We start from the raw sequence: 48,897 nt of genomic DNA on the forward strand, positions 1-48,897 counted from the left end.
CCCGCCCTTCCCCGTCATATGCAGGATCTGCCGCGCCAGCACCTTACCGTAATGCTTCCCCTTTTCAGGAGCGGCCAGCGCGCCAACCTCAATCCAGTCATCGACCGGAACTTCGGTCTCCGCGCCTTTCTCATCGGCCTTGTACTTGTGGGTCTCCACCTGCACCGTCACGTCATACTTTCCATCCGGCCGCTTCTTCGCCTTTGCCTCCAGCGTGCGATTGGAAAACAACGTAATGTCCTCAAACAAATTGACGTCATTGATGTTCCCCAACCCACCGCACTCGTCCAGACACGAAGTGAACTATCCGCCTGCCAAATCAACGGAGTGCTGATGACACTATTGTCATCAGCGCTCCGTTGATTCGTGCCCAGGGGAGCAATCTCGATGAGGTTTGCTTCCGATTGACAGTTTGACATGTAACCCGCGTGACTGCTGGGACGCCCGCACTCTTGCGCCGGATGGGTTTTCCTCCGTATGAATCGAAAGCGATCGCGCAATTCGTGGTCCCGTTTTGTTTTCGAGAACAGTGAGATTCACGTCGACACATGCATTGCTCTTTTTCAAATATTGGAGAACAAAAGCATGAAGCATCTCTGTATGGACGAAGTATGCCTCATGCCCTCAATACGTCTCAGAAACGTTGATAAGTGTACCAACATCCGCTCCGTTATCCGCAGAGAAGACGGCATTCAACAGGAAGGTACTGCTGTTGTCGCAAGCCGGGCTAAAAGCGATTGGGACTTCAATGCTTCGCGATGCCGAGGCCGCGATGTCGCCCAGGAGTAACGGAGAAGGGAGTACGACAGCGGCTTTGCAACTGGAACTGCTATTGTTCAACGTTATTGTGAAGCTATTTACGAGCGTACGGTGCGCCGTGGCTATGCCATTGTTGGAGAGAGTGAGCTTCCATAGGCGCAGGAGATCGGAACCTGATTTGCCGGTGATGGCTCCGCTGAGGTTGGCCTTGTTGACGACAGGGCCGACGGTGATGCTATCTAGCCCTGGAGCATAACCAGACTGGTTAGGGTTGGTAAAGACGATCTGGTTTGTGCCGGCGTTGAGCTGCACTGGAATCACCAGGAACTGGGGCGAGTCCCAGGAACTTCCGTTGACGTCCAACTCGACGGGCGTACCGCCACTCACGTAGACGTAGAAAGAACGGGGACCATCTTCGGTGTAGTCTATCTCCAACTGATAGGTACCGACCTGCGGCGCGATGACGTTATTGAAGGTAACGGCGTTCTGTGTGCCTGCACCGAAGTTTCCGACGTAAGCTCCTCCGGAGCAATAAGAGCAGCCGCCTACGCTGGCCGTTCCGGAGAGCTGAGCGGCTTCAGCCTCGTAGGTGGTGAAGTTGGGAGCGGGCTCTTTGCCGTCACCGGAGATGACGATACGGTCAAGGTTCGGAGCGTAGGTTCCAGGATTGCCGAAGGTGATCGTATTGACTCCGGCAGTGAGGGCAACGGGAACGGTTGTGGACTGCGGAAGATTGAAGCTTCCACCGCCCATGTTCAGAGTAGCTGGCGAGTTTCCATTCACGGTGTAGACGAAGGCGCGCGGGCCTTCGGTGTTTGCATCGACTTCCATGCGATAGATGCCAGATTTCTCGACGATGACATTGTTGAAGGTGACGTTGTTCGTCGTGTTGGAAGCTCCGATATAGCCAACTTCGTTCCCATCGGAGCAGGCGGGACACGGATAGACAGTTGCGGCACCGCTAAGTACGGCGGTATCGGCTCCGTAGCTTTGGCCGTTGGTTGCGGGGACGCGGCCGATTGGCCGCACTTTGAGCAAGCGCGAACCGTGGCCGAGAAGGGTTGTCCTGAAGGCAATCGGAGAAGCACCGAGGTCGATACGGTTCCAGATATCGCGCACGCTAGCGGCACTGGCGAAACCTAGGTCGCTCCAACGAACGGTGACGTCTGAGGTGAGGCCGTTCAGGTTATAGAGAGCGACGTAGACGCTGCCATCTCCGGCGTCGGCTACCCACACGGGCTGCGCTCCACCTTTGACTTGAATACCGGGGTGAACGGATTGGTCGACGGCAAGAAGCTCGTCGTTGGTGAAAGCAGATTTGGCGAAATCGTCGAGCTGCGTGAGATCGCCGCCTAAGTAGAGCGGCGCATTCGCCATGGACCAGATTGTGACGGCGGTCTGTTTTTCTTCATCGCTCAGTCCGTCTTCCGTTCCCATGCCCACGTCGAGCGTGTCGAGGTCGTTCCAACCGAGTGCAGGGCTTGTGTCATGTTCCCAGCCCACAACTTCGTATTCGCGGAGAACGATTCGCGGCCAGTCCGTGAGAGTTGCGCAGTCGCCTTCGCATTCAACATCCTGATCGATACGGCGCGCGTTTGAAAACTGCTGCCAGGTGCTGAAATAGTCCTGATCGAGATCCCAGGAGATTGTCATCCAGATGGGTCGGCCGCTCTGCGCAATGGCCGTTGACCAGGCCTGCACATCCGGACGGTCGTCGATTGCAGTGCTGTCTACGTCAGAGCCGGGAGCAACAGCGTCCAGCTTGATGAAGTCGATGCCCCAGGAGGCGAATTGATCGACGACCGAGTTGATGTACGCCTGTGCGCCTGGCTTAGTGAAATCAATTTTGTCGTGATAGGGGTTGGGGGGCGCGGACGCGAAGGTATTGCCCTGCGCGAGAGGGATCGCGACGATCTGCTGCGTGGTATAGGGCGTTCCAAGGATGGGATAGTTACCATCGACAGCGGGCTGCTCAATGCCGGGAATCCAATAGATGCCGGCCTTCTGGCCATTGGCATGGATATGGTCGACGAGCGCCTTCATGTCAGGGAAGGTAGTGGAATTTGGAATGGGGCGGCCATTGGAGTCGAAGCTGCCCTGCCAGCCGGAGTCGATATTGATGTACTGAAAGCCGTGTTGTTGAAGGCCGGAAGCCTTGAGAGCGTCCGACTGAGCCTGGATGTTTGCCTGGGTGAGGAAACTGCCGTTGATGGTCTGCTCACTGAAGCTGCTCCAGCCCAGATAGGGCCTCTGACCAACACCATTCACCTGCGCACAGACAGGGATAACCGACAGGAGCAGGGCGGCGCCCACAGGAAAAATGGCGTTAAGCCAGGGCGTCTTGTGAATTTGCGTCGACTGCGAGTTGGAGCGAAGTGTCTCCAATGTGTTTTTCAGAAGTCCGACGGGAATCATCTGGCTCTCCAAAGTGCGAAGGATAGATCAACACGGAATTAACGTGAACGTTAACGATAATTCGAAACGAAAAACACCGGAACTTTACGACCGAGCTCAGAAGATTGTCAAGATTTATCTTTGAATATTAAATTATGCTTGATAAATCGGGATATTTCGATATAGAGGGTCGATTGCAGACAGAAAGATATCTGTGAAGCGTGCCGGTTCTGTTTCAAAAATCTATTGCCATAAATTGGGAAATAGCGGTAACGTAAACGTGACGTATTTTAATTCACACGATCTATTCAGTGACCATGAAACTGCATACGACGGAATTACCGCTCCTGGTACTCCCCGACCCTCCGGCGAGCGAGACTGCTCCGGTAAAGGCGTGGGAGGAATCGGTGGTGATGACCACTTACCTTCCCGCTACGCCGGACCCCAATCCTCTCTTTCTTGAAAAGCGCGTTTATCAGGGCAGCAGCGGAAAAGTTTATCCACTGCCGGTCATCGATCGCATTGCAACCGAGCCTTGCGAGCACACATGGCAGGCGGTACATCTCGAAAACAAATATCTGCGCATCATGATCCTGCCGGAGATTGGCGGACGAATTCATGTTGGATGTGACAAGAGAAACGGTTACGACTTCTTCTACCGGCAGAACTTGATTAAGCCGGCGCTTGTGGGGCTTGCCGGGCCCTGGATATCAGGCGGAGTAGAGTTTAACTGGCCTCAGCATCACCGCCCTGCGACGTTTCTTCCTGTCGAGGTCAGCATCGAACGTCATGAGGATGGCTCGGTGACAGCGTGGTGCAGCGACCACGATCCGATCTCCCGCATGAAGGGTATGCATGGCGTCTGCCTGAGGCCTGGGTGCGCATACGTAGAACTGAAGGTTCGCTTATATAACCGAACCTGGGACACGCAGACATTTTTGTGGTGGGCCAACGTTGCTACTCGCGTTCATGAACGCTATCAGTCTTTCTTTCCCAACGACGTACGCTTTGTGGCTGATCATGCCAAGCGAGCCGTTACAGAATTCCCGTGCAGTCTTGGCACATATTACGGAATCGACTATGGAGAGAGGGCACGCCACGGAGTGCCTGCCTCGGAACAACCTGCGAACTTTGTGCCCGACGGCAGTTATCCGCGGAACGATCTGGGCTGGTATGCCAATATTCCAGTTCCGACAAGCTACATGATTGTGAACTCGCAAGAAGATTTTTTTGGCGGTTACGATCATGAAGCTGGAGCGGGAGTGGTGCATGTTGCAAACCATCACATTGCTCCCGGCAAGAAACAGTGGACGTGGGGAAACCATGAGTTCGGGTACGCCTGGGATCGAAGCCTCACGGGCAACGATGGTCCTTATATCGAGTTGATGGCCGGCGTTTATACAGACAACCAGCCTGATTTCTCGTACCTGGCCCCTGGAGAAACGAAGACCTTCAGCCAGTTCTGGTATCCGGTGATGAAGATCGGAGTACCGGATACAGCAAATCTGCATGCCGCGTTGCGAGTCGCGATGTATCCGGAAGGCCTGGAGGTTCATCTCCTATCGACACACGAGATCCGTGATGCCGTGTTGCGGCTCAAATCACCACGCAACGAGGAGGCGGTTCGAATTAGTACGTTGCGACCCGAGAAGCCAGAAGTAATCCATCTGCCGTTTACAAATTCCGCTGAAGATTGGGTTCTTGAACTCGAATCAGAGGACGAGATACTTCTTCGTTACACTCTATCGAAGACTCAGCCTGCGGCTGCACCGATGGCAGCGACTGAGCCTCTAGCGCCGGAGGAGATTGCCACCGATGATGAACTCTATCTGACCGGACTTCACCTGGAACAATACCGTCATGCTACTCGCTCGCCCGTACCATATTGGCACGAAGGACTCCGGCGTGATCCTGAGGACAGCAGAATCAACAATGCGTTGGGAAGGTTTCATCTTCGTCGCGGTGAGTTTGCGGATGCGGAGCAATGCTTCAGGACGGCAATCGCTCGACTCACGATGCGCAATCCAAACCCCTATGATAGCGAGGCTTATTACAACCTCGGAATGACGTTGCTTTTTCAGCATCGTACAGACGTCGCCTACGATTCGTTTTACAAGGCGACGTGGTCCGCGGCGTGGCGGGGACCGGCTTACCACCGTCTGGCGGAGATCGATTTGCGTAGAGGCCGTCTTGCCGCGGCTATGGATCACATTACGCGATCCCTTCGAGCAGAGTCAGAAAATCTCAATGCGCTCAATCTCAAAGTTGCAATTCTGCGACGCCTTGGCTTAACTGAAGAAGCTGACGCTGAATTGAACGCCGCTGCAAAGCTGGATCCATTGGATATCTGGACCAACTTCTCTCAAAGCGGCGTGATTCCATCGGAAGCTGGCAAGCGGCTTGATCTGGTATTCGATCTGATTCGCTCCGGACTTGTTGAAGAGGCTGGTTGTGTTTTAGACGCCGGTACTACTGCAATGGAACTCTACACACGAGCGTTGGTTCTGGATCTGCGTGGACAATGCGAGGCCGCTCTCACATGCGCGGTCCATGCCTCAGCCGCTAGTCCTACATATGTTTTTCCGAGCCTGCTGGAAGAGATGAAGGTATTGCAGAGGGCAATCCTTGTATATCCGCAGGATGCCAGAGCGCCATACTACCTGGGCAATCTTCTCTACGACCGTAAACGCCACCGCGAGGCGGTCCAACATTGGGAGAGAGCCGCTGAGCTTGATCCGAATTTTCCTACTGCGTGGCGAAACCTGGGAATTGCCTACTTCAACGTGGAACACAATCCGGCGAAAGCACGCAAGGCCTTTGAGCAGGCGCGTAAGGCTGATCCGGATGATGCTCGAATCCTTTATGAGGAAGATCAGCTCAGAAAGCGTCTCGGAGATGATCCTGCTGAGCGCCTTACAATCCTCGAAGAGCATCGCGGACTTGTGGCACGGAGAGACGATATTTCAGTTGAGCTGGCTGCGATTTATAACCAGGTTGGCAGGCCCGCGGCCGCTTTGGCGTTATTACTCGCACGGCAGTTTCAGCCCTGGGAGGGTGGAGAGGGATTGGTACTCGGCGAATATGTACGCGCCCAACTGTTGCTGGGCCAAGCAGCTCTTGCCAAGGGCAATGCGTGTGCAGCTATTAATTACTTCGAAGCGGCTGATCGGCCTCCGCAGAGCCTGAATGAGGCAAGACATCTATTGGCCAACAGCAGCAATATTGAGTTCTGGCTGGGAGAAGCATGGGCTGCGAAGGGCGAATTAGATAATGCAAAGCGGCACTGGGAGCGAGCTGTTCGGCAACGTGGCGATTTCCAGCAAATGCAGGTTCGCACTGTATCCGAGATGACCTATTGGAGCGCTCTGGCCATGCGCCGCCTGGGGCGTGAAGAGGAAGCAGCAGCTTTGTTCCGAGAGATTCTCGAGTACGCGACGGCACTTGAAAGAAGCGTGCCGAAGATCGATTATTTTGCGACCTCGCTGCCTACGATGCTTCTATTCGATGAAGATCTCAAAAGCCGGCAGAACATCACGGCAACATTCTTGAAGGCACAGGCATTGCTTGGGCTCGGCAAAAACGCAGAGGCGCTGGCCGCCCTGGCTGAAGTTGAAAAACTGGACCGCGCTCATGCCGCGGCCCGCGATCTGGACGCGGCAAACCTGTTGCAGCATGTGGACGGATAATTGTGCATGGACCGACTGCTTTACACCAAACTTCCACTTCCACCGATGCGACACGCGTGACCGGATATGTTTGTGGCATTGCAATCGTGGCTGCACTGGGCGGCCTTCTGTTTGGATATGACTGGGTTGTTATTGGGGGGGCGCGTCAGTTTTTCGAAATTTACTTTCATCTTGGCAGCGCTGCGGCCGTGGGATGGGCAAACAGTTGCGCGCTTGTCGGATGTTTTATAGGTTCTCTGATTGCGGGAACTCTTGGAAACCAGTACGGGCGCAGACCGGTTCTGCTCATCTCTGCGGTGCTCTTTGCTGTTTCCTCTGTCCTCACTGGGTGGGCATTTTCCTTTTCGATGTTTATCGTGTGGCGAATCATCGGAGGGATTGCAATTGGACTAAGCTCCAACATCTCGCCTCTCTATATTGCCGAGATAAGTCCTGCATCGCATCGCGGACGGCTGGTAAGCCTCAATCAGTTCGCGATCGTCATCGGCATTCTGCTGGCTCAAATTGTGAATTGGCAAATTGCTGCGCCGGTGCCTGAGCACGCTTCCACAGATGTTCTATTGGCGAGCTGGAATGTACAGCTGGGCTGGCGCTGGATGTTCACCGCGGTTGCTTTACCGGCTATGGTCTTTCTCGTGGCTTCTTTTGCAATCCCCGAAAGCCCGCGCTGGCTGCTCCTTAGAGGGCGCACCGAGCAAGCGCTCAAAGTTTTGAAGAAGATTGGCGGAAGTGAAGAGCATGCTCTTGCCGAGTCTCAGGCTATCTCCAATGCCCTTCGAGAAGAAGAGTCACAAAAGAGCAGCTGGGTTGGACTGCTTCAGCCGGGTGTTCGCACCATTCTTCTTGTGGGTGTTTTACTAGCGGTCCTTCAGCAGTGGAGCGGTATCAATATCCTGTTCAACTATGCCGAGGAAGTATTCCGTGCGGCGGGAATGGGCGCCAACCAGGTCTTTATCGATATCATGGTGACCGGCGCGATCAATTTGATTTTCACATTGATCGCAATGGTCTTCGTCGATAGGCTTGGCCGACGTCCACTAATGCTGGCCGGCTGCATCGGGATTGGTGTATCGCACTTACTGGCCGGACTTGCTTATCAAGCTGGACAGAAAGGCGCGCTAGTTCTCATCCTGACGCTCTGCGCCATTGCTTGCTATGCAATGACTCTTGCGCCACTCACCTGGGTGTTGATCGCAGAGATTTTTCCGAACCGGGTACGTTCGTCTGGTGTATCTGCCGCAGTTTGCGCGCTCTGGATTTCTTCCTTTGCACTGACCTACTCGTTCCCGTTCATCAATCACTCGCTGGGAAGTTCCGGCACCTTCTTTATATATGGTGTCATCTGTCTCGCCGGGGCGGTCTTCGTTTTCTTTCTGGTGCCGGAAACCAAGGGACGAACGCTGGAGGAACTCGAAGCGAAGACAATACGCGGATAAGAGTGTTGTATAAGCTGCCCGCTCATACTCATTGGCTGCTGTCTCGTTCCAGAGTGAGGAATGCTGCCTGAAAATCACCACGGAGAGAAATGCTGACGCCATGGTGCATCCAATAGTCCCCGCTTGCCCTCTGCACGGTATCGTCCTCAAGCTTCCCTTCCCGCGCATGTATGGTGTATACAGCGTCGGGCTGCAGTCCGTGCAAATAAAGCCGGGGATACGGCTGGCCTTTTTGACTTGAATGCAGAAATGCGAAGACTACTGCTTCATGGCCGTCTCGCGCCACGAACTCGGTCACCGAGGCTGCACTGTCCCCGTCAGGTGAAATCAGGCGGTAGAGAGATCCGTCCTGAATGGTTGCACGCGCATCTTTATATTCGGCGACAAGTCTTTTTGCTGTCGCGAAGTCTTCCTGTGTCCACTTGTTCAGGTTCGCACCAATGCCGAGACTTCCCTGCATCGACGAGAGGAATCTATACTCGAGCGAAGTCGATCGGTTATTCATCCAGTTGGGGGAATCGGTGACCCAGGCCATCATCACACCGGGCGCATATGCGTAAGAGAAGCCATTCTGAATGCTGAGCCGGTCGAAAGGATCGGTGTTATCGGATGGCCAGATCTCATCAGTCAAATGCATGATCCCGAGATCAACGCGCGCGCCTCCGCCCGAGCAGGATTCAATTTCCACGTTTGGATGTTTCTTCCGCAGCTCAATAAGAATGCTGTAGAGGTTCTGCACATATTTCACATAGACCTCTTTTTGCTCTTGCAGCGGTGCGTCCGGCCATCCTGGCTCAGACCAATTGCGGTTATAATCCCACTTCAGAAAAGCAATATCATTCTCGCTCAGCAGCTTGTCGAGGAAGCCGTACACATAGGCTCTGACATCTTCACGGGCGAGGTTCAGCACAAGTTGGTTACGGCCTTCCGTTCGTGGCCTACCTGTGAAGTTCAAAACCCACTCCGGATGCTTGCGATACAGATCGCTGTTTGGGTTCACCATCTCGGGTTCGACCCACAGACCGAAATCCATGCCGAGAGCGTGTACTTTGTCGATCATCGGCCTCAAGCCGTGTGGAAACTTCTGCGGATTTATGTACCAATCGCCGAGTCCCGCGTGGTCATCCTTGCGTTCGCCGAACCATCCGTCATCCATGACGAAGCGCTCGACTCCAATGCTCGCCGCTTTCTCAGCCAAAGCTTCCTGGCCGGCCTCGTTCACGTCGAAGCCCGTCGCCTCCCACGAGTTGTACAGGACAGGCCTGAGGCGGCGATGCGGCGCCTGGGGAACAATAGAATCAAGTTCGAATCGGTGAAGGAGCCTTGATGCCCCTCCTATTCCCTGATTGGTATATCCACCATAAAACTTGGGCGTCTCGAGCGATTTACCGGGCGAAAGGATATACGCAAAGTCAAAGGGAGAATATCCTCCTGTTATCCGAACTCGGTTCTGCCAATCTGTTTCGAGATTCATCTGCCAGGAACCGCTCCAACCGAGCGCGCCGAACCAGACATCGCCAACATCCTGATCCGCCTGCTTAGACCTTTCGATGGCGAACCATGGATTCACTTCGACTCCCGTTGAGCCTCGGCGGCTCTCAAGAACAATCTTTCCCGGCCGGAGCTGAGTCTGCTGCAGGTTCCACTCACCGGCCCAGCGGCCGGTGAGATAGCGCAACTGGTAGTCGCGGCTCGCATCCAGATTCCATGTCGCCGCAAGCACCTGTTCGATCGTAAACGGCTGTTGTGTCCGGTTTTCGACACGAGCCGAGCGGGCGAGCACACCGGTTGCCTCATCGACTTGATAAAGGAGATCAACAACCACGTCGCGGCCGATGTCTTTGAGCGAAATCGTCAGCGTGTTGTTCCGAATCGTATGCGACAGGTAATGCAAAACGAGATCGCGATTGCCATCTGGAAAGGTAATCTTCAGATTCGGAACGACGACTAATCCCCCTCCCCACCCGGTGAACTCTTGCGGGGTTGCGCTCACAGATAAGTCAAAACCCGACGAACCGCCATCTGCATGAGCGGGCGACAACGTGTCTCCAGGTCGCAGACGTTTTCCCCAGTAAAGCGTCTGTAACTGCTGATTCTGGTTTATGCCGATTACATACGAGACATCCGCGGCATCGATACGGAAGATTCGCGCAGCTTCGTCATAGCGAATAGCTTCTGGATGGACGCCGGCGGACTGGCCGTGAAGCTGAAGCAGCAACACGATCATCGAAGCAGTCAAGGTAAGCAACATCCGTGCGCCGTGCCTGAATGTGGGTGTAACAACTCGCATCAATCTCATCCATCTTTTGTTGTACATCGGCATCCTTTTAGGATGGCCCCATGGGCGATTAAGCTGACTGATCTGACATATTCTTAGTCAGCGCAACTCTGGCTTACGCGGATGGCGATACGTCTATAAAATCGACGTGTACGTTCACGAAAGCCAAATTACACACTTCCTCCCCCGGCTGTCAAAATCTTCTTCCTCGATCAATCAGCACTATAGTGTGCGAAACTGTGAGCAACGTCAAACATGACATCTGCGGACAAGACCGGTAACAAACACACCAAAGCCACTGGCATCCGCGACATAGCGGAGGCTCTGGGAACCTCGATCGGGACAGTGGATCGTGCCCTTCACGGACGCTCTGGGGTAAAGGCTCGTACAAAGGCCAAAGTATTGCGCATGGCTGAGCAGCTTGGCTATAAACCCAATATTGCCGCCAGATCCCTGAAACTCAATCGAAAAGTTAGAATCGCCGCTGTGTTTCCCCGCGAAATTGCGGCCTTCTTCGATCCCTTACGCGCAGGCATTCAGGCCGCGGCCGATGAGGCAGTGGGCATGCAGTTGACGCTTGATTTCATCGACTTTCCGCGCCTCGGATCAGGGGATTTAACAGCGCTTGAGAGCGCGGCTTCGAAAAAGTTTGACGGAATCCTGTTCACGCCAGGCCGCCATCGAGAATTGGCCGGAGTCATTCGTCGTATCGTTGGACAAGGTATCCCAATGCTTTGCGTCGCGAGTGATGCTCCGGATACCGGCCGTCTCTCGTCCGTCAGCGTTGATGCGTACACCAGCGGTGCGCTTGCAGCGGAGCTTCTCTCATACAAGCTGCAGACTCCGTCACGGGTGGCAACAATTACCGGAGACCTGGCCACCTTCGACCATGCAGAGAAACTTCGGGGATTCGCGGCGACTCTCGCAATGCTCGCTCCCCAACTCACCTTGCTTCCGGTTGTTGAATCCCATGAAAGCCCGGAAGATGCGTACCGCCAGTCCATTGAGCTTTTGAAATCCAGGACGCGCCCTGATGCGATATATATCAGCACAGCAAATAGTCTCCCGGTACTGCGTGCTCTCGATGAACTGAAATTACTTGGGCGTGTGCAGGTGATTGCGACGGATCTCTTCCCGGAGCTCGTGCCTCTAATAGAGTCGGGAAAGGTACTGGCCACTCTCTATCAACGGCCTGAGGCACAGGGCAAAACTGCATTTGAAACGCTCATCGCCCACCTTGCGGATCGAGAGAGGCCTGTCAAGACACACCGCTTTGCTCCGCATATTATTTTGCGCACCAACCTTCCACTCTTTGTCAGCCGAATCGCTGGATCTGCGGAGACCATGAAAAGATAGCCTCTCTTTATTTCACGGGCACGAATCGAATCGCGCAGCCGCCGCCGCTCGCCAGATGCAGGGACAGAACGTCACTGCTGTGCACAATGCGCTGACGTATGGAAATATGCTTGGGAAATTGTGCAGCATCAGGAGCATCTTCATAGAGCTCCGCCTTGTACGCTCCATTTCCCAGAAAGCTGAGAGAGACGCGCAGATCACGCGGCCTCCAGTTGGTGAGACTTCCCAAATACCATTCATTGCCATGACGCCGTGCGATGGAGACGAACTCTCCCGGCTCTCCATTGAGGGCCTTCGTTGCATCCCACGATGTTGGCACATCTTGAATGAAGCGAAAGCTGGGTTCGTTGGTATACGCCGATGGCGCATCGGAAACCATCGCCAGAGGTTCATCGAAGACAACATAGAGGGCCAATTGTTGAGCCCGCGTGCCCATCACCATCGGATGCTTATCCCGGACGACGAAGTTCTCTGGCGTCACGTTGTCGAAACCGCCTGGAGTGTAGTCCATTGGGCCGCTTAACATCCGTGTAAATGGGAACGTTGTGCGATTTACCGGCCCATCGCGTCTCCCAGCCTTATTGTTTTCGAGGCCAAGCACCGCCTCGTAATTGAGAACGTTGGGATAGGTTCTCTGAATGCCCCAGGGCTGCGTCGCTCCATGAAAATCCACCATGAGATGATGCTCGGCTGCAAGCCTGGCAACGTCGTAGTACCACTGAATACCCTGTTGATCATTGCGAAGAATGAAGTCGATTTTCACGCCCGCGACACCCCATTTTTCATAGAGCGGGAAAGCTTCCTGCATTTGTGCGGCAACGGACTTGGAATATAGCCAGATCCAGACCTTGACGTGCTTCTTTGCAGCATACTGTACCAACTCCGGCACATCGACATTTCCGCGCATCTTGGTAATATCGCGATCTGACCAACCGGCATCCAGCATCATGTATGGGAAGCCCGACTCTGCCGCAAAATCAACGTAATACTCCATATTTTTGGTGGTATATGCCGACTGGCCGTCTGGTCCGATATCGCCGTTCCACCAATTCCATGAGGCCTTCCCCGGTTGAATCCAGCTGGTATCCTTCACACGATTGGGAGGATTGAGGTTCGTGATCAGATTGGATTCGATCAGTTCTCCGGCAGTGACGCCAAGCAGAATCACGCGCCATGCGCTGTCATGCGGAAGAGCCGCATCAACCGCCGGACCTTTTCCATCCAGCGCCGGAGATATTTTGCTGACGATGTAGTGGCCTTGCCAATTGCCCGTCGGATTTTCCAGGTACATTGCAGCGTTACTTTCGAGATCGGCCTCGCCTACTGCGGCCCACGCCACGCCCGGCATGTGCAACAACATTGGTGAGCCGTTGAGAATGTAGCTTGAAACACCGCCCTGGTTACTGAGCGCACTCAGAACCTGAGGCACGTATTCGCTCTCATAACCGCTCTCATAATTTGGCAGGCGCAGCGCCCAGGCGTCTGCATCCATGACAGGCCGAAACTCGGTGTCTTCCTGAGTGAGCCGATAACGTGAAAGCGCCGATTGCTCGGGAACGTGATAACGAAACGCCAGTCCGCTGTTGTAGACTCTCGCCTGAATTTCGAACGTGCGCGCCGAGGATCCGCTTTCCTGAACCTCTACAGTGATGCTGTTGTAGGGATCGTGCACAGCAGAAACCTTGCCTGCGAGAAGTTGATAGTCGTCCACACCTGAATCGCTTGCAGCATGGGTGACGTGAACATTTCCACCTAATGGATTCTGGTCGGCCAGTTCGAGCCGTATTGCTGAATCTTCAAATACTTGTTTCCCGTGAAATGCGACCGAATACACAAGCTGGCCGTCCTGGGCATTGGCCTGAGTCGCTTTATCAATTCGAATATTGAAGTGCATCGAGATCTGGTGATCTGGTGAACTTACTTCGAGAGGACCGGATTGAGCGGAAGCTAGCATTGAGCCCGAAAGGGAGACGACAGAAAGGAGATAGATTGCAGAAGACCTCAACCACGGCATACGTTTGCTCCGCTGGAAAAAGTAGATTCACGTGCAAGCTGACATTAGACAAAAACGGCTCCCACGCAGAGAGCCGTTCCAATTCATGGCTAGAACAATGCTAGAACACGTACTTCAACGCGAGCTGAAAGAAGCGCGCATCCGGAGTATTGTTCTGGAAAAACTTTGGCCCTGAGATCAGACCACCGTTGGCGTTCATGGAACCATTCGGCGTTCCGAGTGTCGGATGGTTCAACAAGTTGAACGCATCTGCTCTGAACTGCAAATTCTGCTCGCGCCATACAGAAAAGTTCTTAAACAAAGAACTATTCACCTGGTAGTAGCCTGGTCCGTAGATGTTGTTCTGCACGGTGCCGAGCAAAGCAATCGCCGTTGCTTTATCTGTAACCGGTGCCTGAAACTCCACAGGAACTCCATCTGGATTTATAGATCCCACCGGATGCGTGGCATCGGAGATCATTTCACCAGGCAGTGGATTGCGGAAGGCGCATGGATTGAAATAGTTTGCCTTCGTCTTAACTTGTGCAGGGCATGATGTGAGGCTTGGATTGGACGGGTCCGGCTTTCCACCGCCGACAAATGGGCTACTCACTGGATATGCTCTAGCTCCTCCACCTGACGCGGTGCTGATGTTGGGGCTCACCGAAAATGGAGTGCCTGTTTGTGCAGCGTAGGTCAGGCTTGAAGACCAGCCGCCCACGATCTCATCGAGCCATCGAGGAGCGTTGCCCAGGAAAGCGCGGCTTCTGCCAAACGGAAGCTCGTAATTTGCATTGATCGTAAACCGATGCCGAATATCAAAGACCGAGTTGGTCAGTTCATCGATATACGGAATCAAAGCCGGTTGACGGTTTCCAATTGCCGAAAACAGACCTCCTGCGTCGCTTGCATCATCAAGAGCATGAGCCCATGTGTAGGTAGCCAGGAAGGTCAGTCCGTGAGAGTACCGTTTCTCGAACTTCGTCTGGAGCGAATTGTATGTACTCACTCCGGCAAAATGTATCTGTCCAATCCCTCCTAGATCTGGGAAGGGATTAAACGGATTGGTATTGGTGCCGGGCCGCCACAGACCAGGTGCGGTATTGGGTGCTCCATACAGCTCCATGTGACGAGTAAGGTTTCCTACATACGTAATGGTGAAAGATGTGTTCGGCGAAACCTGCTGCTGCACACCGAGACTATACGTCATGGTGTATGGCGGCTTGATATTGGGATCGATTGAATGAAACCCAGGCTGCGAGATAAAGGTTTGTAATTGGCCGTTGTCTGTTGCAGGTAGCAAACCCGCCTGCAGCGTAACACCTTGCGCGGCCAGTGACGGGCAATTGTCCTGGACGCATGTAGCCGGATAGAAATTTGCTGAATTCGACCAAGGGAAGTTCGCACCGAGGTTGCCGTTACCCTCCGATTGCAAGCCGCCGTAGAAAATTCCAAAACCTGCACGAACAACCGTTCGATCCAGGGGCGAGTAAGCGAGACCGATGCGCGGGGCAAAATTTGTCTTCTGCACAGTTACCAGACGATCATTGTCGACAAACTGCACAGTAACATTGTCCTTGGCCAACGCACTCAGGAACGGCGTGCCGAGAGTGATGTTCTGCTGACTCTTGGGGAACTGAACAACACCTGAGCCGGTGCCAATGCCGAGCGGTCCGGTGACTACAAAGTTGGCCTGCTGGCCGGAATTCTCTTTGTACGGCTGGAAGTAGTCATAGCGAACACCTAAATTCAGAGTCAGCCGTTTATTGATTCTCCAATCATCCTGCACGTAGCCTGCGTTGTACCACTGCGCATCGTTCACATTTGGAGAGACCGAAAGCGATGCATAATTTTCCTGATCCACAATCATGTCTGCTACGGCTGAACCAGTATTGGCTACGCCTACTAGCCCCGTAAACTGCCCACCCCAGTGATATTGGCCGAGGTCAGCAGGAGCATAAATGTAATAGAAGCGGACGGCCTGAAAAGACGCACCGAATTTCAAGGAGTGGTTGCCCCAAATCTTCGTTACATTGTCCAGGATTTGATACACATTCTGTGATTCTCGGCTGATGCCCGTCGAGCCCCATTGTTGAATTGTGCCGTTGACATAGCCCGACGGAAGACCATACTGCCCCGGTTTCAGGTCGGATGGCTGTGGGCCGAGCCCTAAAGAACTGTTCAGCGTTGGATTGTAGGCATTTGGCTGTTGGAAATTGAACACGCCCCAGTTATAGCCAAAGCGAAATTCATTGGTTAGCGTTGGCGCGAAGATGTGGGTCTCGCTGCCCATGAAGTTCATTGCCAGATTGGTGTCATACTGGCCGCCATAACCGCTGCCATCAAGAACCGGTCCGAGAGGCAAACCATTCGTCTTGATTTCGTGGTTGTAGCTGTAGCGCACGTAGCTCTGGTCTTTTGAGTTGATGTTCCAGTCGAGGCGCTGATCCCACTGAACAATATCGTCAGAGTTGCCGACATTCACAAGATAGTTGTTATAGAGCTTGCCGTTGTTAGCATTTGGAGAAGGATACAAACTCAGAATATTCTGCGCGACTGAATTGATTTGGCTGGCGCAGAATACATTTTGCTGTCCATTGCATATTAGTGGCTGCGCAGGATCAGCCGTATTCGGCTCATACAGCATGGTTGGCGCTCCCACGCCCGTCAGTTCGCCATTCAACAACTCAGAGAAATTTCCCTGGCGTTCAAGCGCTGAAGGAACATTGATCGGCGTAGGGTTGCTGATGGAAATGCGGTTGACCTCCATGTCGCCAAAATAAAAGAGCTTGTTCCTCCACAGAGGGAAACCAAGCGTTGCCCCAAACTGATTCTGATGGTAGGGGGGAATCTGCGCATCAGGCCCGGCATTCCAGTTGATTGCGTCCAGCTTTGTATTGCGGAAATACTCCCAGAGATCTCCATGAATCCGGTTAGTGCCAGACTTGATGCTGGCCTGCAGAACTGAGCCAGCAGAGTGGCCAAACTCTGCGCTGAAGTTGCTGGTTTGCAGACTGAACTCGGAGAGCGCGTCCGGCGGAGGCCGCATGACGTAACTGGCGCCGTTGAGAAAGTCCACCAGATTTGTGTTGTTGTCCACACCATCGAGGATGAAGTTATTCTGCTCAGCACGCTGCCCGTTTGCGACAAAGTCTCCACTCCCTGAGCCGCGGGTGTTGCCAAACGGAGGCGCCACGCCGGCTGTCAATTGAGCGATGTATACCCAGTTCCGCCCGTTTAATGGAGTGTCGTTAATTTCCTTCGTGCTGATCACCTGCCCGACGGCGGCGTCCTGGGTCTGCAGCACGGGCGCATCGGACATGACCTCTACTGTTTGTGAAACGGCACCTGCCGGCAGCGATAGATTTACATTTAGCCGCTGCTGGGCGTCCAGATGCAGGTTCTGCCTGGTCACAGTCTGAAATCCCGGGGAAGAGGCAGTAACGGTGTAATTACCGATCTTCAGCGGAGAGAAGACGAAGATTCCGCTGTTGTTCGATTTGGCTTCAAGAGCCAGCCCGGTATCCACATTTGTAACGGTGACATGGGCATTCGGAATCAAAGCCCCTGATGCATCCTGGATGATGCCCGTAATGGCTCCCTGATCGGTCTGGGCGGCACAGGGTAAGGCTATGGCAAGCAGCATCAACAGCACTGTCATGCCTGTGGCAAAGAAGGTTGAATTCGTTAGTACCGAAATAACTGGCCTCAAAGATTGTTTTGCCATCGTTCTGTTCTCCATGGGTCGGCGTCTACTTCGATTCAGTAGGATGCGCTCATACCGTGTACGTTCACGTTCACAACGCAGACAAAGCTGTGTACGTTACCGCGAAAGACGGTAATCTCACCGGGAAAGAGTTGTCAAGAGTGATTTTGAGGGGACTTCCTTAACCTGTCTGTATCGAATTCGCCGGGATATTATTGGATTGTTTCGGCGTTTTATGGTTATTGGGTTTTGATAAGGTCTAAAGTCGATATGCAATCACGAATTTCGTTGACGTACACGAATCTGAGAAGAATCCGAACAGAAGCTACCCTTATAATCCGTTGAAAGGATGCTCACGTGAAACTAAACCGACGCGACTTCATGCTCGGTGCAATTGCCACTGGGGTGCTGAACCGGGTCTTCGCCGCGTCAGGAGCCGGAGAGACACCGATATGGTTTGCGCGCCCAGCTGATCGCTGGCTGCAGGCACTCCCGGTGGGAAATGGCAGGCTCGGAGCCATGGTATTTGGAGGAGCGGCTCAAGAGCGGTTGCATCTGACAGAGAGTACCTTATGGTCAGGCGCGCCCACTCTTCATAACGCAAATCCTGATGCGCACGAATCTATACCCGCCATCCGTAACCTCTTCTTTGCCGGACGCTACATGGAAGCGGAAGAATTGTGTCGCAAAAACCTGCTCGGCCGAGGAAGTCAATTCGGAACCGCGCTGCCGATGTCGTTTTTGGACATTGACATGACTCTACCCGCAGAGGTCTCCAGATACCGGCGTTCTCTCGATTTAGATAAAGCAATTGCTCATGTCGAATTCGCGACGGGCGACATACTCTTCCATCGTGAAGTCTTTGCATCACACCCAGCGGGACTCATCGCCGTTCGAATGACGGCAAGCAAGCCGGGCAGTATTTTCTGCAACATCTCATTTGGAGAACCACATCTGGCGGGAAAAGTTATAGCAGGAGCCGACACGCTGACTCTCAATGGACATTCCTGGGAGAACTTGCATAGCGATGGGCAGCACGGAACGCAATTTCAGTGCCAGGTTCGAGTTGTCCCTGAGTCTGGAGAGATTCACAGCGCCAATGAAAAAATCTCGGTTCATGCTGCCAATGCCGTAACTCTGTTGATCGCAATAGCAAGCGATTTTCTAGGCGGAAATCCAGGGGAAGAATGCTCCAGGTCCCTTACCGCTGCTCACACGCGGTCGTACCAATCACTACGCGAAGCTCACATTGCCGACTATAGCGCTCTGTATCATCGCGTCTCGATTGATCTGGGCCATGAACGAGATCTCTCGAATCTACCAATCGACGAACGCAGAAAGCGGCTAGTGGCAGAAGAGGATGATCCCGAGTTATGTGCACTGTTTTTTCAATACGGCCGCTATTTGACGATCGCAGGATCGCGAGAAGATTCGCCTCTGCCACTCGCATTGCAAGGCATTTGGAATGATGGTCTCGCCGCAGCTATGGGATGGACCGATGATTTTCATCTGGACATCAACACACAGCAGAACTACTGGCTATCTGAAGTTGGCAATCTGAGTGAAAGCCATGCACCGCTTGCAAAACTGGTGGAGGGCCTGCACGTCAGCGGAGCCCAGACGGCACGTGAAATGTATGGAGTGGACGGCTGGGTAGCTCATGTTGTGACAAATGCCTGGGGTTATTCCGCACCGGGATGGGGCCTCGGCTGGGGAATGTTTGTGACGGGTGGTACCTGGATTGCCCTGCAACTTTGGGAACACTATCGCTTCACTGAAGATCAAGCCTTCCTTCGCGAGAGGGCTTATCCGGTGCTGCGCGATGCGGCGAGGTTCTTCCTCGCATACATGGTCGAGCATCCAACTAAGAAGTGGCTTGTTACCGGACCGTCCAACTCTCCTGAAAACTGGTTCATCGCGCCTGATACGGGAAAACCATGTTCGGACTCGATGGGGCCGACCTGCGATCGTGTCTTAGTTTATGCCCTGTTCTCGGCCTGCACTCAGGCATCAGAATTGCTCGGCATCGATGGGAAATTTCGTGACCAGATTGTGAGCGCTCGTGATCGACTGCCTCCTCTACAGATTGGCAAGCACGGCCAACTGCAGGAATGGCTTGAAGACTTCGATGAGGCCGAACCCAATCATCGGCACACTTCTCATCTCATCGCGCTCTACCCTGAAGATCAGATAACCCCGGACCGAACCCCGGCTCTGGCAGCCGCTGCTCGTGTCACCATCGAAAGGCGCATTCAACAGCCAAACTGGGAGGATACCGAATGGACCCGTGCAAACCTCGTGAATTACTACGCACGGCTCTTCGATGCGGAGGCAGCGCATCGCCATCTACGTGGCCTTATTGCTCATGCCACTGATGATTCCCTACTGACGTATTCCCGGGGCGGAGTCGCGGGCGCAGAAAGCAACATCTTCGCGATCGACGGCAATATGGCAGGAGCGGCAGGTATTGCGGAAATGCTGCTGCAGTCGCACAATGGTGTGATTCATCTGCTCCCCTCGCTGCCATCAGCGTGGTCTAGCGGTTTCATACGGGGACTGCGTGCGCGCGGGGGTATCACAGTTTCGATCTTCTGGCAGGACAATAAATTATCTTCTGCGGTGATGAAAGCCGACCGCAAGGCTGATATCACGATCCGATATCGAGACCATAAGAAGATGATCCATTTGGATGCACGAGCGGAATACCGAATTTCTGCCGCTGTGTTTCGAGGCAACTAAACTTGCCAGGCAGAAATTAGCGAAATCGAAACTGATCAGTTTTCTACGGAGGTGAGTGCAGTGAATGGTGTTTCGGCAGATATGAACCTGCGCAACGCAGCACTTCAGCGCTCAATCAGCCGGCGTAGATTTCTTTGGGATGTGGCTCGAACTACTGCCGGCGCAAGCGTCTGCAGTTTCAAGGCTCTCGGACAGACATTGCGCGCACCTTCACCGGCGAAGAAGCTCATCGTTGTTACGTTTGGAGGAGGCGCAAGAGACGAAGAAACATTTGCACCGGAAGGGCAAAGATTCATTCCAAGGATGCTTGGAGAGCTCATCCCCTGTGCCACGTTTTTCACTCAGGTTGTAAATCGCGGAATCCTGGGGCACTACGTTGCGAATGCAACTCTTGCAACCGGATGCTACGAAAGTTTCGACAACTTTGCACCCACCTCGCCGCGGAATCCCACTTTGTTCGAATACTATCGTCGAGATAGCGCACACCGAGCTGAGGATGTGTGGGTCATCGCTCCGAGTAACGGATTCGATCGGATCGGTGCGAGCAACCATCCAGGCTATGGAACTTCGTTCGGAGCGACGATGGTCCTGCCAAAACAGTTGTTGGGGCGCTTCGCCACTGGATCCTCTGAATCATTCGATCACTTGCTACGAGATAGCTATGAAGACACATCCCGAGTTTCGGCCTCGGACAATCATGCTACTAGTCTGCAGTTGCTTGCAGATCAGCTGAAGTTGCCGGTTAGCCAATTTCTCGCATATGCATCGAGCATCTCCAGTCCCGATGAACTATCTCTATATATCGCACAGCATTTGATGCAACACCTCGCCCCAAACCTGCTATGGATTACTCTCCACGATATCGATGTTGCGCACGCCGGGGCATATTCACTTTATACCGATGCAATCTTGCGAACAGACCGGATATGCGCTGAGCTCTGGAAGTCAATTCAACTTAATCCGGAGTACAAGAATAAGACAAACATGTTTGTTATGCCCGATTTTGGCCGCGACGGGGACTTCGAGCCAGGCGGGAACGGTTTTCAGCATCATCGTACTGGTGATCCGCTCTCGCGTACGACGTGGATGCTCGCTTTAGGCCCGGAAATACACGAAAACATTTCGGTGGATCGCATGGTTGAATCGATCGACCTTGTTCCGACGCTTGCAGCGATCCTTGGCTGTAACGCTTCTTTTGCTGCAGGAAAGCCTCTGGCCGAGGTACTTTAGCAATGAGTCACAGTCTCAGCACTACAGATTTTTCATCATACCCACCACTCGCACGACGATTTGCCTCAGACCATATCGCCTCTCTGCGATCGTTGCCGACAGTCTTTTGTGCCCTCCTTCTCAAGGAGATTAGTAAATATGACTGGCAGTTCCCGGCAGAGCGCAACGACTTGGACCGGCAGCTCAAGTGGATCGAGAGCGCGGATTCGCAAGCAATCGATTCAGTACTCGCGCCATTTGCCGCTCTCAAGATATCCAAAGGCCTCATGGACATGCCGTGGGCCGAACAGCCTGGATTATTTATAGAGCGCCTCACAGCCGAACTGTGGATTACCCATTCCATTGATGCCTTCTATGCTGCTGGAAAACAATATGGCGCCATTCTTCAGAAGATACGAAGTGAAAATGACAGTGCGAAGTCGCGCCTTTGTATCGTTTTTATTGGGTCGGGAAGCGAACGAGGCACAAAGCCATTATTTGAGAAACTCCAACCGAACGGGACTTATTTCTCGCGTGTCGATTTGTCTCAGGGAGTCGCAGACGCCATCGCCTGTATTCGTGATGAAGCCACCATTACTTCTTCTCCGTACCAGCACTGGTATGTTGATGGCGGCGTATCTGACTTGCATCAGCACGTCGGAGAAAGAAAGGACCCGAATATTTGCTCGGTTTCGTATGCCGAACTAGATCCAGTACGCAAGCGGATCGTGCAAGCCATGAATGCGGTGCGGACAGTTTCCGGTAATGGGCCCGAGCAACTGCGCACAGTACTCGATCGGATGCGCCCTGATTATGGCAGCCAGGCTGGGAGCGAAGATCCAGTGATGCGAGAGTTCGTGTTGCGCCTATTCGCAGAAGGGTCGGGAACACAAATCTTCAGCACAACATTCGTACAATGGGTAGGCCGCGAAATTCTTCGGCGGGCTCGTCCTCAATCCCTCTTTCTAAGATTCCGCCTCAGGCGAACTGAGCGGTCGATGGATGAGTTGCTCACAGAGCATACCGCTTTGGGTGTTGATCCACAGGGCTCTTTGGTCGACGCCGACATGGGAGCCTACTACACGTGGATTAACCTGCAACGGCTCCCAGGATTTGAAAAATCGCGCTTTGTCGTTTGTTTTGAGAACGGCCACGAAGCCTTAGCCATAGGGCCCGGGGTTCCGAAAGCGACAAAATCGAACTCCGACTGTACCTTGAAAAACATTCTGACATGGGCCACATAAACTAGCTCTTAAACTCGTCGAACTCTTTCTGGACAATTTTCGTACGTTGACGCGTCGTTCGCTTCGACGAGCCGTTCGTGAAATGAATAGGAGCCTGTCGTGGGAGTCAGGGACTTCCACATCCGGAATTCGTGCCGTCAAAGTTAGGTTACAGGCTGCGCATCTTTCTCACTCGGAAAGCAATTTCCCAGTCGTAGGTCTGACCAGGCTTGAGGGAAATGGATGTATGCGTTCTTTGCGCATCTGCAAGTGTGTTACACGGCGAAGTGGTTGGTTCAAGTGCGACAGCATATTGTTGAGGCTCTCCACCATCGCTCGGCCATCCCCCGTAACAGAGCCACACCCCTAAATAAGGAAGCCGTTTGCTGTCAAATGAAATCTCTAGCATCTGGGCAGAGCTTTCTCGATAGATACCGCAGAAACCTTTGTCAATCCGCTTGGAGTAGAACATCTCTGCGGTTCCAGCTTGCGGTCCAAGTGTTACGTCTAATTGAGCACCCAACTCCGTCGTCGGCCAGGATAGGACGGATCCACGTTGCCCAAGACGATCTCCTTTGGAGTATTCGAGCGTCAGTTCTCGAATTTCGTCCGCCAAGATGACTCGGTCCCCAGCAGAAACGGCGAAGAGGGGATGGCAGGCATAAAGAAACGACTGAGGAGTCAAACCAGAGTTCTCTACTCTATACGCGACCCGGAGAGTGTCGTGCTCAAGACTGAGGTTTTTGCTGAAATTTAGCTTCCGGCTAAATCCAACTGCATGCAGACTGGCGGTCGTCGGCGACGAGCTGTCTAACTCCCAAGGTAATTGCCAAAAGTCACCATGGTCGGGCGCCGGGCCACCCTCCGTATCCGGACTGGACGGACCAACAGTCGGTAGGCATTCTTCAATCCCAGCACACGGACCATCTTGAAAACGAGTCGCAAGTCCGGCCCTCGGATACTGGCCGGATCGCCGTGTTTGCGTGAGGAATTCCATTCCTGAATGCAAACTCATGATTGAGGATATGCGGCCGCCCTCAGCTGGCAAAACCTCAACCGACAATTCATAATTTTTCAGAAAGCAAACTTTCGTATCGACCATATGCATGAACTGAATGCCTCACCGTTTGGGTTAATTGAGCCCAATTTAGGAACCAAGCCGCCTCATTCTCAAGACCGAAAAGAGGATCCGCTTAACTTACGGCCGAGCCTCTGAGTCTTTCGGCGAAAAGCGGGAGACTACTGCGTAGAATGATATGCGGCGCAAAGCGGTGAGATCTGACCGGTTTTTCCTTATCGGTGAGGTGGGCGATGAGAGTTTCGAATGCCGTCTTCCCCTGAGCCTCGGGACGCTGGTAAAGGGTAACCAAAACTTTTCCCGACTCCACAAGCGCTGCCAGTTCGGGAAAAATAGGCGTCTGAGCCTGACCCAGAACTGTCGTCTGTTGCCGTTGAATCTCAGTCCTTGGTCGCGCTACGGGAAATGCACTACATGATCGCGAATCGTCAGCAGAACCGTACTGTAGGGAATCCCAATTACCTTTGGATTCAAAAGGGTGCGGCTGCAAAGAGAGTGTTCGGGAAGCTGATTTTCCCTGCTTGCCTGAATTGCTCAAAAGTGGGACTTGGAACACCACTAACTCATTCACTTTTCAGTGTGTTAGGTTCTAATAATTTCCAAGAATGAACTGGTAGCGCTAACGGCTACCGAATTTCCGTCCGGCCCCTCTGTTTCTACATGGTTTACAACTTGCCACATCCGATGGTTCCCCACCCGGTTCCCCAAGTGCAACGGGTTCGAAGGTTCCGCTGGTCCGAAGCAGTCCCTGGGAGTCCAGAAACTCACTTCGAATCCTCGCGATTCTCCTTCAGTTCCCTGCCCCTGCCTGCGGAACCCAGGAAGGCAGCAGCCAAACTGCCCCGATGTGGCGCTTCCATCGTAGGAATCGAAGCGACCGCATTCATGGAACTATGTTACGCCATACTCCAAGCCATGCGCATCCACAATTCTCAGAAGACGCACGAGTAGGGTTTCCTAACGTCGGAGAGGGGGCTCCGTAGGCAGTGACCGATACGACCGTGAGAGGGACCTTCTCACTAAAGTCATCCAACTCGCGCAGGCATCTCTTTCGGCCGATGCCTTGTACAACATGTCGGCTCAAAAAGGGAGTACCAAAGAATTTTCGGCCTTAGGCTCTTACTGCGGGTCCGACATAATAGAGGATCCTTCGGTTAAGAGCAGCCGAACTTCTCGTATGACTTGCTATTATGCATTGGGATAAATTGTTTTATCTATTACTTGTAATGCTCGTCAATACACCTCTGCAATGATCAAGTGATGCGAATTTAGGCTGATTTTGAGATGGATACGGTACAAAATTCACCACACTCTTGGCGGCTGCACCTCCGCTATTCCATAAAGCGATATTTTGGACTTCTATCATAGTATTTGTCTGCGGTATCAACCATGTCATGGGCGAATGGCAGGGAAATCTGATCTTATATGCCCTGAGACCAGCATGTTCGCTGACCCCAGGGCTGGTGGTTACCGGTTAGGTTGCATTTGCCAATCAGGCTCGTCATGCTTCGTGAGCGTAATTGCAAGCACAACCACGAACCGGTTGTTTGGCAGTTCAATCGACGCCACTTCCTTACGTCCATCCAACGACAAAATGTACTGGTACAGGTTGAAAGTGCGATCATCCTGCGAGCCATCGAAGTTATCGCGATACGGCATCGCAAAAACCTCTGACTCGTTCGGGAACTCCTGCGGCGTGAACCAGTCGCTGAAGCTTTGCGTCAACGTCTGTTTGGAGCCATCCTTGTACTTGAGTACAATCTGCTGATCTGTCTGCGCTCCCTGCAAGCCCGTTCCCAGTATCCGAATCTGGTCATAGCGGCCTTCAGGCAGTGAGATCGGCATGCCGATTCCATAAACAATGTTGGGCTGGTTAGCCGCCGCTATGTCGTACTCCGTGCCGTTCACAATCACGCTACGCGTTCCGGTCTGGTCTCCCAGCAGATTCGCGGAGTAAGCCTCACCGCCGGTATCGATACCCGCGCTTCCCGGGAACGTACTCCCATCCGTATAAATGCCCGTAGCGTTATATGCGCTCGCAAGATTCGCCGATGCTCCCATCGAGGGGCTCACAAGCGTGGCAGCCAGTACAAGAACATTTGAGTTATTCGGTAGCGCCAGGCTCTTCACTTCCTTTGTTTCATCCAGAGGGAAGCTATAGCCGTACAGGTTAAATTGCCGGTCATCTTCCGTTCCGTTTTCAGTGTTGCGATGCGGCATCGCAACTGCTTCCGCTTCGCCAAGATTGCTCGACGGTGTGAACCAGTCACTGAAACCTTGCGTAAATTGTGCTGTCGTGCCGTCGGTATACGCCACCGTCAGTACCTGCCCGCTCTGGTTGCCGTTGACTCCTGACGCCAGTAACTGGAGTGTCTTGAAGCGGCCCGCAGGAAGCGCAATCCTCTGTCCCGCTCCCGCCACAGCATTTGCGGTATTAGGTTTGCCAAAGCGGAATTGAACGCCATTCAGAATGCGAGAAGGCGTCAGCAGGTTCGATGAATACGCAAAACCACCAAGCCCTCCCTGCGTGCTGAAGTTCGTGCCATCGCTATACGCCGCATTCACGTTAAACGCCGATGACAGATTGACGGGAACTCCTGCGCCACCCTCCCCAGTCGCCGCGCTCACCGCAAGAATCGCCGATGAGAAGCTCTGCGTTATATCGCTCGATTGCGCCGTAATGGCAACAGCATTGTTCACACCCGTAAGCGCATCTCTATCCGCAGCCAGGACCAACGTAGCTGTGTCCGCCATTCGGCCCCGCAGTATCTCGGGCAACACGCCAGCGGGCACACCGCTTGTGAGAGAGAAATTGATCTTGCCCTTGAATCCATTTTCAGGAGACGCCGTCGACGTCGCAGATACCCGATTGCTCTGGTTGAGATAAAGCATCGTTGGCGAAAGCGTCAGCCCGAAATCCGGCAGAGCGAGTGAAACATAGACAGCCTGCGAGATTCCCTGGCTGGCCCCCGTCACTATGATCAACAGATTCCCCGCAGGCGTACTGCTTGTAGTCGTAACGTTCAGGGTCGCAGAACCGTTTGCAGTAATCGATGACTGATCAAGCGTTGCTGTCACCCCAGCCGGCGCACCAATCGTCGTCACCGTTAAGTTCACCGTCCCGGTAAAGCCATTCGTTGGGGTTGCCGTAATCGTCGTTTGTCCGCTCTCACCCGGCCTCAAAGGGATCGTCGCAGGAGAAGCTGACAGAGTAAAGTTCGGCGCGCTCGTTGATACTGGCCCGAGAGTATCCAGCATCGACTGTCCATTCGGAGTGCCCCACCCTGTCACCAGGTCGTATCCAGTAACGGCCGTGAATAGATCCGGGCTTCCGCTGTTGAAGTCATTGCCCATCGTAATGTCGTGGAACACGCTGTTGTAACTCGACGTTTGCCCAAGGCTATAAACCATCGTATTCAGAAAGCCAATCGAAGTGCCATTTGCTTGCTCGTTCGCTAGCGATAGAAAACCTGCCCACCGCGGCGCTGAAAGGCTTGTTCCGCCAATGCCGGTGTAGCATCCCCCGTTCGCGCAGTAATAGTTATCGGTATTTGCTTCCATCGAAACATCGGGAATATTGCGATAGCTTGTCGATCCCTGGTTCGTGGAGTTGATTGCCGCTGTCTGATAGCTCGGAATCGGCGATTGCGTATTCCAACCTCCGCCACTACCAACCCAGCCTGACTCGGATGACCATGCGCCGCCCGGTCCTGTCGTAGTCAAGTCCGTGCCTCCCACCGCTGTAATGTTCGAACTGTTGCCCGGATATCCAACTCCGCCAACATTCGCGCCGCTATCACCGGAGGAAACAAAGACATTCTGTCCCTGCGCTTGCAACTCCAGAAATACCTGCTCATAACCTGGTTCTGTCGCAGGTGTTCCGCTCCATCCAAAGGAGAGGCTGATTTGCTTTGCCACATCATCCTCCGCCGCTTGCGCAAACGCAGTCTGCGCATCGGTATTGGGTCCGTTCGTCTCATACACAATCAGAGCCGAGAGATGCGGTGCCATCGATATGGCCTGCTCCATATCGATAACTTCTTCGCCGTCGTCGCAGCCGCCCGTTGTCGGCGTGCCGGAGCAGATGCCGTCCACGCCCAGCAGCACGTTATAAACCGGCACATTCAGCGGTTGATTGATCGTGTTGAAATAGTTTTGAACGTCGCTCAGATTGTATGGGCCAAGCTCAACAAGGCCCACGGCCTGTCCTGTGCCATCCAGGGGCACGCCGGGCGCATAAGCGGCGCGCATGTCACTACCCAGAAACTGCCCGCTAGGACCAGCTCCCGTCGTAAAGCTGCTTGCCACCTCATCGGCAGTCGCCTTCTTCAGCATTGGATGCGGCTGCTCGTAGGTGCTTAAGCCATGAATGTCCAGAATAGGTAGTCCCGCTTCCACCGTAGGCTCTGCATCCGGAGCAAAGAACATGCGGTTTTCTGTCGGATGTTTGTACTGCTTCATCGTGACCGCAAAGGTCTTGTTGATCGCTGCAGCGGAAGCACTCACATTCAGCACCATGCGAGTCGTATGTGTACGCGTCACCACCATTCCTTGCGATTTCACGTAGGCAATCACCTTTGCATAATCCGACTGCGTTGGGCCGAACTGCTCGGTAAACTGCTGCGCGGTCAGGTACTTTCCGTATTGCGGGCTCGATGGATCATGTAACTGCTTGATGAATGCCTCGAGAGCCTGTGTATTACGCATCGGCAGCGAAATCGTCAGGCTAACCTGCTGTGAAGCTGGTAGTTGTCCCATAGCTCTTGCTTCAGAGGGTGCGACAAAACTTTTAGGCAGCCTCACCCGCTGTGCTTGCGCATTCACTGGCACGCAAAGGCACATCGCAACAAGCGCCAATGTGCCAATCGCAAACCGAATTCTATCTTTCGAAAAACTGAAACCAAGCATAGTCGATATCTCCATTTCGCTGATTCATTCAGGAACCGAGTAAACAACGGGTTATATCGGATGTTTGACTGTAAGAAATCTTGGAATCTTGGCGACTGATTCAAGCTCTCGCGAGGTACGGACCGCACGATTAGCGGATGCACTCTAGACAAGCAGCCAGAAACATTCACGTCCGCAGTGCAAGCCGATTTATTCATAGGAAGAATCGGCTCACGCAAAGGTGCTCTACTCTTCTGCTATTTTCAGGATTTGCCACCCGCTACACGCGTAAGAACACAACCGGCGCGTGAGCGCAAACAGCGATCCGGCAGGCAATACAACGTAGAACCTGGACTCAGATTGTTCTCTGCTAAATCTATGGGATTCACTGCGCCCGTACTAGCAGTTGCTCTGCGCAGAACTAGAAATGCTCTTCGGGAAATAAACATGGCTCTTCCTTTGCGTTAGGGGGAGGTGTCGATTTTCTGCGATTACAGCAGGAAAACCGAGGTTTGCAAAGCAAGCTACAGACGCCAGTGGTAACGATACCACTAACGTAAAGCAAAGTAACTCTGAAGAATGAATGCTGTCAAGTCTGCTCAAGTTTATAGATCCAAAAACGTGCTATTTCGCGGAATAATGGAGAATGCGCGAAGAAGAGTCTTAGACGGCACGGATAACTACCGCAAGCGCGTACTCCACAAGCTCGCTCGCGAACTACAGTTGCCCAAGCTGACGTTCCAGGTCATCCGCAGAACGATCGCAACTCTCGCACAGAAGAAGGGGACGATCAAAGACGTTCAAGGTGTAATGCGGCACTCACATGCTGCTACGACCACGGATGTCTAGATGCAGGAGATCCAAGCCAGCGTTCAATCGACCATCAACTCCATCAATTCGGAGCTAAGAAAGTCGGATGCGCGGAGGCGGAAAAACTCGAAAGAGTCGGCTTCAACCGAGCACTGGTTAGAAGTCGGCGCAAGCCTTCTGCACGTGTGACACAAAATGACACAAAGTGACAGAGAGGAGGGAGTGAACGCCTCCCGGGATATGCTTGATTTGCAAGGGATTGTTTGGTGGACCTGATCGGGATCGAACCGATGACCTCTTCCATGCCATTTTTAAGCGAGTACGTAAAACATTGACTCTAAAAGGCCCTGGTCGCTCCAAAGGCTCCCAAAACTCCCCTGGAACAGGTTATTGCTCCCAGATTGTTCCCAGAATGGAGCTTATTGCTCCCGCGCCAAGTCACTAATTTAACTGGGGATTGCAAATTCCGGAAAATGGCAGATCTCGCCGGGTTCCACTCTTCGATTCGCTTCCCGAGAGAGCGTTTGTAACTTCCTCGGATTGCAGTGATCCGCCCTGACTAACGGGTGTGATCTCACAAACTCCGCGCCGCTCGTGCTTCGGCGTTGCAAAGAGTGCAATTGTCAGAAGAACGTCACGCGGGCCGCTTCCTGCTTGCCTTGGGCGAAACCAGCACGGGCGGCGGGAATACGGGTCGCCAGATCCATCAATGTTACGTCCGGGCGGAGTTCGCGAAACTGTTTCAATGCTCCCTCACCGTCCACTGCCTCGCCAACAAGCTCCATATCCTTCTGAGACTGCAAGGCGAACGCGATGCCGTCCCGCATCAGGGGATGGTCATCAACACACAGGACTCGCATGGGGTTGTAAATCACGGTTGGGCCTCCTATCCGCAATAGGCGTCGGACGGCACTAACGTCCCGGCATGCTGCACTGGACTTGTGAATACACTAGCACCTTATCCCGAAACTGATTAACCCTAAAGAGCTGCCCGCGAGCCCCACTTAGTGAGCTTCGAGCTTTCACTGTGCGTGCTTACTCTGATCAGATGAATCTAAGCTTTCCGCGCGGGCGATCCGGGCTGGGGCTCGTGATACTGCGTGGGACTATTGCAGCGGTCATTCTGATCATCGAGAGCGCGCACCTGGTGAGCGGCTGGCTCGGTGCGCTTTCATTTCTGGTAATGGGGTTGGCAATTCTCATCGGTCTGGGTCTTCTTACATCTCTCGTCTCCGCGCTTGCCGCAGTCCTGATCCTTGCGCTCACGCTCGTGTCCCAGTCGGAACCACTGCTCGGGGCTACTCTTGCCGCACTAAGCGCTGCGGTCGCTCTGATGGGTGGCGGAGCGTATTCAATTGACGGACTTCTTCATGGTCGGCGAAGAATCACATTACCCAAGACCTAGAGAACCTCCAGGAATCCTCCGCAGCCATGTAGACACATTGTCCAAAATCACTTTCTCAGGGAAAAGCCCAGCCCACCAACCTTCGCCCTGATTTGCTGTAACGCAGGTCTTTGGTCTGTTTCGTAACGCAAGTGCGAAGTACACTCATCAAATCGAACCATCGCCACTGCAAGGGGCTTGTAACGGATGTCTCAGGTCCAAAGCGTAACGCACGGACAGGTACACTCCGCCCCCAGCCAAGGTTTGGTTCGTTGTTCGTGCGCGTCAACGCGCGGAATTTGTCAGGGTCGCGTTGCGGCAGAAACAGGCCGCAGAGGCGGGAAGTGGAGGATGCACACGCGGTCGCAGCGCGGGCAGGAGACTTCATTGCTATCGAGGGTCTCGACCGTGAGGGTATTGGCGCGAGCATCCACTGATCGGACGGTTGCTTACCGTTGTCCGCGATGCCATGCTCCGCAAGACTCCCAGTTCGATAGTGAATCTTATCGCCTGAGCGAAAATCGGATTTTGGGATCGCATGTGTTCAACCTGGGCGCGGATCGCGAAATCCCCTCGTATACTCGTTTCCATGGGAGAAACTCGCCATGGAAACGAATGAAAACGGAGGCGCTGCCTCGTCAACTCTGGATGAGTATCTCCGTAAGAGGTTAAAACCAGTGGAAGGAGCGATTCCCCAGTTAACTGGGATCGAAATGTTCGGTAACTCAATTCCTGCGGCCAATGCAGACGGGGATCTGTTTGAGTACATCAACTTTCAGCAACGCTATAACATCGACGCGCGTATCGTACGCGCGAACAAATTGGCAAAGCAATATCTCGAACCGCTTTCGGATGCCCCGGCAGCCCGAGGCTCAGTTGATACCCATTTGCATTGGCTGAAATCGAGGCCCGATTACACGTCCGAAGAAGCTTCTCGCTATAGAAAGGCCAAAAGTTCAGAACAACTGAGAATTGCCGAGAACCTGCAGGAACTCTACACCACCGCCGGAGTACTGTTGGTCGATGCGCAGGGACATGGAAGCATTGCGGCTAAGATCGCTTCCACCGTGCACGACACCTTCCATACCGCAATGCTGTGCGAACTCGACTCCAATGGAAAAACGACGGCAGATGTTTTCGAGATCATCAACCTCAGACTTGCCCATTCCGTTTCCGCCAGAAACGCATTGGGGTTCGACACGGAGAACAACACGCGAGAGATCGCGACCATGGTTTACGGCGAGATACGCCCCGACGGTTTATTTCGCTTTGTGAACTTCGGCCATCCGCCGCCGCTCGTCTTCTCCGCAGAATACGGGAAATTCATGGATATTGGGTGGAATCGAATGGTTCAATTCCCTTCCCTGGGCCTGGAGATTCCTGAGGATCACCCTGACCGAAGTCGGTATGTGTCTCTTCTGCTCCGCCCTAATCAGATCACCAATTCTGACTTGGACGAGATCACTTTGATGAGCCCGGGCGACATCATCTTTCTGTACACAGATGGAGTCTATGACGGAGAAGATGAAGAGGGTAGACGAGAGACAGAACAAATCTTCCGGGAATGCAACCGTAAACCGGCCAGGGATATCTGCAATGCTGTTCTAGATTATGCACTGCAAAAGGACGAGCGCCTGAGACAGGCTGGCGCGCCTGATTGCATAGATGACAAAACCGTGTTCATAATTAAGAGACAGTAACAGCCTCAGATGTGCCCAACTTCGTCATTGCGATCAGTGTCGATTCGCGCTGAATCGCAAATATGTATTTCCATGATCGGATCGCAGTTCCGTCGCTTTCAAGTAGGATGGAAAATACTTCATTTTCGACAAAGTGGCGGTATTCATACTCGCATGTCAACGCCCTCTTGCAAGACCGATGTCTCTGAGAGCATTCAGGTGCTGGCCGAGCGATTGCTCGCATGCCTGCCGGACGCGATTCTTTTAGCGGACGGAGGCGGGCGAATATGCGAGGCGAATCCGCAGGCGGAGCAGATCTTTGGCTACACGCGCAGTGAGTTGCTCGGCCAGCCGGTGGAGATGCTGATTCCGGAGCGCTTTCATGTGGCCCATGTCGGCCATCGCGCCGGCTACCATAGTGCGCCTCGTATGCGGCCCATGGGCGCGGGGCTCGAACTCCAGGGGCGCCGCAAAAACGGCAGCGAGTTTCCAGTGGACATTCTGTTGAGCTCGGTAGAGACGGCGCAGGGAACGCTGGCTCTGGCCGTGGTGCGAGACATTACCGAGCGCAAAAAGATGGAGGACGCGCTGCGTGCCAGCGAAGAACGCTTCCGGCTGCTAGTAGATGGGGCGCGCGACTATGCCATCTTTGCGCTGGATATCGCGGGCTGTGTGGCTTCATGGAATCCTGGCGCGGAGCGCATCAAAGGCTATTGCGCAGCGGAGATTATCGGGCGCAACTTCTCCGACTTCTACATCCAAACTGACAGGGAGCGCGGCAAGCCGGAGGAGGCGCTGGCAATTGCCGGACGCGAGGGGCGCTACGAAGACGAAGGCTGGCGTGTGCGGAAAGATGGCTCGCTCTTCTGGGCCAATGCGATCATCACAGCGCTGTACGGAAAGGACGGCAAGCCGATCGGATTCTCCAAGGTCACGCGCGATTTCTCCAATCGCAAGGCCGCCGAAGAGGCTCTCCTGTTGGAGTTGAGCCGAGCCATGCTTTCCGGGCTGGACATTCGCATGACGCTTGCGGCCATCGCGGCTGGAATTCAGAATGTTGCGCCGCACGATTTTGCAGTCATTACACTGCTGGACAGCGAAACCGAAGAATTGCGCGCGCAGGGCCTGCCGCCGAATGAGAACGCGATCTTTTCCAGCGAAACGCTTGTGCCGATGGAAGGCACACCGACGGGATGGACGTTTCTGCACCAGCGGCCGGTGTTCTTGAAGAATCTCGAGACGGATCGCTTTTTCTCTGCCGATTTGCAGCGATACGTGCGCGCCGGGGTGCGTTCTGGCTACTGGCTTCCGCTTACAAATAAAGAGCGCACCGTGGGGACGCTCTTCATCGGCAGCAAAAGCGAGTCGGCTTTTGATCCGATTGACGCTAATATGCTGATGCAGATGGCGCGCCAGATCGCCGCCGCAGTCGATAATGTGCGGGCCTTCCGGCAGATCTCTGAGATGACGACCAAGCTGGCCGAGGAGAAGCGCTACCTCGAAGAGGAGTTGCGGACCGAGTACGGGTTTGAAGAAATTGTCGGTGAAAGCGCGGGCCTTAAGCGCTTGCTGAAGCAGGCGGAGACGGTGGCGCCCACGGATGCAACCGTATTGATCCTCGGCGAGACAGGCACAGGCAAGGAGCTGATCGCACGCGCTATTCACCAACTGAGCCAGCGCCGCGACCGCACCTTCGTGAAGCTCAACTGCTCGGCGATTCCTCTGGGTCTCCTTGAAAGCGAGCTCTTCGGACATGAGAAGGGCGCATTCACCGGCGCAATTACGCAGAGGGTGGGCCGACTGGAGCTGGCACACAAGGGAACCCTCTTTCTCGATGAGATTGGCGACCTTCCGCTGGAGTTGCAGCCGAAGATTCTGCGCGCGTTGCAGGAGAAGGAGATTGAGCGACTGGGCGGCACGAGAACGATTTCGGTGGATGTGCGGCTAGTCGCCGCCACCAACCGCAATCTCGAAAAGATGATTCAGGAAGGGACTTTCCGCAGCGATTTGTATTACCGGCTGAATGTCTTTCCCATCCGCATTCCGCCCCTCCGTCAGCGCACCGGCGATATTCCGCTGTTGGTGAACTACTTTCTGGCGAAGCACGCGCGACGCATGAACAAAAACATCACGATGATCCCTCCCGAGGCGATGGCCGCGCTGACGCGCTGGAGATGGCCGGGGAATATACGCGAGCTCGAAAACTTCATCGAGCGCGCGGTGATTCTAACGCAGGGTTCCTCGCTGCGCGTGCCGCTCTCAGAGCTGACCTTGCCGGACGTGCCCGATCAGTCAGAGGACGAAAGCCTGGAGATGGCAGAGCGCGAACACATCCTTCGCGTGCTGCGCGAGTGCCATGGCGTCATTGGAGGCCGCGGCGGTGCGGCGGAAAAACTCGACATCAAGCGCACGACGCTCAACTCAAAGCTGAAGAAGCTGGGCATTGAGCGCAAGGACTATCACTAGAGCTTCACTGCTTGTCTGCAATCAGCGCTGAGGCAATCGCGCACGAGGCCACGCGCGACTCCGAGGAATCCGCACGGCTGGTGAGGATGATCGGCACAGACGCGCCAAGCACGATGCCTGCCAGACGCGCTCCACCAAGATACTCCAACTGCTTGGCCAACATATTGCCCGATTCGAGATCCGGAACAAGGAAGATATCCGCCACGCCGGCCACCGGTGACTTCAGATGCTTCACGCGCGCAGCCTCGGCATTCACCGCGGTATCAAAGGCGAGCGGCCCATCGAGAATCGCACCGGTAATCTGGCCGCGGTCAGCCATCTTGCACAGAGCCGCAGCATCAATCGTCGAAATGATCTTCGGAGAAACGGTCTCCACGGCAGAGAGGATGGCTGTGCGGGGCTCAGCCACGCCGAGCACATGAGCCAGTTCGATGGCATTCTGCAGAATATCCACCTTGTCTTCAAGCGCCGGATAAATATTGATAGCCGCATCGGTGATAAAAAGAGTGCGGTCATACAACGGCGCCTCCAGCACAAAAACATGACTGATGCGGCGCGACGTGCGCAGTCCTGCGTCCTTCTTCAGTGCCGAATGCATAAAGACATCTGTATGCAGGCTGCCCTTCATCAGTGCGTTGGCGCGCCCGACGCGGCACAGATCCACGGCTTTGGCCGCAGCGTCCACTTCGTCGCGCGCCTCAACCACTTCGCAGGAGGCGATATCGAAATTCAGCGACGCCGCAATCTCCTTCAGCTTTTGCTCCGGTCCAATAAAAAGCGGGTAGATGATACCGGCCTCTGCGGCCTCGACAGCTCCGGCAAAGGAAACGGCGCTGAGCGGCCACGCAACGGCAACCGGAAATGCAGGTCGGCCCTGCGCGGCGCGAATCACCTCCTCAAGCAGATAATGCGTCTGCCGTTCCTGCGCCGGGGCGCCTGTCATGGCAAGAAGATCAATCATGTGCGGCTCCTGCGCTCTATTGTTCTGTTAAAAGACACCAGCAAGGTAGGTTTCTGTCGGTTCGGGCTGCTCCTTACACACACCTGGGAGGGCCAGTATGGCCGGTGAAAGCGTAAGCACTGGGCACTCGGCTCCGGCAATTACTTTGTACACTACGCCGTTGCGTGAAACGGATTCAAGCATGGAAGCATCATGAGCGCTGAGCACGATCAGATCGACCAATGGCGAGCGGGCGCGGTACAGAATCTCATTCGCCGGATCGCCCGAGGTTGCCATCGCTTCCGCATCCAGATCAGTCATGCCTGGCGGAATCATTGTCAGCAACTCGTGCTCAGTCTCCACCTCTGTCTCGATCGAAACCGTCGTGTGCGTCTGCTCTGGAATCACATGCATCAGCGTCAGACGCGCTTTATGCTGTTGTGCCAGTTTCGCGGCAAAGGTCACCACCGGCGAACTAGGTGTCAGATGGCTCACTCCGCAGAGAATCCTGCGGATCGCGTAGTGGCGATGCGCCCCATCCACCGCATTCGGGCCAATCACGCTCACGGGAACCGGCGACTTGCGGAGCACTTCCTCCGCCACAGAGCCCACAAAGAGTTTGCCTAGAGTTCCGGGCGAGCGGGTTCCCATCACAATGCGGTCCACCGCAAATTCGCGAGCGAAGGAAAGAATCTCATCCACGGGCAAACCGGAGCGGACCTCCACGCGGCACGGAACGCCACCCCTGCGCGCGCGCTCGGCCAGTGGCTCCAGGCTGCGTTTGGCTTCCAGCCGCGCACCGTCAAAGTCGTAGTACACAATGCCGGAGGCCTGCACAGTAGAGGCCATCATCGTGTCGTATGCGTTGAACAGAATGAGGCACGCTTTGTGTTCGGCCCCCTCCGCCAATGCAAAGCGGAAGGCCTTCTCATTCACGGGAATCGTAGCGGCAAAAAGAATGGTCGCCGGCCTAGTCCATTGTGGTTTCCATGTGGCTTTCATAGTCACCTCCGTGGTGGTACGTGACTACATTGGCACGGCACCGCCTGTGATTTCCGTGCCGCGCGCCACAGTAGCATGTGATCTGCGTCACAAATTCAAGCCATAATCAACGCCTCATTGCCCACTCGCATTGACGAAATCTCGTCTCGTGACGATATGTCGTCTCGTCACACCATCGTCACGTGCGCTTCGACAAATCTGTCCATGACGCTAAGCACATAGCATTGCTGCACTTCGCACATACCATCCGTCTCCGTAGGTTTGGCAAGCCATTTGCATAACAGGAGGCAGAGGCACAGTAGCTTGCTGCGGATTTCAGTTCAGGACGGACACGATGGCATGACCCTCAAATTGGAGGGCAAGCTCATCGGCCCATGGATCGGCGAGCTCACGCGTGAGTGGGATAGCTTCATGCCCTTTCCGCGCGGAAAGAAGCTCAGTCTCGATCTGCGCGGCATGACCTTTGTGGACAAAAACGGAATAGAAGCATTGCGAAGGATCTGCGGGCCTACCAGCGCGGAGATTCTCGCAGACACACCCTTGACGCAGGACTTTGCCAGAAAGATTCGTAAGACGGCCTTGAGAAAGACCGAGGAGAGCTGAGATGAACAGAAGAGAACGAGTCGAGTTAAAGCAGAATTGCGAGTCCTGCCCGCAGCGGGCCCAGGGATACTTTTGCCACATGACAACGGAGGCCGAGAATGATTTTGAGGCAATCCGGTTCTCAGCCTCCTATCCCACCGGGGCCACGCTCTTTCAGGAAGGAGAACAGACGCGCGGCGTTTTCATTCTCTGCTCCGGCAAGGTAAAGCTCACCATGAGCTCCAGCGGCGGCAAAACACTCATCCTCCGGCTCTCCAAGCCCGGTGAGATGCTCGGCCTCATTGCGGCCATCTCAGATGGCAAGTACGAGGCCACAGCGGAGACGCTTGAGCCCTCACGCACAGTCTTTGTCCGTCAGGATGATTTCATTCGTTTTATTGCTCGCCGTCCTGAGGTCTATCAATCGCTGCTCCGTCAGTCGAGCAAGCAATATGCCGCAGCCTGCGAGCAGATCCGCACCATTGCTCTCACTAGCTCCTCGCGCGAAAGGCTGGCGCGGCTGCTCCTGCACTGGTCCGCGGAAGGTCGCCAGACTCCCGAAGGCTACAAAATGTGCGTGCCCCTCACGCATGAGCAGATTGCGGAGTGCGTGGGCTCCTCGCGAGAAACCGTGACGCGCACCCTCAGCGAGTTCAAGAACAAGCATCTGGTCACGCTCAAAGGCACAACCATGCTGATTCCTGACCGCGAAGCTCTGGCCGCCATCAGCGAAGAGTGATATATTTTGCAGGCAGACTCAGTCTCGCAGCGAATGGATTGAGTCCACCTGCGCTCTTTGTGTGCGGTGCGCCGAGCGCATTCTCATCCAACTATCTCGATCTCAGGCAGGAAGAAGTCTTCACTCATTCCGGCGTCCGCCGGCACGCACAGCACTGAACACGGTGCATGAGCCAGCAGGTGCATGGCCACAGAGCCCAGCGCCAGCCGCCCAAGCACGGTGACGGCGCGCGTACCCAGGATCATAAGGTCCGCGCTGCAATCCTGCGCAGCCTGGCATAGACGGTCATAGATCACATCGGATTCAAGAGCGTTATACAGCGGAAACGCCTGCTTGCGGGTCTCTGCTTCAATGCGTTCATATTCCTCGCGCGCCAGTGGATCAGCCAGTACCGACTCCGGCGCGCCCTCAGGAAAGGCATAGGCCACCGGATCGATGCAGTGAACGATCACCGTCATCGCCTCATAAGCCTGCGCGATGGAGCGCGCATAGCGAAGCGCCTGCGACGCAGGGTGGCTGAGATCGGCGGCCACCAGCACGGTTTTAAATGACGAGTCCTCGACTGCGGTCTTGGGGGCTGCGGTCATGGCCAGGCTCCTTGTTCCACCCACGGTGAACCGTGCGCCCATTCCCAGGCAGTGATTCAGGTCACCGAAACCGGCGCCGACAAGCCTTTAGAGTGAGAGCAGCCACTCGACGCACTGTGTTCGACAGGAGGCATCCATGCTCGTAACTGACATTCGGACGATGATTCCCATGCCGCATACGGCGGTACATGCAGGAGCGCAGGCACTCTCGCGTAACCCGATGCTTGTGTACTGGGAGACCACCCAGGCATGCGCGCTGGCCTGCAAACATTGTCGCGCTGAGGCCTCTCTGACGCCGCATGCTGGCGAGCTCACACATGCTGAAGGCATGACGTTGCTGCGGCAGATTGCCGGCTTCACGCCTCCGCTACCGCACCTGGTTTTAACCGGAGGCGATCCGCTGATGCGCCCCGACATCTACGAACTCATCGAGGAAGCGCACCGCGTTGGTTTGAGCGTCTCCATCACACCCAGTGTTACACCGGCACTGACATTCGAAACGCTGGAAAAGCTGAAACTGCACCGCATCAGCAGCGTAGGCATCAGCCTAGACGGCTCAACTGCGGAGCGGCATGAGGCGGTGCGCGGCGTCGCAGGATGCTTTGACTGGACGATGCAGGCACTGGAAAACACCGGGCGGCTAGGCCTGCCCGTACAGGTCAACACGCTCGTGGCGGAAGAGACGCTCGATGATCTGCCGCAGATCTACGAACTGCTCAAGACCCGCTCCGTCATGCGCTGGAGTCTTTTCTTCCTCGTTTCTGTAGGGCGCGGCAAGATGCTGAGCCCGATTACGCCGCAGCAGGCGGAGCGATGCATGGAGTGGGTCTTCGATCTCTCGCAGATCGCGCCCTTTGACATTAAGACCACAGAAGCGCCCGCCTACCGCCGTGTGGCGCTAACGGGAATGCGCCAGGCAGGATGGCCACAGGACAGAATTCGCCAGACAGGGGTATATCGCGGCTTTGGTATTCGAGACGGCCACGGCGTTGTCTTTGTTTCCAGCCAGGGCAATGTCTATCCGGCAGGATTCCTGCCGCTGATAACGGGTAACGTGCGCCATGACCATCTTGTCGACATCTACCGCAACGCGCCGATCTTCCGCGCGCTGCACTCGCCGGAAGCATTGAAAGGCAAGTGCGGACGGTGTGAGTATCGCGCGCTGTGCGGAGGCTCGCGGGCGCGAGGCTTTGCGGCAACAGGCGATCCGCTCGCCAGCGATCCGCTCTGCGCCTATGAGCCTCAGGCAACACAGCCGCTGACGAGCGGCTCCGCATGTTCGAACTGCGGGAAATGCAAAAAAGCAGCTTGCGCGACAAGTTGATCTATATTGCACAGTCTGTGACTGCCGGCATAGTAAATGATTTTCAGATCGAACTACTCTGCGGTTGGCAATGCTCGAGAACGAAATACGGAAGTGGCTTCACAGCTTTCTGGCGAGGTGAAAATAATGCGGCGCATATTAATTTTGTCCGCGTTTTTAGTTGCAGTTCTTTCAGGCCGGGCCGCGCGGGCACAGCAACCACAGCCCGATCCGGCGAAGTATGTCGGCTCAGAGACGTGTGCAAACTGCCACGATGCAGAGGCGAAGAAATTCGAATCGAATCCACACTCAAAGCTTGCGCTGGCGCATCAGGGCAAGGGAGTCTCCTGCGAAAGCTGCCACGGACCGGGCAAGGCGCATTCCGAGGATGGTGACGCAGCCAAGATCTTCAATCCGGCCAAAGCTACAACAAAACAGACGGACGAAATGTGTCTTGGCTGCCACGCCGGCGAGCATGCTAACTTTGACCGCTCCACACACGCCAAGGCCAACGTCGGCTGCTCAACATGTCATAGCGTGCACGCCAGCACGGACAACAGTGACAAGCTGCTCAAGGTCGATCAGCCAAAGCTCTGCTTCCAGTGCCACACGGACGTAAAGCCATTCTTCGACATGCCCTTCCATCACAAGGTCAACGAAGGCCTGGTGAAGTGCAGCGATTGTCATGATACGCACGGCACCATGGGCAAAACGAATCTGCGCTCCACCGCAGACCAGAACGCCGTTTGTACCAAATGCCACTCTGAGACGCGCGGGCCGTTCGTCTTCGAGCATGCCCCCGTCAAATCGGAGGGTTGTGTAGGCTGCCACACTCCGCACGGCTCGCAGAATGCGCGCCTGCTGAACATGCCCAGCATCAACACGCTCTGCAATCAGTGCCATAGTCCTGTCGCCGCTGGCACCATTCACGGCGCGGGCACCGGTTCGCAGGAGTCGCACCCATGCATAACATGCCACACCTTCATTCATGGTTCCAATGTGAACCCCGCGCTTCTTCGCTGACGCAAGGCAGAACAGCTTTAAGGCAAATGAGGCTTGATGTTATGACGCATGTATTCAGATTTTCGCAACTTCGCGCGCAAATGCCCCCTCTGACGAGGGCAAGCGTCGCCACAGTCTGCTTCGGAATCGCGCTCTCATCGGTGACGGCGATAGCGCAAACGCCCGCGCCGGGAACAATTCCCGCGCCGTCAACCACAATGTCCGTGCCCAAGGGGTACAGTGTTCACAACTCGATTGATCTCGGTGGACGCATCGCTGCGAACTCCGGCAGCGATGCAATGTATAGCACGCTCGTCAATCTGCAATCCGGCCCGCGCGTTCAGGGGGAAACCTTTGAATTGCGGGCTCTGCCCGGCACAAAGCATACCCTGGTCGATTCGCTGTCACTCTTCAGCACCGGTTTCGGCGGCGATCCGTACCTCACCACCAGGCTCAACTTTTACAAAGGCAAGGACTACGAGTTCTCCGGCCTCTTCCGCCGTGACCGCCAGTACTTTGATTACGATCTGCTCGCGAATCCGAACATTCCCGGCGGAGGGACGATTCCCATCGGACCTTCCACCGCGCCGGTAGGGCAGTTCGCATGGCCGCAGGTGTTGCAGTCGCCGCTTACGTTCAACACCGTTCGCCGCATGACGGATACGAACCTTACTCTTCTGCCTCTCTCCAAAGTGACGTATCGCTTTGGTTATTCGCAGAACGTCATGGAAGGACCAACCCTGAGCCCCAGCTTTGAAATCACGGGTGGCGAAACATATCTGGAGACTGCGCTGCTCCAGGAGTATATGCGTCAAAGCAGCGACACGTGGACCGGCTCCGTCGAGTGGAAGCCGTTTTCGCAAACGCATGTCACCTTTGAAGAGATAGTGGATCACATCAAGTCGGATTCCTATTTCACGCTTGCGCCCAGCAGTCTGATTCTGCAGGAAGCTGACGGCACAAAGGTGGCAGTGGGCAACTATACCGAAGAGGAGCCGACGATCAGTTGCAACACCGGCAGCATGCAGAATCCGAACACGATTCTGTATCCGGCACAGACGCCCGGCGGTCTGCCCATCATCGATCCCGCCTGCAACGTGGCCAGCAGCTACCTTCGCTCGCAGCCCACACGCTTTCTGTATCCCACGGAGATGCTGCGTCTGCAGAGCAGCAGTATTCCTCATCTGACCATGACCGGCGACGTTCGCTATACGCAGGCGAATATGAACCTGCCCAACTACTATGAAAATTTCCAGGGACTCGCGGGCAGCGTTCGCGATCTCACCTTGACCGGCTCTTCATCGGCTAAGCGCGACGTCTTCTCCGTAGACTATGGAATGGTCTGGCAGGTCGCCAAAAACTTCTCGCTTGCCGAGCAGGTGAACTATAACCTCGCCCATCAGCCGGCTTTGCTGACCTGGAACGGCGGGCAGGAACTTACCACTCCGGCAACCAAGCAGACTATCAATTACACCGGCACACTGACCGCGGTCAACGGCGGCAGCATCGCGGGAGACACCACGGGCGTAGCGGAACCCAACTACTTCGGCCAGAAGTTCTTTACCAATAATCTGATTGCATCCTGGGACGCAACGCCGCGGACGACCTTCTCGTTCGGCTGGCGTCACAGGGCTCACGATACCACCTACAACACCTCTTCGGCATCGACCTCATATACGCCCATCACCGTGTCCATTAACGAGAACGCCGGCATCTTCATTGCAGCCCTTCGTCCCGCCAGCAACTGGAGCGTGAACGGATCCGTCGAAGGCGCTTATGCTGACGACGTTCTCACAGCCATTGCGCCGCGCCAAACATGGCATTACAAAATCCGTACAATGTATAAACCGCGCACCTGGGCAAGCATCAGTGCCACGTACAACGATCTGGAGCGCCATAACAACACCAACAACCCCACATCCGGCTCCAAGTACTTCGGCCCGCTGAATCATGTCGACCACACCCGTATCTTCGGTATCGGAACAGTGCTTGCTCCGAACGAGCATTATGAGTTCGATCTCAACTACGCCTACTCGGACGTCTACACTGCCACCAATAGTTGCTATACCAGCGGCGCAACAGCCACGCTGCCCGGCGCTGCAACACCCACCAGCAGTGGCGCGCCGAATATCTGTCCGCAAAGTGTGCGCGGCTCAAGCCCGACTCAGTATGAGTGGTATTCGCGTGATTTTCAGAACGCGCCCACCAACTTCGGATCGGCGTCTATCACCCTCGTCCCCGTCAAGACCGTGCGTGCCGGTCTCGGCTATCGCATCAGCGACGTCAGCGGAAGCCGCCTCTATGACAATGCCCGCGATGTCGCAGGCTCGCTCAACTCCACCTACCAGTCACCCTATGTGAACCTCGCATGGACCTTCCATCCCGGTTGGACATGGAAAGCAGGGTATGATTTCTACGGTTACGGAGAAGGTAGTCCATCGGGCGCGGAATATTGCAGTACTTCATCGACCTCAACATCGACCATCGTGCCCTGCGCATCGCTCCCGTATCCGACAGGTCGCACCGAGACGACCGCCGGGCTCACTGCTCCAAGGGTCTTCCACGCAAACAACATAACCCTCAGCATGCATTACGAATTTTGACAAAGCTGTTTCACAATCACATTTCAAGGAGAAACGCAATGACAAAGGCACTTCCAACCTGTACAGCATCCAAAGTGGTCCTCGCCGCAGTGATGCTTGCATGCAGCACCGCCGCCTTTGCGGAAGCGCCTGGCGAGGCAACCTATAGCGCCAATTGCAAGAGCTGCCACGGTGCAACAGGAACGCCCAGCGCCGGCATGGCCAAGATGATGAACATCAAGCCCGCCGCGGAGTACAAGACCACTGCCGAAGAGCAGTTCAACTCCGTGAAGAATGGCAAAGAAAAGATGAAACCATTCGCGGGCAAACTCACGGACGCGCAGATCAAGGAAGCCGTTGCGTATTTCCGCACACTCAAGTAGCTGTCTGGTTTGGTCTCGCGCGAAAGGCCCGCTCCGTGCGGGCTTTTCGCTCTGACCGCATCGGCAAACGGGAGGCCATGTGACGTTTTTTCAGGGATTTCGCAAAAACTGGATCCGGCCGGCGCTCTTCTTTGGCAACAATCCAATCAGCCTGATCGGCGGTGCACTCACCACCGCCGCGGGCATGACGCTCGTTGCCTTTTGGGTCGTCGATGTCTTCGGTCATAGCGGTTCAACAAACCCTTATCTCGGCATCCTCGTCGATCTGCTGTTGCCCGGCGTCTTTGTATTTGGCCTGCTGCTCATTCCGCTCGGCATGGGCCTGCATCGCCGCCGCGTGCGCGCTGCCGGCAATGTGCCTTCCGAATATCCGCAGATCAATCTCTCCGACCCCATCTTCCGCCGCGGTATCGAATTCGTCTGCGCCGCCACGCTCGTCAACTTCATCCTCGTTGGCACCGCGAGTTATCGCGGCGTGGCCTACATGGATTCGCCCAACTTCTGCGGCCAGGCATGCCACGTGATGTATCCCGAGCACACCGCATATCAGCTCGGGGCGCACTCGAATGTAGCGTGTACAGAGTGTCACATCGGCAGTGGCGTAACCTCCGCCGTGAGTGCCAAGGTCAACGGAACAAAGCAACTCATTGAAGTCATCTTCCATCGTTATCCCACCCCGATTGAATCACCGGTGGCCAGACTGCGTCCTGCGCATGAGATATGTGAGAGTTGCCACGCTCCCGCAAAATTCGTCGGTGACAAGTTCATCGTGAAGACCAGCTTCGCCGATGATGAGCACAATACGAAGACGCAGTCCATTGTCATGCTACATCTCGGCGGTCGTGACAGCCTCGGCCGTCTCAGTGGCATTCACGGCGTCCACATGGGCCACATTGAGTACATCGCCACCGATAGATCACGCACCACGATTCCCTGGGTCACACGTCGAAATGACGACGGCACCAACATCTTCTACGCCACCAAAGATGCGGCGAGCGGCATCCCCAAAGGCGAGCGCCGTACCATGGACTGCATTGATTGCCACAACCGCCCCGCGCATCAATTTGCCACTGCAGAAGAAGCGTTGAACCGCGCTATGAGCGCAGGCGCCATCAGCCCTGACCTGCCCTGGGCGCATAAAGAAGGCCTCGTACTGCTCAAGGCAAATTACGCAAGCCAGGATGAAGCGCGCAGCAAAATCCCCGCACAGCTCCTTGAGTTCTATCGCACACAACACCCTGAGCTGTTGTCGAGCCAGGGCGCTCAGATCAAGTCAGCAGGCGTGGCGCTGGCCACCATCTATAGTCAGAATGTCTTCCCGGATATGGAGGTCGAGTGGGGCACACATCCCGACAACATCGGTCACAACAGCTATCCGGGCTGCTTTCGCTGCCACGACGGCGATCACACCAATAAATCGAAATCCGCGGATAACATCACCAACGACTGCGCCGCATGCCACAATCTTATTGCGGTGGATGAGGCGAACCCAAAACTGTTGACGGAAATGGGCACGCAGTGAGAGGGCGCATCGCGCGCGCAGACCGTCGTCGATGAGAAATCTACACGGAACTCAAATCCGCCGATGCAGATGCGATGGATAATGTAGCACGGGTCGCCGAGAAAAGGGACCGAAGAGCCACAGCACTATCTAGTGTAGGACAGTTAGAGTGCTGTAAAGAATTGATAGATCGCTGCCCGGTGAAAATTATGCGACCGCAATATGAGATCACGGTGTGAAAGAGCTATCAGGCGCGTTGCTTTATTCAGAACATGTCGAGCAAGGTTCGAGCCACATTCCGTCTCAACGGCCTTCAGGGAGTGCTTGCTAAATCTCCTAGACTTTGTAGTCTTACTTCTCTTGCTTGTCGAGTCATCACCGACTTGACCGTAAAGACGGGAAACATATTCAACTGTTGAAATGTCGCGCGACCGACCGGGCATAGGATCGAACTGCAGATGATTGTCTAGAGACACAGCACCACATCAGACTTCTATGCATCGCCCGATAAGCGCCATCCATTTCTTATGTGACTTTTTGAGTTATGATGGCATTCGTCGAACCGGGGTGGACGTTTCCTTTGGTCTCATAGAGAAACTTCTCGCAATTCCCCGCAGGTCTTACAATAGGCAATTCATTTCGAGACTCTTTTGAGGAGGAGACTCGTCCGTGTACAGTCCTGTCTCCCGCACGGAAATTACCGAAGCCCTTGTTCACATTCGCGGCTTATACCGGCGGAAGAGACGCACATCTGAACACGAAATACTCACTGGCGAACGGCGCGAGGCAGTGATACGAGACTTAATCTCAAATTTAGCCCGCACGAGTGAACATCCGACCCTTAGGACTCTGTTCGAAGTTGCCGAGAGCTGTTTGCTAACTCTCGAAGGTGCACACCGGCTCTTCGGTTATGACCTTCGGTCGTTTCGCGATTACGATTTTCAGTTGAATGGGGATCGCACTCATATTTTTGAGTCATACCCCTTTGAGCGTGATCTGCAAATTGATCTCCCCGTTCGTTTCGCGTCACACACGGCCTTCGACAGCAATGCCCCGCTCCGCGATCTCGTTCAGGAGTGGCGGACGGGCGTGCCACTGCGAGCTTTAGAGGAGCATGAGTGGGAACGGCCGGGCACCTTTTACATCCATGTCGGAACTGAGGACAGCCTCGGATCAAGTATCCCGCCCGGTGCCATGGCCTCGGTAGAACCAATTTCCGAGGCCGAGAGATCGCTTCCTAACCCCAGGTCGATTTACCTGCTGCAATTCGGCAGCGGATACCGGTGCAGCCGGTGCCTTGTCAACCGCGGAAGACTTCTATTACTGGATTCCGAGCGAAACTATCGCGGTCGCAAAGACTATCCACACCCAGGCACAGTGCGAATTACAGGGCGAATTCGGATGTTCGCCATGAGCTTGCCCATTCCCGAATATCAGCGATTGTATTCTCTTCCCGACACCGACCAACCCGCCGTGTTGATACTACCGTGGGAACACACAAGCCGTGACCGACTTCTGGCAACCAAACGAAAGCGGTTTAAGAGAACCCGCGAGGAAGAACAGTTTGCAAGAGAGTTCTTGAGGCAGGAACTGAATGCAAAACTCAGTCCTCGGAGCGAACGACGTTACCTTCGCGCTACCGCGTCGGACCCTCATGTTAACGCACTTATCCATCTTTCCGTGGCAAATCTGGCGCGCTATACAGATGCGCTGAGAGCTGGCGGTTCCTGGTTTTCCGACAGAGGGCGATTTTCGCTCGATGCATTGCTTCGCGCAAAACAGTTTGACGATGTTTCAGAACTCCAACCACATCTTGGCCTGCCACAACCAATCGATGTTTGGGAGGCACGAAGGAAGGAATTTGGCGGATGGCCTCCGCTTCTATCGGTCACCTTCCCGGAATTGCGACAGTGGGACGAACGTTTTGTGAGACTCGCTGAATGAGCGATGAGTGGCTATCTCAACCCTTCGATTGGTCCGGGCTCATGGTTACTAACCAAAAGCCTGGAATCGATGCCCGATGTCGAGACTGATCGCAGAAAAGTCGGATGGTCACGACCTATCTACCTGTTGCGAAGAGGGCTTGAGATGATCTGCGGCTATCTGGAGCGAGATGGAGAGCAACTTGCGATCATCAACCGCGAACAAAGCAAAGCCTCTGCCATTTTCCCAACGAGTAAACTTGAGAATCTGAATCGAGTCGTAGGCGTCGCTGTTCCCCTCCAGTAGCCATCCAACGAGTTGGACTGTCTTAATAGCAGTCCTATTGACGGACCTATCGGAACTGGCTGTCGCATCTTGCGTCATGAGTAGGACGCTGACCGCGAATAGGACGACTAGTTCGAGTTTTGCCCAGAGCCTGAGAGCCGGTCTTGCATCCGTGCAGTAATTTTGGCCAAATTTTAAGTTCCCTGCTCCGGCTGCCCACACTTCGATGTAAGCTCCTGTTCACGGTTGGCAAAAACTATTGCGAACAGTGGAGCAGCCATGATGAACCAAACACCACAAACTCTCCGCGCAGTGGTGAACACTGACGGTGCCGTGATTCTCGATACCTGTAGGGGTGAGATCTCTACGCTCAACTCCACAGGTGCATACATATGGGAAGCTCTTCGGCGAGGCGAAACGGTGAGTTTGATTGTTTCACGGCTAGCGACGGAGACGGGGGAACGGCCCGAAACCATCGAGCTGGATGTTCAAGAGTTCATCCACTGTTTAGAAGAAAAACAACTCTTGCCGCGCTGATACCGAGGCGTTATGACAGAACACCGATTGGACCTCGAGACCGTTGAATATCGGATAGCCCTTGCGAAGTCCCAATCGAGAAATGTTCTTGGCCTACAAGCAAATGGCAGTTATCGGCTTCCTCGAGTTCGGATTTCGCGGAATGCACGCCATGTCTCTCAACTCGTGAAAGGGGTTGAAGACGAATGGGGACTCAAAGTAATGATCCTCGATTTCCTTTCAGAGCCCGACAATGACACTCCATGTGCTGCCGCAATAGTTCTGGAATCGACGTCGAATAGGCCGGCACTTCTCAACTTTCCGCTCGAACAACTTCCGCCCATTGAACTCACAGAAAAGGAACGAGACTTTCTAGTTTCGATTATTTATGTGGATTGCCCGACGTTTTGTACCAGTGAAGAGTTAGTGTAGCGCATCGATTTCTGAGTTCAGATCGATGCAGGATATG

Annotated in this window: 30 protein-coding genes; 19 read left to right on the top strand and 11 right to left on the bottom strand. The window is 54.6% G+C overall.

The annotated features are described in order from the left end of the window. Positions 1-273, bottom strand: a 273-nt coding sequence (locus VO84_RS06080; protein ID WP_197413921.1) for a hypothetical protein, incomplete at its 3' end; no start/stop codon positions are given. A 351-nt stretch (positions 274-624) separates the two neighbouring features. After that, complete coding sequence (locus VO84_RS06085) at positions 625-3,174, bottom strand: CBM35 domain-containing protein (RefSeq protein ID WP_058186446.1); 2,550 nt, start codon at positions 3,172-3,174, stop codon at positions 625-627. A gap of 296 nt (positions 3,175-3,470) precedes the next feature. Here VO84_RS06085 and VO84_RS06090 point away from each other — a divergent pair, with 296 nt between their 5' ends. Both VO84_RS06090 and VO84_RS06095 read left to right on the top strand, forming a co-directional pair. Continuing rightward, positions 3,471-6,839, top strand: a complete 3,369-nt coding sequence (locus VO84_RS06090) for a tetratricopeptide repeat protein (RefSeq protein WP_058186448.1) — start codon at positions 3,471-3,473, stop codon at positions 6,837-6,839. 2 nt (positions 6,840-6,841) lie between these two features. Next, a complete protein-coding gene (locus VO84_RS06095; RefSeq protein ID WP_058186450.1) occupies positions 6,842-8,275 on the top strand; it encodes a sugar porter family MFS transporter in 1,434 nt (477 codons plus the stop codon). 28 nt (positions 8,276-8,303) lie between these two features. On the opposite strand, the gene VO84_RS06100 is transcribed toward VO84_RS06095, so the two are convergent. Further along, a complete protein-coding gene (locus VO84_RS06100) occupies positions 8,304-10,565 on the bottom strand; it encodes an alpha-galactosidase (protein WP_231737798.1) in 2,262 nt (753 codons plus the stop codon). A gap of 243 nt (positions 10,566-10,808) precedes the next feature. Between VO84_RS06100 and VO84_RS06105 the strand changes: the two genes are divergently transcribed. After that, positions 10,809-11,909 carry a LacI family DNA-binding transcriptional regulator gene (locus VO84_RS06105; RefSeq protein WP_058186452.1) on the top strand — a complete coding sequence of 367 codons (1,101 nt, stop codon included), beginning with the start codon at positions 10,809-10,811 and terminating at the stop codon, positions 11,907-11,909. Positions 11,910-11,916: 7 nt separating this feature from the next. On the opposite strand, the gene VO84_RS06110 is transcribed toward VO84_RS06105, so the two are convergent. Further along, the gene (locus tag VO84_RS06110; RefSeq protein WP_058186454.1) at positions 11,917-13,923 is read right to left on the bottom strand and encodes a glycoside hydrolase family 97 protein; all 2,007 of its coding nucleotides are present in this window, start codon (positions 13,921-13,923) and stop codon (positions 11,917-11,919) included. A 100-nt stretch (positions 13,924-14,023) separates the two neighbouring features. Beyond that, positions 14,024-17,629, bottom strand: coding sequence for a TonB-dependent receptor (locus tag VO84_RS06115; protein ID WP_231737799.1), 3,606 nt, complete (start codon positions 17,627-17,629; stop codon positions 14,024-14,026). A gap of 336 nt (positions 17,630-17,965) precedes the next feature. On the opposite strand from VO84_RS06115, the gene VO84_RS06120 reads away from it, so the two are divergent. The 3 genes from VO84_RS06120 to VO84_RS06130 all read left to right on the top strand — a co-directional run bounded on the left by VO84_RS06120 (position 17,966) and on the right by VO84_RS06130 (position 22,800). After that, on the top strand, positions 17,966-20,347 hold the full coding sequence (locus tag VO84_RS06120; RefSeq protein ID WP_197413922.1) for a glycoside hydrolase family 95 protein: 2,382 nt from the start codon (positions 17,966-17,968) through the stop codon (positions 20,345-20,347). Positions 20,348-20,407: 60 nt separating this feature from the next. Further along, positions 20,408-21,577 carry an alkaline phosphatase family protein gene (locus tag VO84_RS06125; protein ID WP_231737800.1) on the top strand — a complete coding sequence of 390 codons (1,170 nt, stop codon included), beginning with the start codon at positions 20,408-20,410 and terminating at the stop codon, positions 21,575-21,577. 92 nt (positions 21,578-21,669) lie between these two features. Beyond that, the gene (locus tag VO84_RS06130) at positions 21,670-22,800 is read left to right on the top strand and encodes a hypothetical protein (protein WP_058186460.1); all 1,131 of its coding nucleotides are present in this window, start codon (positions 21,670-21,672) and stop codon (positions 22,798-22,800) included. Between the two features lie 148 nt (positions 22,801-22,948). Here the strand turns inward: VO84_RS06130 and VO84_RS06135 are convergent, their stop codons facing one another. Beyond that, positions 22,949-23,887: an aldose epimerase family protein gene (locus tag VO84_RS06135; RefSeq protein WP_231737801.1), complete on the bottom strand. Its 939-nt coding sequence runs from the start codon at positions 23,885-23,887 to the stop codon at positions 22,949-22,951. A 1,437-nt stretch (positions 23,888-25,324) separates the two neighbouring features. Next, positions 25,325-28,615, bottom strand: a complete 3,291-nt coding sequence (locus tag VO84_RS06140) for a S53 family peptidase (protein WP_058186462.1) — start codon at positions 28,613-28,615, stop codon at positions 25,325-25,327. A gap of 768 nt (positions 28,616-29,383) precedes the next feature. Here VO84_RS06140 and VO84_RS06145 point away from each other — a divergent pair. Continuing rightward, positions 29,384-29,593 (top strand): hypothetical protein, encoded by a 210-nt coding sequence (locus VO84_RS06145; RefSeq protein ID WP_157439749.1) that lies wholly within the window; start codon positions 29,384-29,386, stop codon positions 29,591-29,593. 584 nt (positions 29,594-30,177) lie between these two features. Here the strand turns inward: VO84_RS06145 and VO84_RS06150 are convergent. Beyond that, entirely contained in the window at positions 30,178-30,429 is a 252-nt protein-coding gene (locus VO84_RS06150) for a response regulator transcription factor (RefSeq protein WP_058186466.1), read from the bottom strand. Positions 30,430-30,602: 173 nt separating this feature from the next. On the opposite strand from VO84_RS06150, the gene VO84_RS06155 reads away from it, so the two are divergent. The 3 genes from VO84_RS06155 (at position 30,603) to VO84_RS06165 (ending at position 35,083) form a co-directional block, all read left to right on the top strand. Next, on the top strand, positions 30,603-30,959 hold the full coding sequence (locus tag VO84_RS06155) for a hypothetical protein (protein WP_058186468.1): 357 nt from the start codon (positions 30,603-30,605) through the stop codon (positions 30,957-30,959). 584 nt (positions 30,960-31,543) lie between these two features. Further along, the gene (locus tag VO84_RS06160) at positions 31,544-32,638 is read left to right on the top strand and encodes a PP2C family protein-serine/threonine phosphatase (RefSeq protein ID WP_058186469.1); all 1,095 of its coding nucleotides are present in this window, start codon (positions 31,544-31,546) and stop codon (positions 32,636-32,638) included. 153 nt (positions 32,639-32,791) lie between these two features. Next, positions 32,792-35,083 carry a sigma 54-interacting transcriptional regulator gene (locus VO84_RS06165; RefSeq protein ID WP_058186471.1) on the top strand — a complete coding sequence of 764 codons (2,292 nt, stop codon included), beginning with the start codon at positions 32,792-32,794 and terminating at the stop codon, positions 35,081-35,083. Positions 35,084-35,087: 4 nt separating this feature from the next. Here the strand turns inward: VO84_RS06165 and VO84_RS06170 are convergent, their stop codons facing one another. Both VO84_RS06170 and VO84_RS06175 read right to left on the bottom strand, forming a co-directional pair. Then, positions 35,088-36,044 carry a bifunctional enoyl-CoA hydratase/phosphate acetyltransferase gene (locus VO84_RS06170; protein WP_058186473.1) on the bottom strand — a complete coding sequence of 319 codons (957 nt, stop codon included), beginning with the start codon at positions 36,042-36,044 and terminating at the stop codon, positions 35,088-35,090. A gap of 27 nt (positions 36,045-36,071) precedes the next feature. Further along, entirely contained in the window at positions 36,072-37,025 is a 954-nt protein-coding gene (locus tag VO84_RS06175) for a universal stress protein (RefSeq protein ID WP_058186475.1), read from the bottom strand. 339 nt (positions 37,026-37,364) lie between these two features. On the opposite strand from VO84_RS06175, the gene VO84_RS06180 reads away from it, so the two are divergent. Together VO84_RS06180 and VO84_RS06185 are read left to right on the top strand one after the other, a co-directional pair. Further along, positions 37,365-37,628 carry a hypothetical protein gene (locus VO84_RS06180; RefSeq protein ID WP_157439751.1) on the top strand — a complete coding sequence of 88 codons (264 nt, stop codon included), beginning with the start codon at positions 37,365-37,367 and terminating at the stop codon, positions 37,626-37,628. Positions 37,629-37,707: 79 nt separating this feature from the next. Then, positions 37,708-38,346, top strand: coding sequence for a Crp/Fnr family transcriptional regulator (locus VO84_RS06185; RefSeq protein ID WP_058186479.1), 639 nt, complete (start codon positions 37,708-37,710; stop codon positions 38,344-38,346). A gap of 83 nt (positions 38,347-38,429) precedes the next feature. On the opposite strand, the gene VO84_RS06190 is transcribed toward VO84_RS06185, so the two are convergent. Then, entirely contained in the window at positions 38,430-38,933 is a 504-nt protein-coding gene (locus VO84_RS06190; RefSeq protein WP_058186481.1) for a universal stress protein, read from the bottom strand. 136 nt (positions 38,934-39,069) lie between these two features. Between VO84_RS06190 and VO84_RS06195 the strand changes: the two genes are divergently transcribed. The 7 genes from VO84_RS06195 (at position 39,070) to VO84_RS06230 (ending at position 48,449) form a co-directional block, all read left to right on the top strand. Next, positions 39,070-40,257, top strand: a complete 1,188-nt coding sequence (locus VO84_RS06195) for a TIGR04053 family radical SAM/SPASM domain-containing protein (RefSeq protein ID WP_231737802.1) — start codon at positions 39,070-39,072, stop codon at positions 40,255-40,257. 126 nt (positions 40,258-40,383) lie between these two features. Then, positions 40,384-41,259, top strand: a complete 876-nt coding sequence (locus VO84_RS06200; protein ID WP_082661775.1) for a DmsE family decaheme c-type cytochrome — start codon at positions 40,384-40,386, stop codon at positions 41,257-41,259. An 80-nt stretch (positions 41,260-41,339) separates the two neighbouring features. Continuing rightward, positions 41,340-43,841, top strand: coding sequence for a hypothetical protein (locus VO84_RS06205; protein WP_197413923.1), 2,502 nt, complete (start codon positions 41,340-41,342; stop codon positions 43,839-43,841). Positions 43,842-43,879: 38 nt separating this feature from the next. Then, positions 43,880-44,203, top strand: a complete 324-nt coding sequence (locus VO84_RS06210; protein ID WP_058186486.1) for a c-type cytochrome — start codon at positions 43,880-43,882, stop codon at positions 44,201-44,203. 79 nt (positions 44,204-44,282) lie between these two features. Further along, on the top strand, positions 44,283-45,725 hold the full coding sequence (locus tag VO84_RS06215) for a NapC/NirT family cytochrome c (RefSeq protein ID WP_058186488.1): 1,443 nt from the start codon (positions 44,283-44,285) through the stop codon (positions 45,723-45,725). 1,389 nt (positions 45,726-47,114) lie between these two features. Next, complete coding sequence (locus VO84_RS22420; protein WP_157439752.1) at positions 47,115-47,648, top strand: hypothetical protein; 534 nt, start codon at positions 47,115-47,117, stop codon at positions 47,646-47,648. Between the two features lie 543 nt (positions 47,649-48,191). Continuing rightward, the gene (locus tag VO84_RS06230; RefSeq protein WP_058186493.1) at positions 48,192-48,449 is read left to right on the top strand and encodes a PqqD family protein; all 258 of its coding nucleotides are present in this window, start codon (positions 48,192-48,194) and stop codon (positions 48,447-48,449) included. Positions 48,450-48,897 lie beyond the last annotated feature (448 nt).

The sequence above is a fragment of the Occallatibacter gabretensis genome, from assembly GCF_001449115.1.
Taxonomy (GTDB): domain Bacteria; phylum Acidobacteriota; class Terriglobia; order Terriglobales; family Acidobacteriaceae; genus Telmatobacter; species Telmatobacter gabretensis.

Bases quoted from the DNA above. Each gene is read 5' to 3' on its own strand.
- VO84_RS06085 (WP_058186446.1), bottom strand. From the start codon at position 3,174: ATGATTCCCGTCGGACTTCTGAAAAACACATTGGAGACACTTCGCTCC.
- VO84_RS06090 (WP_058186448.1), top strand. From the start codon at position 3,471: ATGAAACTGCATACGACGGAATTACCGCTCCTGGTACTCCCCGACCCT.
- VO84_RS06100 (WP_231737798.1), bottom strand. From the start codon at position 10,565: ATGCGAGTTGTTACACCCACATTCAGGCACGGCGCACGGATGTTGCTT.
- VO84_RS06105 (WP_058186452.1), top strand. From the start codon at position 10,809: ATGACATCTGCGGACAAGACCGGTAACAAACACACCAAAGCCACTGGC.
- VO84_RS06110 (WP_058186454.1), bottom strand. From the start codon at position 13,923: ATGCCGTGGTTGAGGTCTTCTGCAATCTATCTCCTTTCTGTCGTCTCC.
- VO84_RS06115 (WP_231737799.1), bottom strand. From the start codon at position 17,629: ATGGCAAAACAATCTTTGAGGCCAGTTATTTCGGTACTAACGAATTCA.
- VO84_RS06135 (WP_231737801.1), bottom strand. From the start codon at position 23,887: ATGCATATGGTCGATACGAAAGTTTGCTTTCTGAAAAATTATGAATTG.
- VO84_RS06140 (WP_058186462.1), bottom strand. From the start codon at position 28,615: ATGGGACAACTACCAGCTTCACAGCAGGTTAGCCTGACGATTTCGCTG.
- VO84_RS06145 (WP_157439749.1), top strand. From the start codon at position 29,384: ATGGAGAATGCGCGAAGAAGAGTCTTAGACGGCACGGATAACTACCGC.
- VO84_RS06155 (WP_058186468.1), top strand. From the start codon at position 30,603: ATGAATCTAAGCTTTCCGCGCGGGCGATCCGGGCTGGGGCTCGTGATA.
- VO84_RS06160 (WP_058186469.1), top strand. From the start codon at position 31,544: ATGGAAACGAATGAAAACGGAGGCGCTGCCTCGTCAACTCTGGATGAG.
- VO84_RS06165 (WP_058186471.1), top strand. From the start codon at position 32,792: ATGTCAACGCCCTCTTGCAAGACCGATGTCTCTGAGAGCATTCAGGTG.
- VO84_RS06170 (WP_058186473.1), bottom strand. From the start codon at position 36,044: ATGATTGATCTTCTTGCCATGACAGGCGCCCCGGCGCAGGAACGGCAG.
- VO84_RS06175 (WP_058186475.1), bottom strand. From the start codon at position 37,025: ATGAAAGCCACATGGAAACCACAATGGACTAGGCCGGCGACCATTCTT.
- VO84_RS06180 (WP_157439751.1), top strand. From the start codon at position 37,365: ATGACCCTCAAATTGGAGGGCAAGCTCATCGGCCCATGGATCGGCGAG.
- VO84_RS06185 (WP_058186479.1), top strand. From the start codon at position 37,708: ATGACAACGGAGGCCGAGAATGATTTTGAGGCAATCCGGTTCTCAGCC.
- VO84_RS06190 (WP_058186481.1), bottom strand. From the start codon at position 38,933: ATGACCGCAGCCCCCAAGACCGCAGTCGAGGACTCGTCATTTAAAACC.
- VO84_RS06195 (WP_231737802.1), top strand. From the start codon at position 39,070: ATGCTCGTAACTGACATTCGGACGATGATTCCCATGCCGCATACGGCG.
- VO84_RS06200 (WP_082661775.1), top strand. From the start codon at position 40,384: ATGCGGCGCATATTAATTTTGTCCGCGTTTTTAGTTGCAGTTCTTTCA.
- VO84_RS06205 (WP_197413923.1), top strand. From the start codon at position 41,340: ATGCCCCCTCTGACGAGGGCAAGCGTCGCCACAGTCTGCTTCGGAATC.
- VO84_RS06210 (WP_058186486.1), top strand. From the start codon at position 43,880: ATGACAAAGGCACTTCCAACCTGTACAGCATCCAAAGTGGTCCTCGCC.
- VO84_RS22420 (WP_157439752.1), top strand. From the start codon at position 47,115: ATGAGCTTGCCCATTCCCGAATATCAGCGATTGTATTCTCTTCCCGAC.
- VO84_RS06230 (WP_058186493.1), top strand. From the start codon at position 48,192: ATGATGAACCAAACACCACAAACTCTCCGCGCAGTGGTGAACACTGAC.